This is a genomic window from Streptomyces sp. NPDC102462, assembly GCF_044765425.1.
GTDB lineage: Bacteria > Actinomycetota > Actinomycetes > Streptomycetales > Streptomycetaceae > Streptomyces.
On sequence record NZ_JBIWKB010000070.1, the window covers coordinates 1 to 47,345 of the forward strand.

The 47,345-nt window shown below is 72.5% G+C and carries 35 protein-coding genes; 16 read left to right on the forward strand and 19 right to left on the reverse strand.

Annotated elements, in window-relative coordinates; genetic code table 11:
• Positions 1-149: 149 nt before the first annotated feature.
• From ACIRFL_RS37505 to ACIRFL_RS37525, 5 genes are read right to left on the reverse strand one after another with little or no spacing between them, the layout of a single operon-like run.
• Complete coding sequence (locus ACIRFL_RS37505) at positions 150-1,460, reverse strand: DUF58 domain-containing protein (protein ID WP_404038182.1); 1,311 nt, start codon at positions 1,458-1,460, stop codon at positions 150-152.
• On the reverse strand, positions 1,460-2,449 hold the full coding sequence (locus ACIRFL_RS37510) for an AAA family ATPase (RefSeq protein ID WP_404038270.1): 990 nt from the start codon (positions 2,447-2,449) through the stop codon (positions 1,460-1,462). The genes ACIRFL_RS37505 and ACIRFL_RS37510 overlap by 1 nt, the downstream gene beginning before the upstream one ends.
• Positions 2,449-3,645 carry a DUF4350 domain-containing protein gene (locus ACIRFL_RS37515; protein ID WP_404038185.1) on the reverse strand — a complete coding sequence of 399 codons (1,197 nt, stop codon included), beginning with the start codon at positions 3,643-3,645 and terminating at the stop codon, positions 2,449-2,451. Before ACIRFL_RS37515 ends, ACIRFL_RS37510 begins: the two co-directional genes overlap by 1 nt.
• Entirely contained in the window at positions 3,642-4,424 is a 783-nt protein-coding gene (locus ACIRFL_RS37520; RefSeq protein ID WP_404038188.1) for a DUF4129 domain-containing protein, read from the reverse strand. The genes ACIRFL_RS37515 and ACIRFL_RS37520 overlap by 4 nt, the downstream gene beginning before the upstream one ends.
• Positions 4,425-4,428: 4 nt before the next feature.
• Complete coding sequence (locus ACIRFL_RS37525; protein ID WP_404038191.1) at positions 4,429-5,799, reverse strand: hypothetical protein; 1,371 nt, start codon at positions 5,797-5,799, stop codon at positions 4,429-4,431.
• 140 nt (positions 5,800-5,939) lie between these two features.
• Between ACIRFL_RS37525 and mtnA the strand changes: the two genes are divergently transcribed.
• From mtnA to ACIRFL_RS37560, 7 genes are all read left to right on the forward strand, one after another.
• The gene (mtnA, locus tag ACIRFL_RS37530) at positions 5,940-7,085 is read left to right on the forward strand and encodes an S-methyl-5-thioribose-1-phosphate isomerase (protein ID WP_404038193.1); all 1,146 of its coding nucleotides are present in this window, start codon (positions 5,940-5,942) and stop codon (positions 7,083-7,085) included.
• Positions 7,086-7,217: 132 nt separating this feature from the next.
• A complete protein-coding gene (gene mtrA, locus ACIRFL_RS37535; RefSeq protein ID WP_191870552.1) occupies positions 7,218-7,907 on the forward strand; it encodes a two-component system response regulator MtrA in 690 nt (229 codons plus the stop codon).
• A 1-nt stretch (position 7,908) separates the two neighbouring features.
• Positions 7,909-9,975, forward strand: a complete 2,067-nt coding sequence (gene mtrB / locus ACIRFL_RS37540; protein WP_404038196.1) for an MtrAB system histidine kinase MtrB — start codon at positions 7,909-7,911, stop codon at positions 9,973-9,975.
• On the forward strand, positions 9,965-11,797 hold the full coding sequence (locus tag ACIRFL_RS37545) for an LpqB family beta-propeller domain-containing protein (protein ID WP_404038199.1): 1,833 nt from the start codon (positions 9,965-9,967) through the stop codon (positions 11,795-11,797). Before mtrB ends, ACIRFL_RS37545 begins: the two co-directional genes overlap by 11 nt.
• A 137-nt stretch (positions 11,798-11,934) precedes the next feature.
• Positions 11,935-12,768: a ComF family protein gene (locus ACIRFL_RS37550; protein WP_404038202.1), complete on the forward strand. Its 834-nt coding sequence runs from the start codon at positions 11,935-11,937 to the stop codon at positions 12,766-12,768.
• A 311-nt stretch (positions 12,769-13,079) separates the two neighbouring features.
• A complete protein-coding gene (gene hpf, locus ACIRFL_RS37555; RefSeq protein WP_404038205.1) occupies positions 13,080-13,772 on the forward strand; it encodes a ribosome hibernation-promoting factor, HPF/YfiA family in 693 nt (230 codons plus the stop codon).
• 203 nt (positions 13,773-13,975) lie between these two features.
• A complete protein-coding gene (locus tag ACIRFL_RS37560) occupies positions 13,976-14,719 on the forward strand; it encodes a response regulator (RefSeq protein WP_404038208.1) in 744 nt (247 codons plus the stop codon).
• A 3-nt stretch (positions 14,720-14,722) separates the two neighbouring features.
• Here the strand turns inward: ACIRFL_RS37560 and ACIRFL_RS37565 are convergent, their stop codons facing one another.
• Positions 14,723-15,898 (reverse strand): winged helix-turn-helix domain-containing protein, encoded by a 1,176-nt coding sequence (locus ACIRFL_RS37565; RefSeq protein WP_404038211.1) that lies wholly within the window; start codon positions 15,896-15,898, stop codon positions 14,723-14,725.
• Positions 15,899-16,026: 128 nt separating this feature from the next.
• Positions 16,027-16,611: a GNAT family N-acetyltransferase gene (locus ACIRFL_RS37570; RefSeq protein WP_404038214.1), complete on the reverse strand. Its 585-nt coding sequence runs from the start codon at positions 16,609-16,611 to the stop codon at positions 16,027-16,029.
• A 372-nt stretch (positions 16,612-16,983) separates the two neighbouring features.
• Between ACIRFL_RS37570 and secA the strand changes: the two genes are divergently transcribed.
• Positions 16,984-19,800: a preprotein translocase subunit SecA gene (gene secA / locus ACIRFL_RS37575; RefSeq protein WP_404038217.1), complete on the forward strand. Its 2,817-nt coding sequence runs from the start codon at positions 16,984-16,986 to the stop codon at positions 19,798-19,800.
• Between the two features lie 259 nt (positions 19,801-20,059).
• On the opposite strand, the gene ACIRFL_RS37580 is transcribed toward secA, so the two are convergent.
• On the reverse strand, positions 20,060-20,617 hold the full coding sequence (locus ACIRFL_RS37580) for an Rv3235 family protein (protein ID WP_404038220.1): 558 nt from the start codon (positions 20,615-20,617) through the stop codon (positions 20,060-20,062).
• 329 nt (positions 20,618-20,946) lie between these two features.
• On the opposite strand from ACIRFL_RS37580, the gene ACIRFL_RS37585 reads away from it, so the two are divergent.
• Positions 20,947-21,468, forward strand: a complete 522-nt coding sequence (locus tag ACIRFL_RS37585; RefSeq protein WP_404038222.1) for a DUF6912 family protein — start codon at positions 20,947-20,949, stop codon at positions 21,466-21,468.
• Between the two features lie 67 nt (positions 21,469-21,535).
• Positions 21,536-22,201, forward strand: coding sequence for an HAD family hydrolase (locus tag ACIRFL_RS37590; protein WP_404038225.1), 666 nt, complete (start codon positions 21,536-21,538; stop codon positions 22,199-22,201).
• 43 nt (positions 22,202-22,244) lie between these two features.
• On the opposite strand, the gene ACIRFL_RS37595 is transcribed toward ACIRFL_RS37590, so the two are convergent.
• Positions 22,245-22,811, reverse strand: a complete 567-nt coding sequence (locus ACIRFL_RS37595; RefSeq protein WP_404038228.1) for a DJ-1/PfpI family protein — start codon at positions 22,809-22,811, stop codon at positions 22,245-22,247.
• Between the two features lie 1,545 nt (positions 22,812-24,356).
• Here ACIRFL_RS37595 and ACIRFL_RS37600 point away from each other — a divergent pair.
• The 3 genes from ACIRFL_RS37600 (at position 24,357) to ACIRFL_RS37610 (ending at position 31,387) form a co-directional block, all read left to right on the forward strand.
• The gene (locus ACIRFL_RS37600; protein ID WP_404038231.1) at positions 24,357-29,297 is read left to right on the forward strand and encodes an NAD-glutamate dehydrogenase; all 4,941 of its coding nucleotides are present in this window, start codon (positions 24,357-24,359) and stop codon (positions 29,295-29,297) included.
• Between the two features lie 151 nt (positions 29,298-29,448).
• Complete coding sequence (locus tag ACIRFL_RS37605; RefSeq protein ID WP_404038234.1) at positions 29,449-29,922, forward strand: GtrA family protein; 474 nt, start codon at positions 29,449-29,451, stop codon at positions 29,920-29,922.
• On the forward strand, positions 29,903-31,387 hold the full coding sequence (locus tag ACIRFL_RS37610) for a hypothetical protein (protein WP_404038237.1): 1,485 nt from the start codon (positions 29,903-29,905) through the stop codon (positions 31,385-31,387). The genes ACIRFL_RS37605 and ACIRFL_RS37610 overlap by 20 nt, the downstream gene beginning before the upstream one ends.
• Before the next feature lie 22 nt (positions 31,388-31,409).
• On the opposite strand, the gene ACIRFL_RS37615 is transcribed toward ACIRFL_RS37610, so the two are convergent.
• The 4 genes from ACIRFL_RS37615 to ACIRFL_RS37630 form a co-directional block, all read right to left on the reverse strand.
• A complete protein-coding gene (locus ACIRFL_RS37615; protein ID WP_404038240.1) occupies positions 31,410-33,074 on the reverse strand; it encodes a glycosyltransferase family 2 protein in 1,665 nt (554 codons plus the stop codon).
• Positions 33,071-35,266: a CDP-glycerol glycerophosphotransferase family protein gene (locus tag ACIRFL_RS37620; RefSeq protein WP_404038242.1), complete on the reverse strand. Its 2,196-nt coding sequence runs from the start codon at positions 35,264-35,266 to the stop codon at positions 33,071-33,073. Before ACIRFL_RS37620 ends, ACIRFL_RS37615 begins: the two co-directional genes overlap by 4 nt.
• Before the next feature lie 171 nt (positions 35,267-35,437).
• Positions 35,438-36,313: an ABC transporter ATP-binding protein gene (locus tag ACIRFL_RS37625; RefSeq protein WP_404038245.1), complete on the reverse strand. Its 876-nt coding sequence runs from the start codon at positions 36,311-36,313 to the stop codon at positions 35,438-35,440.
• Entirely contained in the window at positions 36,306-37,220 is a 915-nt protein-coding gene (locus ACIRFL_RS37630) for an ABC transporter permease (RefSeq protein WP_404038248.1), read from the reverse strand. The genes ACIRFL_RS37625 and ACIRFL_RS37630 overlap by 8 nt, the downstream gene beginning before the upstream one ends.
• Before the next feature lie 186 nt (positions 37,221-37,406).
• On the opposite strand from ACIRFL_RS37630, the gene ACIRFL_RS37635 reads away from it, so the two are divergent.
• Positions 37,407-38,033: a TetR/AcrR family transcriptional regulator gene (locus tag ACIRFL_RS37635; protein WP_404038251.1), complete on the forward strand. Its 627-nt coding sequence runs from the start codon at positions 37,407-37,409 to the stop codon at positions 38,031-38,033.
• 338 nt (positions 38,034-38,371) lie between these two features.
• Here ACIRFL_RS37635 and ACIRFL_RS37640 read toward each other — a convergent pair whose 3' ends face one another.
• Both ACIRFL_RS37640 and ACIRFL_RS37645 read right to left on the reverse strand, forming a co-directional pair.
• On the reverse strand, positions 38,372-39,967 hold the full coding sequence (locus tag ACIRFL_RS37640; RefSeq protein ID WP_404038273.1) for a glycosyltransferase: 1,596 nt from the start codon (positions 39,965-39,967) through the stop codon (positions 38,372-38,374).
• 15 nt (positions 39,968-39,982) lie between these two features.
• On the reverse strand, positions 39,983-41,245 hold the full coding sequence (locus tag ACIRFL_RS37645; protein ID WP_404038254.1) for a glycosyltransferase 87 family protein: 1,263 nt from the start codon (positions 41,243-41,245) through the stop codon (positions 39,983-39,985).
• 172 nt (positions 41,246-41,417) lie between these two features.
• On the opposite strand from ACIRFL_RS37645, the gene ACIRFL_RS37650 reads away from it, so the two are divergent.
• On the forward strand, positions 41,418-43,001 hold the full coding sequence (locus ACIRFL_RS37650; protein WP_404038276.1) for a hypothetical protein: 1,584 nt from the start codon (positions 41,418-41,420) through the stop codon (positions 42,999-43,001).
• Positions 43,002-43,177: 176 nt separating this feature from the next.
• On the opposite strand, the gene ACIRFL_RS37655 is transcribed toward ACIRFL_RS37650, so the two are convergent.
• Positions 43,178-43,645, reverse strand: coding sequence for a MarR family winged helix-turn-helix transcriptional regulator (locus ACIRFL_RS37655; protein ID WP_404038257.1), 468 nt, complete (start codon positions 43,643-43,645; stop codon positions 43,178-43,180).
• Positions 43,646-43,776: 131 nt separating this feature from the next.
• Here ACIRFL_RS37655 and ACIRFL_RS37660 point away from each other — a divergent pair, with 131 nt between their 5' ends.
• A complete protein-coding gene (locus ACIRFL_RS37660) occupies positions 43,777-44,190 on the forward strand; it encodes an organic hydroperoxide resistance protein (protein WP_404038260.1) in 414 nt (137 codons plus the stop codon).
• Here the strand turns inward: ACIRFL_RS37660 and ACIRFL_RS37665 are convergent.
• The 3 genes from ACIRFL_RS37665 to ACIRFL_RS37675 all read right to left on the reverse strand — a co-directional run.
• Complete coding sequence (locus tag ACIRFL_RS37665; protein WP_404038262.1) at positions 44,180-45,685, reverse strand: hypothetical protein; 1,506 nt, start codon at positions 45,683-45,685, stop codon at positions 44,180-44,182. The genes ACIRFL_RS37660 and ACIRFL_RS37665 overlap by 11 nt on opposite strands.
• 73 nt (positions 45,686-45,758) lie before the next feature.
• The gene (locus ACIRFL_RS37670; RefSeq protein ID WP_404038265.1) at positions 45,759-47,033 is read right to left on the reverse strand and encodes a hypothetical protein; all 1,275 of its coding nucleotides are present in this window, start codon (positions 47,031-47,033) and stop codon (positions 45,759-45,761) included.
• Positions 47,030-47,345 (reverse strand): CDP-glycerol glycerophosphotransferase family protein (locus ACIRFL_RS37675; protein WP_404038268.1); only part of this gene is annotated, 316 nt, incomplete at its 5' end. The genes ACIRFL_RS37670 and ACIRFL_RS37675, both read right to left, overlap by 4 nt.

The window sequence follows — 47,345 nt, forward strand, 5'->3', positions numbered from 1 at the left end:
TGGTACTGCAGGGGGGACCCTGTGGGAGAGTAGGACACCGCCGAACTAATTTTGGGAAAACCCCCGTGCCTTTTGGCACGGGGGTTTTCTGCGTTCAGGGCCCGACCCGTTCGGGCCCTTTTCCTTTCGGTTCCTTTTCGGATTCCCTTTCAGAGCCGTCCGGCCGCCTTCAGGGCGAGATAGGCGTCCGCCAGAGCCGGAGCAAGGTCGTCCGGTGTCGCGTCGACGACCGTCACTCCATGGCGGCGGAGCTGCTCCGCCGTACGGTGCCTTTCGGTCTGTGCCTGGGCCGCGGCGGCGGCCTCGTAGACCGCATCGGCGTTTCCACGGGCGGTCGCCATGCCGGCGATATGGGGATCGGCCACCGACGCCACCAGGACCGTGTGGCGCTGGGTGAGCTGCGCGAGTACGGGAAGCAGACCCTCCTCGACCGGCGCCGCGTCGAGAGTGGTGAGAAGAACGATCAGGGAGCGGCGCGGGGTCGTACGGAGCGCCATGGCGGTGAGGCCACGCGCGTCGGTCTCCACGAGTTCGGGCTCAAGCGTGGCCATCGCGTTGACCAGGGACGGCAGCACATCACGTGCGGTACGTCCCTGGACCAGGGCGCGCGGCCGGCGGTCGTAGGCGAGGAGGTCCACCCGGTCGCCTGCGCGGGAGGCGAGCGCCGCGAGGAGCAGGGCGGCGTCCATGGAGGCGTCCAGGCGTGGGGCGTCGCCGACGCGGCCCGCCGAAGTGCGGCCGGTGTCCAGGACCAGCAGGATGTGCCGGTCGCGTTCCGGACGCCAGGTGCGTACGGCCACCGCGGTCTGTCGGGCCGTGGCCCGCCAGTCGATGGAGCGGGTGTCGTCGCCGGGGACGTAGTCCCGCAGGCTGTCGAACTCCGTGCCCTGGCCTCTGATCAGCACGCTGGTGCGGCCGTCCAGTTCGCGCAGCCGGGCGAGCTTCGACGGGAGGTGCTTGCGGCTGGCGAACGGTGGCAGGACCCGTACCGTCCAGGGAACGCGGTGGGCCCCCTGACGGGAGAACAGGCCGAGGGGGCCGTAGGAGCGGATCGTCACACGGTCGGCGTGGCGGTCGCCGCGGCGCGTGGGGCGCAGCCGGGTCGTGATGCGCCGGCGCTCGCCCGGGGGCACGGTGACGCGGTGGCGGGATGCCTCGAACTCCGTGCCGGGCTGCCAACTGCTCGGCGGCCAGGCGTCCCGCAGGCGGGCCCGGAGGGGGCGGCGCGAGGGGTTGGTGACGGTCAGCGTCACGTCGGCGGTTTCGCCCAGGCGCGCGGATGTGTCGCCGGAACGCGTCAGGACCAGGCGTCGTACGGGTGCCGCGAGGGCGAAGTCGCAGGCGCAGGCCACGGCCAGCGGGCCGTTGACCGCGAGGATGCCCGTCCAGCCGGGATCCCAGATGCCGACGGGTACGGAGCCGAGGGCCGCCAGCAGGGCGGCGCGTCCGGTGAGCGGCATCAGCGGGGAACCGGGACGTGGGCGAGGATGGCGTTGATGACGGAGTCGGCCGTCACGCCCTCCATCTCGGCCTCGGGGCGCAGTTGCACGCGGTGCCGGAGGGCCGGCAGGGCCAGGGCCTTCACGTCGTCCGGGATGACGTAGTCGCGGCCGGTCAGCCAGGCCCAGGCGCGGGCGGTGGCGAGCAGGGCGGTTGCGCCGCGCGGGGACACGCCCAGGGCGAGGGACGGCGACTCGCGGGTGGCGCGGCAGATGTCCACGACGTATGCGGTGATCTCCGGGGAGACGGTCGTCTTGGCGACCGCGGCGCGGGCGGCTTCCAGGTCGGCCGGACCCGCGACGGGGCGCACGCCGGCGGCGCGCAGGTCGCGCGGGTTGAAGCCGGCGGCGTGCCGCGTGAGGACGTCGATCTCGTCCTGCCTGGCCGGCAGCGGGATCGTCAGCTTGAGCAGGAAGCGGTCGAGCTGCGCTTCGGGGAGCGGATAGGTGCCCTCGTACTCGACCGGGTTCTGTGTCGCGGCGACCAGGAACGGTTCGGGCAGCGGCCGGGGCGTGCCGTCGACGGTGACCTGGCGTTCCTCCATGGCCTCCAGCAGGGAGGACTGGGTCTTCGGCGGGGTGCGGTTGATCTCGTCGGCGAGCAGGAGGTTGGTGAAGACCGGGCCGGGCTGGAAGGAGAACTCGGCTGTGCGGGTGTCGTAGACGAGGGAGCCGGTGACGTCGCTCGGCATGAGGTCGGGGGTGAACTGGACGCGTTTGGTCTCCAGTTCCAGGGCGGACGCGAGGGCGCGCACCAGCAGCGTCTTGGCGACGCCGGGGACGCCTTCGAGCAGGACGTGTCCGCGGCACAGCAGGGCGACGACGAGGCCGGTCACGGCGGGGTCCTGGCCGACCACGGCTTTGGCGATCTCGGCACGCAGGGCCTCCAGGGAGGCGCGGGCGCCGCCCGCATCCCCGGCGGTCCCGGCGTTGTCAGTGGTCGGGTCCATCATGGACGGCGTACCTCTCTTTCGAGGGCGTCGAGTCGGTCGGTGAGAGTGATGAGGGCTGCGTCGTCGGCGGGCGGAGGTCCGAAGAGGAGGGAGTGCAGGGCCTGTCCGTCGCCGTGGAGGTGGGTGGACAGGGCGCGCAGCAGGGCTTCGGGCGCGTGCGCCTGGGCGACGGGGACGCCTACGAGGGGGGCGAGGCGGGTGCGGGTGGTGGAGCGAAGAGCGGCGGCGGCGCGGTCTCGGGCGTCGGCCTTGCGGTAGAGGCGGGCGCGGCCTTCGACGGTCTCGGAGGCGCGGATCGCGACGGGGAGTCTTTCGGGCACGAGGGGGCCGAGTCGGCGTGCCCGCCAGAAGGCGGCGAGGACCGCGGCGATGAACAGTTGCAGCGTGCCCCACAGCCAGCCGGAGGGGAGCAGGTCGAGGAAGTCCTTCTGGTCACCGGTGCCGGTGGCCGAGGTGTCGGCGAGCGAGGGGAGGTACCAGACCAGATGGGGACGGGAGCCGAGGAGCTGAAGCGCGAGCGAGGCGTTGCCCTGCTCGTCGAGGCGGTCGTTGTAGAGGATGTCGGGCGCGCCGAGGACGACGGTGTCGCCGTTCCCGGAGGCGTCGGGGACGCGGACCAGCGTGGCCAAGCGCTCGCTGGGGTAGCAGGAGTCGGCGTCGAGGCGGGTGGTGGTGTAGCGGATGCCGCCGGTGTCGGCAGCGCCCGCGCGTACGGCGGCGGGCAGGTCGCACCCGGGGGAGAGCGTCGACCCGAAGCTGGTGGCGGGGTCCGCGGTCACACCGGGCACGAGCCGTTCCACGGACGAGCTGCCGGCGGCGATGAGGAGGGTGCGCCCGCCGGACCGGGCGGTCGCGGAGTGCAGTGCGCTCTGCTGGCCGGGCGTGAGCAGGTCGGGTACGGCGATCAGCAGGGTGGTGTCCGGGCCGGCCGCGGTGCGCGCCTCGTCCAGGGTGGTGACCACGCGGGTGGACACGCCGCGGTCGGCGAGCAGTTCGGCGACCGCGCGGCTGCCGTAGGGGTCGGCGGAGCGGGGGTCGAGGGCGCCGTGCCGGGCGTCGGAGCGGATGACGGCGATCGCGACGGCTCCGGCGAGCAGCAGCAGGAACGCGAGGGCGATGCCTCGCGCGCGGGTCCACACCTGGCGGGCGGTGGGCGAGGCCGAGGTGGAGGGAAGGGTGGCCCCGGTGGTCATTCGGCGGCCCCCTGGCGGCTGTGGCGGGCCGTGCTGTGGCTGCTGACGGCGAGGGCGGGTTTGCTGCGCTCCAGGTCGCGGTCGAGTCCGGCGAGCCGGTCGTACGTCTGTCGGTCCGCTCTGCGGCCGCCGTACGTCACGTCGTCGAACGCGCGGGCGGCGGCGTGCAGCCGGTCGGTGTGGGGAGGCAGGGCGCGGCCGGCCTCGGAGGCCGCCTCGTCGGCGGTGCGGCCGGGGCGGACGTCGAGCAGGGCCCGTTCTTCGAGGGCGCGGACGACGGCCCGCATGCGTTCCTGGACGGCCTGGTTCCAGTGGCCCTGGGCCGCGTGCGCTTCGGCGGCGGCGCGGTGTTCCGCGGCGCTGCGCGGGCGCTCGTCGAAGAGGGCGGGGGCGGCGGCCGGCCGGCGCCGCGGGGTGCCCAAGCGCCACCACAGGGCGGCCAGTACGGCGATGACGGCCAGGACGACGATGATCAGGCCGAGTGTTCCCCCAGGGGTCGCCGAGGCGGCGGTGTCGAGGACTTTGCCGAGCCAGTCCCAGATGGCGTTCATGGCCCGCTGGAGCAGGCTGGGGTCGTTCTCGTGGTACATCCGCTTGGCCAGCTCGCGCCGGGCGGCCTCCCGCGCGGGATCGCGTCCGACGGTCACCGGCGGCTCGTCGCCCGAGCCGGCCGCTGACAGTACGGCCGTGTCGGCCGCCCGGAGCAGGCCCCGGACGGCCACGCCGGCCGCGCGTGGCAGGACCGGCGCCGTGCTGAGAAGGTCCCCCGCCGGGATCACCGCGTCAGCTCCCCGGGGTGGCGCCGGGCGCGGTCACGCCGTAGCCCTGGACACCGGCCGCGCGGGCCAGTTCGAGGTCGAGGGCCTCACGGCGGATGCGCTGGTCGATGTAGAGGAGCACGCTGACACCCGCGTTGATCGGGAAGGTGATCGTGGAGCCGATCACCGAGCCGATGCCGCTGACGATGAGGAACGTCCAGCCGACGTTGCCGGTGCCTTCGAGGAAGCTGGAGAAGCCGTCCCCGCTGAGCGCCGCGGCGATCAGGGCGAAGGGGATGACGATGATCGACGCGACGATGTTCGCGATGATCGCGGCGAGCAGCTGGATGCCGAAGATGCGCCACCAGGAGCCGCGGACGAGCTTGGCGGAGCGGCCCATCGACTTCAGGATGCTCTGCCGTTCCAGCATCAGCGCCGGCGAGGCCAGCGAGTAGCGGACCATGAGCCAGACCACGACGACGGCCGCCCCGAGCAGGCCGAGGACGAGGAGCGCGGCGGTGGCGCCGCCCCCCGCGCCGGCGGCGGCCACGATTATGCCGGGCAGCGCGCCGCAGAGGAGGATGCCGGCGGCGATGAGCGGCAGCAGGAAGACCAGGCCGAACAGCCTCGGGACCTGCGGGCGGGCGTCGCGCCAGGCCTCGCCGGTGGTCACGGCCCGGCCGAGCACGGCCCGGCTGGTCACGGTCGTCAGCAGGGCGGTGGCGATGATGGTGCCGATGGAGGAGATCAGCAGGACGGCGACCGAGCCGAGCATCGCCTCGCCCATGGCGCGGGAGACCTCGCCGAGGGTGGCGCTCGGGTCGTTGAGGGCGTCGGTGCTCGCGGTGTCGTTGAGGACGAGGCCCTGGAAGAGGATGACGACGATCTCCGTGATGACCGCGATGGTCAGCGAGATGCCCAGGACGGTGCGCCAGTAGGTGCGCATGGTGGAGACGGCGCCGTCGAGGATTTCGCCGACACCGAGCGGGCGGAGGGGGATCACGCCGGGCTTGGCCGCGGGCGGGGGGCCGCCCCAGCCGGCGCCCCAGGCTCCGTAGCCGCTGGGGCCCCCGTAGCCACCGCCTCCGTAGCCGCCGTATCCGCCCTGGCTACCGGGGCCCCCGTATCCGCCCTGGCCGCCGCCCCAGCCCGGGCCGGGCGGCGGAGGCGGCGGGGCCTGGCCCGGGGCCGGGGCGCCCGTGGGCGCGGACCACTGGCCGGGTGGCGGCTGCTCCTTGGACCACTGCGCACCGGAGTCCTGCGGGCCTGCGCCCGGCTGGTCGACGGGCTGTGCGGGCCCCGGCCTGTCGGCGGGGTCGGCAGGGCCGGACGCGCCGGGTTCCTGCCCGTCGGACGGGGCGGATCCGGGCGAGGCCCAGCCCGGAGTGTCGTTCATCGAAGCTCCTTCTCGGTGCCCGTCCGCGGGTGCGGCGGCAGGTTGGCAGCCATCGTGCCATGGGGCGGTGACCACGGGACCGGCCGAGGTGGGGGCTGCACACCTTCAATTGTCCGTGGGGTACGGGGCAGACTGACCGCATGGCTGATCAGGACGCCCACACCGGCGAGGGCAGGCACGCGACCGAGATACCGGCGATCCGCTGGGAGGAGCCGCCCGAAGGTCCCGTACTGGTCCTTCTCGACCAGACCAGACTGCCGGCCGAGGAGGTCGAGTTCGTGTGCACGGACGCCTCGGCCCTGGTCGGCGCGATCCGGTCGCTCGCCGTGCGCGGGGCGCCGCTGCTCGGCATCGCGGGGGCGTACGGCGTCGCGCTCGCCGCCGCGCGGGGCTTCGACGTGGACGAGGCCGCGGACGCGCTCCAGGGTGCCCGGCCCACCGCGGTGAACCTGTCCGTCGGGGTGCGCAGGGCGCGGGCCGCTCACCGTGCCGCGCTCGCCGCGGGCGCGGACCCGCAGCGGGCGGCCGCCGCCGCGCTGGCCGCCGCGCGGGCCCTGCACCGGGAGGACGCCGAGGCCAGCGCCCTGATGGCCGGGCACGGGCTGGCGCTGCTGGACGAACTGTTGCCCGGCGGCGGGCACCGGATCCTCACGCACTGCAACACCGGGTCGCTGGTGTCGGGCGGGGAGGGCACCGCGTTCGCCGTGGCGCTCGCCGCGCACCGGGAGGGGCGGCTGCGCCGGTTGTGGGTCGATGAGACGCGTCCGCTGTTGCAGGGGGCGCGGCTGACGGCGTACGAGGCGGCGCGCAGCGGCATGGCGTACACCTTGCTCACCGACAACGCGGCCGGTTCGCTGTTCGCGGCGGGCGAGGTGGACGCGGTGCTGATCGGGGCGGACCGCATCGCGGCCGACGGGTCGGTGGCGAACAAGGTGGGCAGCTATCCGCTGGCGGTGCTCGCGCGGTACCACCACGTGCCGTTCATCGTGGTGGCGCCGGTGACGACGGTGGACCCCGACACGCCCGACGGGGCGTCCATCGAGGTCGAGCAGCGCCCCGGGTACGAGGTGACCGAGCTCACAGCGCCGCAGGTGCCGGTCGGGGGGCCGGGCGGCGGGGTGCCGGTGGCGCCGCTGGGGGCGCAGGCGTACAACCCGGCGTTCGATGTGACGCCGCCGGAGCTGGTGACGGCGATCGTCACCGAGGCGGGTGTGGCCTCGCCGGTGACGGCTGCCTCGCTCGCGGAACTGCTCTCTGGTCACGTCGTGCAGCGGCTGGAGACATGAGGTAGGGGGCGTGCGCTCACCCGGCGGTAGTAGGCGCCCGTGACGAGGGCAGACAGTGACGGGCTGGTACGACTATCGTCACTGGCCGGTGACCTTGTTCACCTGCGCCGCCTTCGCCGTTATGAGAATGGGATGATGTCGTTTATGAAGGGACGTGTCCTTGTCGTCGACGACGACACCGCACTGGCCGAGATGCTCGGCATCGTGCTGCGTGGTGAAGGTTTTGAGCCGTCTTTCGTGGCCGACGGCGACAAGGCGCTCGCCGCTTTCCGTGAGACCAAGCCCGACCTGGTGCTGCTCGACCTGATGCTGCCCGGCCGGGACGGCATCGAGGTGTGCCGGCTGATCCGGGCGGAGTCCGGGGTGCCGATCGTGATGCTCACCGCGAAGAGCGACACCGTCGACGTGGTCGTGGGGCTGGAGTCGGGCGCCGACGACTACATCGTCAAGCCGTTCAAGCCGAAGGAGCTGGTGGCCCGGATCCGGGCCCGGCTGCGCAGGTCGGAGGAGCCGGCGCCGGAGCAGCTCACCATAGGCGACCTCGTCATCGACGTGGCCGGGCACTCCGTGAAGCGGGACGGGCAGTCGATCGCGCTGACGCCGCTGGAGTTCGATCTGCTGGTCGCGCTGGCCCGCAAGCCGTGGCAGGTGTTCACCCGCGAGGTCCTGCTGGAGCAGGTGTGGGGCTACCGGCACGCGGCCGACACGCGGCTGGTGAACGTGCACGTGCAGCGGCTGCGGTCCAAGGTCGAGAAGGATCCGGAGCGGCCGGAGATCGTGGTGACCGTCCGTGGTGTCGGTTACAAGGCCGGACCGAGCTGACGTGTCCGGGGGCGGTGCCGCTTCGGCTCCCGGCCGGCCCGGGAACCGTCCGGGGCGGCCTGCCGGCCGCAAGGCGGCCGGGTCGCGCTGGGGACGCCTCCTTGAGGGCGGGCTGTTGCAGGGCGGGGTGCAGGGCAGCCCGGTGCTGCGGCTGTTCATGCGCTGGGTGCGCCGGCCGCTGTTGCCGGTCATGCGGCTGTGGCGGCGCAACATCCAGCTCAAGGTCGTCGTCACGACGCTGCTGATGTCGCTGGGTGTCGTCCTGCTGCTCGGCTTCGTCGTCATCGGGCAGGTGCGCAACGGCCTTCTGGACGCGAAGGTGAAGGCGTCGCAGAGCCAGGCCACCGGCGGGTTCGCGGTGGCCAAGCAGAAGGCCGACGAGGCCGCCAGCAGCACCGGTGACGAGGCCTCAGCGGTGGACGGCCGGCAGTCGCAGAACGTCATCCAGTGGATGAGCGACCTCGTCGAGTCGCTGTCCAGCGGCGGTCAGGGCGCCTTCGACGTGGTGACGCTCCCTGCGGGCGACGAGAGCGGCGGCGGACGCAGCCCGCGCGGCTCCGGATATGTCGACCCGTCCGCCAGCGTGCCCGTGGACCTGCGCACACGGGTCCACACCAGTACGACCGCGGCCCAGAGCTACACCCGCATCGTCTACAGCAACGGCAAGGACTCCCAGCCCGCGCTCGTCATCGGCAAGCAGGTCAACGACCCGAACGGGGACCCGTACGAGCTGTACTACCTCTTCCCGCTCTCGCAGGAGGAGAAGTCGCTGAGCCTGGTCAAGGGCACGCTCGCGACCGCCGGGCTCTTCGTCGTCGTACTCCTCGGGGCGATCGCCTGGCTGGTCGTGCGGCAGGTCGTGACGCCCGTGCGGATGGCGGCCGGGATCGCGGAACGGCTGTCGGCCGGGCGTCTTCAGGAGCGGATGAAGGTCACCGGCGAGGATGACATCGCGCGCCTCGGCGAAGCCTTCAACAAGATGGCGCAGAACCTGCAACTGAAGATCCAGCAGCTGGAGGACCTGTCGCGGATGCAGCGGCGGTTCGTCTCCGACGTGTCGCACGAACTGCGCACCCCGCTGACGACCGTGCGCATGGCCGCCGACGTGATCCACGAGGCGCGCGAGGACTTCGACCCGGTGACCGCCCGGTCGGCGGAACTGCTCGCCGACCAGCTGGACCGCTTCGAGTCGCTGCTGGCCGATCTGCTGGAGATCAGCCGATTCGACGCGGGCGCGGCGGCGCTGGAGGCCGAGGCGATAGACCTGCGCGAGGTCGTACGGCGGGTCGTCAGCGGGGCCGAGCCGCTTGCCGAGCGCAAGGGCAGCCGGATACGCGTCGTCGGTGACCAGCAGCCCGTCGTCGCGGAGGCGGACGCCCGGCGTGTGGAGCGGGTGCTGCGCAATCTCGTCGTCAACGCCGTGGAGCACGGTGAGGGCAAGGATGTCGTCGTCAAGCTGGCGGCGGCCGGCGGCGCGGTCGCGGTCGCGGTGCGCGACTACGGCGTCGGGCTCAAGCCCGGCGAGGCGACCCGGGTCTTCAGCCGCTTCTGGCGCGCCGATCCGGCACGCGCGCGTACCACCGGCGGCACGGGCCTTGGCCTGTCCATCGCCCTGGAGGACGCACGGCTGCACGGCGGCTGGTTGCAGGCGTGGGGCGAGCCGGGCGGCGGATCGCAGTTCCGGCTGACGCTGCCGCGTACCGCCGACGAGCAGCTGCGGGGCTCGCCCATACCGCTGGAGCCGAAGGACTCGCGGCGCAACGCGGGACAGGGCGAGGCCGGCCCGCCGAGCGACGACGACAAACGGGCCACGGTGCCGGCCCAGTCCACGGGCGGCCAGGTGCCGCCGCTGCCCCCGCACACCTCGCTCCCGCAGCGGCTGGCCGCGGTGGCACCGACCGCCGACCCGACCGCGCTGCCCGGCAGCGGCGCGCGCGTCGTCTCCCGGCCCGGCGCAACCCTGCGGCACCGGAACGAGGCGCCGGCCACGGACGCGGAGCCGGACACGAACCGCGCGACGGCCGCGGAGGATTCGAACACCGCAGGGGAGGCATTTCGTGGGCGCTGACCGCGAAGGGGGCGGCCGGCGTCGGCCGGGGCGCGCGGCGGCGTACGCCGCCTGTGGTGCCGTACTGCTGGCGGGGTGCGCCTCGATGCCGGACGGCGGTGATCTGCGGGACGTCGAGTCGACGCCCCGGCAGGACACGCAGGTGCGCGTGTTCGCCATGCCGCCCCAGGAGAACGCCGCACCGGGGGAAATCGTGCAAGGCTTCCTGGAGGCGCTGACCAGCGACGACCCGGGATACGACACGGCCCGCAAATATTTGACCCCTACCGTCGCGCGCAAGTGGCGGCCCGAGCAGTCCACCACGGTGCTCGCCGACGCGCCGAGCACCGTCGTCGACCACGGCGCCGGTGGGCGGGAGGACCCGAGCAGCCTCACCTACACGCTGGCCGGGAGCAGGGTCGCCACCGTCGACGCGCAGCAGGCGTACGCGCCGGCCGAAGGGGCGTATGCCAAGCGGCTGCATCTGACGCGGGACGCCAAGAGCGGGCAGTGGCGCATCGACGCGCTGCCGCAGGGCGTCGTGATGGGCAAGTCCGACTTCCAGCGGAACTACACCTCGGTCAACAAGTACTACTTCGCCTCGCACACCTCGGTCGGCGCCGACGGGCAGCCGGTGGCCGTCGCCGACCCGGTCTATCTGCGCAAGCGGGTGGACCCGATGACGCAGGTGGTGCGCTCGCTGCTGAACGGTCCCACGAGGTGGCTCGGACCCGGGGTCCGGTCGAGTTTCCCGGCCGGTACGGCGCTGCAGAAGGGCGCCGGCGCGCTGTCGCCCGACGACCAGAACCGGCTGACGGTGCCGTTGAACGCGACGGCAGCCCGGGCCGGGGCGGCCGAGTGCCGGGAAATGGCGACCCAACTGCTGTTCACGCTGCAGAACCTGACGCCGACTGTGGACACGGTCGAGTTGCAGGGGCCGGATGAGCGGACGCTGTGCGACCTCACCGAGGAGCGGGCCGAGTCCGTCGCCTGGCACGGCGCCGTGAAGGGACCCGACTACCTGTACTTCCTCGACGACAAGCACCGGCTGGTCCGGATAGCGGGCACCAGCACGAGCACCACCGCCGTGCCGGTGCCGGGGCCGCTCGGCGACGGCAGCAAGCAGTTCGCGTCCGTCGCGGTCTCGCGGGACGAACGCACCGCGGCCGGGGTCGGCAACGACGGGAAGTCGTTGTACGTGGCCTCGCTGACGTCGGACGGTTCGCTCGGCGAGCCCCTGGTGACCAGCGGTGGCGCCGGCGAGACCAACCGGCTGGCCACGCCGAGCTGGGACGCCCGCGGTGACCTGTGGGTGGTCGACCGCAATCCCCACGACCCGCGGCTGCTCCTGCTGGAGCAGGGCTCGGGGAAGCCGCAGTCGGTGCGGACCCCGGGGCTGTCCGGCCACATCAAGGACGTCCGGGTGGCCGCCGACGGGGTGCGGATGGCGCTCGTCGTGGAGGATGGCGGCAAGCAGTCACTGCTGGTCGGGCGGATCGAACGGGGCGACGGGTCCGGGCAGGGGCCAGCGGTCCTCGAACTGCGCTCCGCGGCACCCGGGTTGGAACAGGTCACGGCCATGTCGTGGGCCGGGGACGGCAGGCTCGTCGTGGTCGGGCGCGAGCAGGGGGGCGTGCAGCAGATGCGGTACGTGCAGGTCGACGGGTCGGCGCCGGAGAGCCAGGCGCCCGCGGCCCTGACCGGGGTGAAGGCGATCACCGCGTCCGAGGACGACCGGGTGCCGCTGGTGGCGTACTCGGAGGACGGGATCGTGCGGCTGCCGTCCGGCGCGCAGTGGCAGAAGGTGGTCAAGGACGGATCGGCGCCGATCTATCCGGGGTGAGGACCGCCCAGGGCGAGGTCCGTCCGGGGTGAGGTTCCCTTGTGTGGGTGACGGCCGTGATGACCTGCGCGGAGTTGTCCACAGGGAGTTTTCCACAGGGGTGGCCGCTCGGCCGGGCCGTTGGCACAGTGGTGCCCATGCGGGGGTGGTGGCAGGACCTCACCGACCTGGTGCTGCCGGCCGAGTGCTCCGGCTGCGGCAGGCCCCGTACGGTGCTCTGCGAGCAGTGCCGTGCCGCCCTGAACGGGGCCGCGCCGAGCCGGGTGCGGCCGCTGCCGGAACCGCCCGGGCTGCCGGTGGTGCACGCGGCGGCTCCGTACGCGGACGAGGTGCGAGCGACCCTCCTCGCCCACAAGGAACGCGGCGCGCTGGCACTGGCGCGCCCCCTGGGCGCCGCTCTCGCCCGAGCGGTGCGCGCGGGGGCCGGGCGGCGGGATGTCCCCCTGCTGCTCGTGCCGGTGCCGTCCGCGCGGTGGGCGGTGCGGGCGCGGGGCCACGATCCGGTGCGGCGGATCGCCCTCGCGGCGGCCGGTGAGCTGCGGCGCGGCGGACGGCGTGCGCGCGTGGTCGGGGTGCTGCGGCAGCGGCGGGCCGTGGCCGACCAGTCGGGACTCAGCTCCCGTCAGCGGCTCGGCAATGTCGCGGGCGCGCTGGAGGTGACGGCGGGCGGTGTCCGGCTGCTGGCCTGGGGCCACCTCGTTCTCGTCGACGATCTGATGACGACCGGCGCCTCCCTGGCGGAGGCGGCGCGCGCCGTACGGGAGGCGGTCGGCGAAGCCGGCGGGAGAAGGGTTGTGTACGGGCGTGCAGGTCGGGAAGGAAGGGAGGAACGGATCGGCGGATCAACGGAAGAGAGCCGCAACGCGGGAAACGGAGGAGCGGGAATGGCGAGCGGGAAGGATGCCGGGCGGTTGATCCGTGCGGCAGTGGTCGCGGCCCCGCCGGATTCCTTCGAAATGAGCCGGAACTGACCGCGGATGTGCGTCGTTGCAGGTAGTGAGAGGGCTTATTCACCTGAACGGAGGTACGCCGCAGTAGAGGGTGACGACATCCGTCCGGGCGAGATATGTTCGGTTGTGAGGGAAAGCCGCAGGCCATACCTCCCATATCCGAATGCCGTGCTGCGGTGGACCGTAATGACCCGCGACGGCGTGGTGGAGATCTTGCCCATGGGGGAGGAGGTGGACGTCACCGAGTCCGAGGCTCCGGGGTTCACCGGGGCCTGGTGCAAAAGGGAGATGCTCCGCCACCGCAGCGGAGCGATCCGGGAACGGAGTTCTGCGTGGACATCGTCGTCAAGGGCCGCAAGACCGAGGTGCCCGAGCGGTTCCGCAAGCACGTGGCCGAGAAGCTGAAGCTGGAGAAGATCCAGAAGCTCGACGGCAAGGTGATCAGCCTCGACGTCGAGGTGTCCAAGGAGCCCAACCCCCGACAGGCCGACCGTTGCGACCGAGTGGAGATCACGCTCCGCTCCCGCGGTCCGGTGATCCGGGCGGAGGCAGCGGCCAGCGACCCGTACGCGGCACTGGACCTGGCGGCGGAGAAGCTGGACGCCCGGCTGCGCAAGCAGCACGACAAGCGGTTCTCCCGCCGCGGCGCGCGCCGGATTTCGGCCGCCGAGGTCCCCGACCATGTCCCGGGAGCGGCGACGCTCAACGGGAACGGCCACCCCGTCCAGGAGGAAGAGACGGACGGAGTGCCCACGAAGAAGGTCGGCTCCCTCGAAGTACAGGGTGAAGGCCCCCTCATCGTCCGCGAGAAGACCCACGTCGCCTCCCCGATGACCCTCGACCAGGCCCTCTACGAGATGGAACTGGTCGGCCATGACTTCTATCTGTTCGTCGACTCCGAGACCAAGGAACCCAGTGTCGTCTACCGGCGGCACGCCTACGACTACGGCGTCATCCACCTGAACACGGACCCGATGGTCACTCGGGCGGAATCCCCCGCGGCAGGGGGCACGCTGGGCGGCTGACGCACCCGGCCGACGGTTGAGCGGGTGCCCCTGGAGCGCGTGTGCGCCCCCAGGGGCACCGGTGTGCGACCACTTCGCGCCCCGCTTGTCACCGCGGTGTCGTCCCGGCATGAAATCATGGCCGCATCGGCCCAACCGGTGGGCCGTTGCCTTGGGTTGGCGATGGCACAGGACCACAGCCACAGCCTTCAGGGGGAGGAACGATGGCGGACAGCTTCGGACCGTTGCGGGAGGGGGATGCCGACGACGTCGTCGGCATGGGCCCGGACGCGGGCTCTCCACGCAAGGAGCCGATCAGAGTCCTGGTCGTCGACGATCACGCCCTGTTCCGCCGTGGCCTGGAGATCGTGCTCGCCGCCGAGGAGGACATCCAGGTCGTGGGGGAGGCGGGCGACGGCGCCGAGGCCGTGGACAAGGCCGCCGACCTGCTGCCCGACATCGTGCTGATGGATGTGCGGATGCCCAAGCGCGGCGGGATCGAGGCGTGCACCTCCATCAAGGAGGTGGCACCCAGCGCCAAGATCATCATGCTGACGATCAGCGACGAGGAGGCCGACCTCTACGACGCGATCAAGGCGGGCGCCACCGGATATCTCCTCAAGGAGATCTCCACGGACGAGGTGGCCACGGCCATTCGCGCCGTGGCGGACGGACAGTCGCAGATCAGCCCGTCCATGGCGTCGAAACTGCTCACCGAGTTCAAGTCGATGATCCAGCGCACCGACGAGCGCCGGCTGGTGCCGGCGCCGCGGCTCACCGACCGCGAACTCGAAGTGCTCAAACTCGTGGCCACGGGGATGAACAACCGCGATATCGCCAAGGAGTTGTTCATCTCCGAGAACACCGTGAAGAACCATGTGCGCAACATCCTGGAGAAGCTTCAGCTGCATTCCAGGATGGAGGCCGTGGTCTACGCGATGCGGGAGAAGATCCTGGAGATCCGCTGAGGCTCAGCCGAGCAGACGGGCGAGTTCGCCGGCCAGCGCCTCGCGGAGACCGGGTGCGTCCACCCGTTCCACCCGTACGTCCGTGCAGCTCACCCAGCTCGCCGCCTCGACCAGGGCCTGGGCGACGGCCGGGACCGCCTTCGCGCCGTCCAGGGTGACCTGCTTGGCGACCAGGGTGCGTCCCTCGCGGGCCGGGTCGACACGCCCGACGAGCCGGCCACCGGCCAGCACCGGCATGGCGAAGTAGCCGTACACCCGCTTCGGCTTCGGGACGTAGGCCTCAAGGCGGTGGGTGAAGCCGAAGATCCGTTCCGTGCGGGCGCGCTCCCAGATCAGGGAGTCGAACGGGGACAGCAGCGTGGTGCGGTGCCGGCCCCGCGGGGGCGTCTCCAGGGCCGCCGGGTCGGCCCAGGCCGGCTTGCCCCAGCCCTCCACCGTGACCGGGACCAGGCCCGAGTCCGCGATCACCGCGTCGACCTGCTCGCCCTTGAGCCGGTGGTAGTCGGCGATGTCCGCGCGCGTGCCGACGCCGAGGGACTGGCCCGCGAGGCGGACCAGGCGGCGCAGGCACTCGGTGTCGTCCAGCTCGTCGTGCAGCAGGGTGTCCGGGATCGCGCGCTCCGCCAGGTCGTACACCCGCTTCCAGCCGCGGCGCGTCACGCAGACGACCTCCCCGTACATCAGCGCGCGTTCGACGGCGACCTTGGAGCCGGACCAGTCCCACCACTCGCTGGTGCGCTTCGCGCCGCCCAACTCCGTGGCGGTGAGCGGCCCTTCGGCCCGGATCTGCTTGATGACCTGCTCGTAGGCGCCGTCGGGCAGTTCGTGGTTCCAGTGCGGGCGGTTGCGGTAGGCGCGGCGGCGGAAGGCGAAGTGGGGCCACTCCTCCACGGGGAGGATGCAGGCGGCGTGGGACCAGTACTCGAATGCGTGCGTGTCCGTCCAGTAGGCGTTCTCCACGGCCTTGCGGCCCACCGCGCCGAGGCGGGCGTAGGGGATCAGTTCGTGCGAGCGGGCGAGGACCGAGATGGTGTCGAGCTGGACCGCGCCGAGGTGGCGGAGGACACCGCGGACCCCGGCCCGGCGGTCGGGAGTGCCGAGGAAGCCCTGGGCCCGCAGGGCGATACGGCGGGCTTCGTCGGCCGAGAGGTCGGTGGTGGGGCGCGGAAGGGTCGTCATGGGTTCGCAGCGTATGGGGTGGGTCTGACAGTGGGCCCGGGACGGGCGTGGGCGGTATCCGGGGCACGCCGTCGGCAGCGGGCGGGATCCGTGGGTTGGGGCTGGGGCGGGTGCCGTGCGGCGGTCGGCTACCGGCGGGTCCGTTGCGGAGCGGGCAGGTACGGCGCGGCCGACGGCAGGCCCAGGTCGGACGGGAGCAGCGAGCCCACCCAGCAGTCCCGGCGTACGCCCTTGTTGTTCGTCGCGGAGCGCAGCGTGCCCTCGACGGTGAACCCCGCCCGCTCGGCGACCGCGCGCGAGGCGTGGTTGCCGACCTCCGCACGCCACTCCACGCGGTCGATGGCGAGGCGGGTGAAGGCCCAGCGGGCGACGGCGAGGGTGGCCTCGGTGACGTAGCCCCGGCCGCGGTGCTCCTTCGTGGACCAGAACCCCACCTCGGCGACGCCCAGGGCGCGCATCGTCAGGGCGAGCATGCCCGCCAGCTCCCCTTCGGCAAGGAAGAGGCCGAAGGTGAACATCGAGTCGTTCGCCCAGCCGTCGGGGACCGTCCGTTCGGTGAAGCCGCGGGCGTGCTCGGGCAGATAGGGCGAGGGGAACTGGGAGATCCAGCGCTGGAGGTCGGGGTCCTGCGCGGCGGCGAGCACCGCGTCGGTGTCGGGCGGGCCGGGGGAGCGCAGGACGAGCCGGTCGGTGGTGAGGGTGACGGGGTCCATCGGGAGATTCTGCTCGGGCGCCCGCGCCGGCGCCATCCCTGTGGCGCACGCCCGCGCAGTCCTCGAGGTCCGCGCCGGCGCCATCCCGCCGGCCCGCATGACGGGACCGTACGCCCGGGGGCCGTGACTGCGTTGGGTGAGCAGGTGATCACAGTTCGCACAAATCCCCGGTCGGATGCGGCACTATCCGCGCATCCCGGCCGTTGTCCTCTATGAAAAGAGGCTGTGAAAGCGTCGGCCGATCAGCAGCGGACGACCGTAGCCCCGCCGGGCCTCCCGGCGTGGCCGGGTCCTCGCATACGATGGCCGTTGCTCAGTACGTCAAACGGAAACCGACCGTCCCAGGCCCGACCGGCAAGGAGACCAGCCCCCGTGTCCGTCCTCTCGAAGATCATGCGTGCAGGCGAAGGCAAGATCCTGCGCAAGCTGCACCGCATCGCGGACCAGGTCAACTCCATCGAAGAGGACTTCGTCGACCTCTCCGACGCCGAGCTGCGGGCCCTCACCGATGAGTACAAGCAGCGGTACGCCGACGGGGAACCCCTGGACGACCTGCTCCCCGAAGCGTTCGCCACGGTGCGCGAGGCCGCCAAGCGCGTCCTCGGCCAGCGGCACTACGACGTGCAGCTGATGGGTGGCGCCGCCCTCCATCTCGGCTACGTGGCCGAGATGAAGACCGGTGAGGGCAAGACGCTCGTCGGCACGCTGCCCGCGTACCTCAACGCCCTCTCCGGAGACGGCGTCCACCTCATCACGGTCAACGACTACCTGGCCGAGCGCGACTCCGAGATGATGGGCCGCGTCCACAAGTTCCTCGGCCTGTCCGTCGGCTGCATCCTGGCCAACATGACGCCGGCCCAGCGCCGCGAGCAGTACGGCTGCGACATCACGTACGGCACGAACAACGAGTTCGGCTTCGACTATCTGCGCGACAACATGGCCTGGGCCAAGGACGAGCTGGTCCAGCGCGGCCACAACTTCGCCATCGTGGACGAGGTCGACTCCATCCTCATCGACGAGGCCCGTACGCCGCTGATCATCTCCGGCCCCGCCGACCAGGCCACCAAGTGGTACGGCGACTTCGCCAAGCTGGTCACGCGCCTCAAGCGCGGCGAGGCGGGCAACCCCCTCAAGGGCGTCGAGGAGACCGGCGACTACGACGTCGACGAGAAGAAGCGCACGGTCGCCATCCACGAGCCCGGCGTCTCCAAGGTCGAGGACTGGCTGGGCATCGACAACCTCTACGAGTCGGTGAACACCCCGCTCGTCGGCTATCTGAACAACGCCATCAAGGCGAAGGAACTGTTCAAGAAGGACAAGGACTACGTCGTCATCGACGGCGAAGTCATGATCGTCGACGAGCACACCGGCCGTATCCTCGCCGGCCGCCGCTACAACGAGGGCATGCACCAGGCGATCGAGGCGAAGGAAGGGGTGGACATCAAGGACGAGAACCAGACGCTCGCCACGATCACCCTGCAGAACTTCTTCCGCCTCTACAAGAAGCTCTCCGGCATGACCGGTACGGCGATGACCGAGGCCGCCGAGTTCCACCAGATCTACAAGCTCGGTGTGGTCCCGATCCCGACCAACAGGCCGATGGTCCGCAAGGACCAGTCGGACCTGATCTACCGCACCGAGGTCGCCAAGTTCGAGGCGGTCGTGGACGACATCGCCGAGAAGCACGAGAAGGGCCAGCCGATCCTCGTCGGCACGACGTCCGTCGAGAAGTCGGAATACCTTTCGCAGCAGCTCAGCAAGCGCGGCATCCAGCACGAGGTGCTGAACGCGAAGCAGCACGACCGCGAGGCCACCATCGTCGCCCAGGCCGGCCGCAAGGGCGCCGTCACCGTGGCGACGAACATGGCCGGCCGTGGTACGGACATCAAGCTCGGCGGCAACCCCGAGGACCTGGCCGAGGCGGAGCTGCGGCAGCGCGGCCTCGACCCCGAGGAGCACATCGAGGAGTGGGCGGCCGCGCTGCCCACCGCCCTGGCCAAGGCCGAGCAGGCCGTCAAGGCCGAGAAGGAAGAGGTCGAGGAGAGCGGCGGCCTCTATGTGCTGGGCACCGAGCGGCACGAGTCCCGCCGCATCGACAACCAGCTGCGCGGTCGTAGCGGCCGTCAGGGCGACCCGGGCGAGTCCCGTTTCTACCTGTCCCTCGGCGACGACCTGATGCGTCTGTTCAAGGCCCAGATGGTCGAGCGCGTGATGTCGATGGCGAACGTGCCCGACGACGTGCCGATCGAGAACAAGATGGTCACGCGCGCGATCGCGTCGGCACAGTCGCAGGTCGAGCAGCAGAACTTTGAAACCCGTAAGAACGTCCTGAAGTACGACGAAGTCCTCAACCGCCAGCGTGAGGTCATCTACGGCGAGCGGCGCCGCGTCCTGGAGGGCGAGGACCTGCGCGAGCAGGTGCAGCACTTCATGGACGACACGATCGACGCCTACGTCGGAGCGGAGACCGCCGAGGGCTTCCCCGAGGACTGGGACCTGGACCGGCTGTGGGGCGCCTTCAAGCAGCTCTACCCGGTGAAGGTCAGCATCGACGAGCTGGAGGATGCGGCCGGCGACCGGGCCGGGCTGACCGCCGAGTTCATCGCCGAGTCCATCAAGGACGACATCCACGAGCAGTACGAGGCCCGCGAGGCGCAGCTCGGCTCCGACATCATGCGTGAGCTGGAGCGCCGGGTCGTGTTGTCGGTGCTCGACCGCAAGTGGCGCGAACACCTCTACGAGATGGACTACCTCCAGGAGGGTATCGGCCTGCGCGCGATGGCGCAGAAGGACCCGCTGGTCGAGTACCAGCGCGAGGGCTTCGACATGTTCACCGCGATGATGGAGGGCATCAAGGAGGAGTCCGTCGGCTACCTGTTCAACCTGGAGGTCCAGGTCGAGCAGCAGGTCGAGGAGGTCCCGGTCGAGGACGCCCAGCCGGTGGCCGAGGGCGTCCAGGACGCGGTGCCGGCCCAGGCGGGCTCCCGCCCGGAGATCCGCGCCAAGGGGCTCGACGCCCCGCAGCGCCGCGGCCTGCACTTCTCCGCGGCGACCGTGGACGGCGAGGGCGGCATCGTCGAGGGCGACTTCACCTATGACGAGGACGAGCCGGTGCGCTCCGAGTCCGACGGTCTGACGCGGGCCGAGCGCCGCCGGCAGGCCAAGGGCGGCCGACGCCGCAAGAAGTGACGGCGCCCAGAACGCCGTAGCGTCCCGACGGGCCGGCCCATCCTCGGATGGGCCGGCCCGTCGGCGTTCCCCCGGTTCCCGTCGCGGTTCGGCAGGGTCCCGAGGGACGCGGGGAACTGCGCGCCCGGCCATAGACCACCTGCACTCGACAACGTGTCTGCACCCCCGCAGGGGTGCGGGGAACTGCACGCCCGGCCACGTACTACCCGCACTCGACAACGCGTCTGCACCCGGTCGCGGGCGCGGAGAACTGAGGCGTTCAGTCGGCGGTGTGCGGGGCGCGGGGGCCACCCAGTTCCACCGCCGTGCAGCGCCAGCGCAGGTCCGGGCCCTGTTCCAGGCGGAACGCCATGGCGCGCAGCTGGTCGCCTGCGCCGATGCGTGCGAACGCCTCGATGGCGCCCCGGCGGGGGACGTAGTAGCCGATGTCCCGTACGACCGGGCGGGCGCCGCGGCTGCGCAGGGGCCCGCGCTCCGCTAGCCGCGCCAACTCGTCGTAGGCGCGTCCGGCGGTGTGCCGGAGCATCCAGTGGACGGGACGCTGACCGCTCAGCACGGCGAGCAGCCGGTCGGCGAAGAGGTCCGTGGGACGCGGCGGCAGGGGCGCGGCGGGTGCCGCAGGGCTCGTGGGGGCGTCGGGTACGGCGGCGAGCGGGACGGAGGCGGGCGTGGCCGTGCGGTGGTGGGTCGTATGGGGTGCAGGGGTACGTGTCGTGGGGGTGCGGGGCGGGGTGGTGCCGGGGCGGCGGGGGTCGCGGCGTCCCGGCGGGCGGGTGCCCGGGCGGCGCTGGGCGGTCCTGGTCATGACCTTGTTCATGGGGTCCCCGTTCGGCGGGCCCGGCGGATACCGGGCGGTAACTTGCTGGTGGGGATCTTGTACGGGGCCGTGGACGGCCCGGGCAAGCAAGCGCGGGCCCGCGTCGAGGGCGTGCGGAATTCACCTATCCGAGTGATAAAAGGGGCGAAAACCCGGCAAATTTCGGGGCGGGGTCGGGTGACCCCACGGGCGCCGGGTGGACGGGTCCGCGGGCCCGGGCAGGGACCCGAAAGGGGACGCCCGCACGTATCCTGAAGGCCGCCCGGGAGCGCGGGACCGCCCTCGCCGGGCCCCAGCGGAGCCTTTGACCACGAAAAGAGCGGCCAGCCATGCGCGTCTATGTCCCCCTGACCCTCCCCGGTCTCACCGAGGCGCACAGGACGGGCGAGCTGGGGACCGAACCGACCGAACCGCTCGTCGCGTACGCCGTCACGCCTGCGCTGCGCGAGTGGTACCTCTCCGACGACATCGAGGAACTGGAGTACGCGGCGCTGAACCGGGCCGCGCTGGCCTCGCTGCGGCAGCTGGCGGCGGACCCGGACGCGCCGCGCCGCCGGGTCGTGGTCGCCGTCGACGTGCCCGACGGCGCCGCGATGCCCGACCCGGACCGCGGGCTCGATCCGGCCGTGCTGGGCGAGGTGCGGGTGACCGGTTCTGTGCCGCTGGCCAAGGCGGCGGCGGTGCACGCCGACGCGGCCGACGCGGAGGACGACGTCGCTGCGGCGGTCACGGCGCTCCCGGCGGCGGACGACGGCGACGACGACGCGCAGTTCGTCGTGGACGGGGCGGAGGATCACGAGCTGCTGTGGTACGCGACGCAGGAGATCCCCGCCCTCGTGGGCCTCGCCTAGCGCGCCGTATCCGGCTCTGACCTCGCTGTTCGCCCGATTGTCAGTGGCGGCGGGTACGTTCTTCGGCATGGGGATGCATGCAGGCGCCCACATCGTGTGGGACTGGAACGGGACGTTGTTCCACGACAACGAGGCGATCGTCGGGGCGACGAACGCCGCTGCCGCCGAGCTGGGGCTCGCGCCGATCACGCTGGAGCAGTACCGGGCGATGTACTGCGTTCCGGTGCCGAAGTTCTACGAGCGGCTGATGGGACGACTGCCCACCGAGGCGGAGTGGGAGGTCATGGACGTGGTCTTCCATCGGTACTACAGCGAGCACCGGATCCGGTGCTCGCTCACCGAAGGGGCGGCGGAGCTGCTGACGATGTGGCGGTCGGCGGGCCGCAGCCAGTCGCTGCTGAGCATGTACGGGCACGACGAACTGATACCGCTGGTGCGCGGGTTCGGGATCGAGACGCACTTCATACGGGTCGAGGGGCGGACCGGCCCGTCCGGGGGCAGCAAGGCGGAGCACATGGTCCGGCACCTGGAAGCGCTGACCGGTGTGGACCCGGAGCGCACGGTGGTGATCGGGGACGCCGCCGACGACGCGGTGGCGGCACGGCACGTGGGGGCGCGGGCCGTGCTGTACACCGGGGGTTCGCACGGCCGCGCCAGCCTGGAGGCCATGGGCGTGCCCGTGGTGGACACGCTGGACCAGGCCGTGGCGGAGGCGGAGCGGCTGGCGGCCTGACCCGGTGCGGGTCCGCGTCCGCGGCCGGTTCCGCGGCCTGGGCTCAGCTCACCGGAGCCTTCGCGCGCAGTACGGTCAGGAACTCGCGCATCCAGCGGGAGTGGTCCGGCCAGGCGCGGGCGGAGACCAGCGTGCCGTCCACGACCGTCTCGGCGTCCTGGAAGGTCGCCCCGGCCGCCTGCATGTCGAGTTCCAGCGCGGGGTAGGCGGTGACGCGCTTGCCGCGGAGGGTGTCGATCGCGGCGGTCAGCAGGGGGCCGTGGCAGATCTGGGCGACGGGCTTGTCGGCGTCGAAGAACGACTTGAGGATCTTGCGGAGTTCGGGGTCGTTGCGGAGGTATTCGGGTGCCCGGCCGCCGGGGATGACGAGGGCCGCGTACTGGCCGGGGTCCACGTCGGCGAAGGCCAGGTCGGCGGGCCAGGTGTAGCCGGGCTTCTCGGTGTAGGTGTCGAAGCCGGGTTCGAAGTCGTGCACGACGAACTGGAGCCTCTTGCGGCTGGGGGCCGCGATGTCGACGTCGTAACCCTCCTCGCGCAGGCGCTGGTAGGGGTACATGACCTCCAGTGACTCGGCTGCGTCGCCGGTCACGATGAGGATCTTCGGGGGCATGGCGGGCGGCTCCTCTCGGGCGTGCGCCGGCCCCGCGGGCGGTGCGCTTTCCGCGGGCGGCGGCGCGCTGTTCCTGAGCAACGTGCCTCCAGCGTGCCGCGCCACCAAGGCATCCCGCCAGTTCCCGGACCCGACGGCACCGCGGCCGCGCGGCGCGGGGCAGGACCGGGGCGGCGGGTCGCGGTGACGGCGTGGCGGACCGCGGCGGCGCGGGGGCTCGGGGCGGGGCGTGGCGGGACCGGTGCGGCGGGGGTCGCGGTGGGTCTGGGGACCCGGGCGTGGCGGGTCGGGGGCGGCGGGTCGCGGTGGCGGCGTGGCGGACCGCGGCGGTGCGGGGTGCTCGGCGCGGCTGTGTCGTGGGAGGGCCAGAGCGGTGGGGCGTGGCGGACCGTGGCGGCGCGGGGGCCGTGCGGCGGGGCGCGGGCGGTGCGGGGCAGCAGACCTGGGAAGGGCGAGGGCTGAGGCGGGCAGGGGGTGGGTCGCAGGGAACGCGGTGCTCGGGTTTGCGGGCTCGGACGGGGCGCGGGGACTTCGTCCCGCCACCGTGGCCGGAACTCGGCCCCAGCCGGATGCGGTCTCCCGCGGCCACACCGGCCGGCGGGGCACGGCCGGTTGAGCACCCGGCGCCGGCGCCGAGCCCACCGAGTCCGGCCGCGGCCCGTCAAGTCCCGCCTCATCGGGTCCGGCCGTATCGGCGGTGGCGCGGAGTCCAGTTCGCCGGGCTTGGCTGGGGTCTGTCCGGCTGTGCCGGTGGCGGTGCCGGGTTCCGTCCGTCGGGCTCGACCGCGGTTCGGGCGGCTGTACTGACGGCGGCGCCGGGCCGAGTGCGTCGGGTCCGGCCGTATCGGCGGTGGCGCGGAGTCCAGTTCGCCGGGCTTGGCTGGGGTCTGTCCGGCTGTGCCGGTGGCGGTGCCGGGTCCCGTCTATCGGGCTCGACCGTGGTCCGGGCGGCTGTACTGACGGCTGCTCCGGGCCGAGTGCGTCGGGTCCGGCCGTATCGGTGGCGGCGCGGGGTTGCGTTCGTCGGGGTCGACGGTGGCGGTGGGCCGAGGCCGTCGGGTCCGGTTGCGGTGCCTGCGGAGCGTCGTGGATACGTTGGTCGTGGCGGGTTTGGGGCTGTGCAGAACGTCAAAGTTTGGTGCTTGGTTTTGTACACATACGGCTCATGACGAGCCCGGGGTGAGGAGCGATAGCCTTGTGGCGTGATCAGCGCGATAGCTCGCGGGGGCACAGTTGTCGCCCCTGCCCTGCGCCCGAAGAGCACGGACGACATCCGTGACCGGGCGGCGGTCGCTGATCCTCACGGGCGGGAGCGGGGCGCAAGGGCCCCCGAGGCCCCACGCACATCCCGGGTCACGACGCGACAGAGAGCAGCGTCACACTGGTCGGGTGCGTGGATATTGGCCGAATACCCCCCCTTCTTCTCACCTTGCGGCATAGCGTCGGAGACAACCGGACACCCCGGGCCGTGGCGTTACGCCGAAGGGGAAGAGACCGTACTTCCTTCTACGTCACGCAACGGCGCGCGACAGGAGCCAGAGGACAATGCAGACCAAGCTGGACGAAGCCAAGGCCGAGCTGCTCGAACGGGCCGCCCGGGTAGCTGAGAACAGCCCGGTCGGGGGGCACCTACCGACTGGGACGACGGACGAGGGCACCTTGGACCACGAGTCCGTGCTCGCGTTCCTCCAGCGCTACTACCTGCACACCGCCCCGGAGGACCTCGGCGACCGCGACCCGGTCGATGTCTTCGGAGCCGCGGTCTCCCACCACCGACTCGCCGAGAACCGCCCGCAGGGCACGGCCAACGTCCGGGTCCACACCCCCACCGTCGAGGAGAACGGGTGGACCTGCAGCCACACCGTCGTGGAGGTCGTCACCGACGACATGCCCTTCCTCGTCGACTCCGTCACCAATGAGCTGACCCGTCAGGGACGCGGCATCCATGTCGTCATCCACCCGCAGTTCGTCGTCCGGCGGGACCTCACGGGCAAGCTCATCGAGGTGCTGGCCGCACCGCCCACCGGCGACCTCCCGCACGACGCGCACATCGAGTCCTGGATCCACGTCGAGATCGACCGTGAGACCGACCGTGCCGATCTGAAGCAGATCACCGCCGATCTGCTGCGCGTCCTGTCCGACGTCCGCGAGGCCGTCGAGGACTGGGAGAAGATGCGGGAAGCGGCGCTGCGCATCGCCGAGGGCCTGACCGAGGAGCCGGTGCCCGCGGATCTGCCCGGGCCCGAGGCGCCCGAGGCCCGCGAGCTGCTGCGCTGGCTGGCCGCCGATCACTTCACCTTCCTCGGGTACCGCGAGTATCAGCTGCACGGAGACGACTCCCTGGCCGCCGTGCCCGGCACCGGCCTCGGCATTCTGCGCTCCGACCCGCACCACTCCGCCGAGGAGGGCCATCCGGTCAGCCCGTCCTTCGAGCGGCTTCCGGCCGACGCCCGGGCCAAGGCCCGCGAGCACAAGCTGCTGGTGCTGACCAAGGCCAACAGCCGGGCCACGGTGCACCGGCCGTCGTACCTGGACTACGTCGGCGTCAAGAAGTTCGACAAGGCCGGCAACGTGGTGGGCGAGCGCCGCTTCCTCGGCCTGTTCTCCTCGGCCGCCTACACCGAGTCCGTGCGCCGCGTGCCCGTCATCCGGCGCAAGGTGGACGAGGTGCTGAGGGGCGCCGGGTTCTCGCCCAACAGCCACGACGGACGCGATCTGCTGCAGATCCTGGAGACCTACCCGCGCGACGAGCTGTTCCAGACGCCCGTCGAGGAGCTGCGCTCGATCGCCACCTCCGTGCTGTATCTCCAGGAGCGCCGGCGGCTGCGCCTGTACCTCCGCCAGGACGAGTACGGGCGCTACTACTCCGCGCTGGTCTACCTGCCTCGCGACCGCTACACCACCGGCGTCCGGCTGCGGATCATCGACATCCTCAAGGAGGAGCTGGGCGGCACCAGCGTCGACTTCACCGCCTGGAACACCGAATCGATTCTCTCCAGGCTGCACTTCGTCGTCCGGGTCCCGCCGGGCACCGAGCTGCCCGAGCTGTCGTACGCGGACCGGGAACGGATCGAGGCCCGGCTGGTCGAGGCCGCCCGCTCCTGGGCCGACGGGTTCGCCGAGGCGCTGAACGCCGAGTGCGGCGAGGAGCGCGCCGCCGAGCTGCTGCGCCGCTACAACAACGCCTTCCCCGAGGGCTACAAGGCCGACCACACTCCGCGCGCGGCGGTCGCCGACCTGGTCCACCTGGAGCGGCTGAGCGACGAGGCGGGCAACGACTTCTCGCTCAGCCTCTACGAGCCGGTCGGGGCGGCACCCGACGAGCGCCGGTTCAAGATCTACCGCAAGGGCGCCGCGATCTCGCTGTCCGCGGTGCTGCCGGTGCTCAACCGGCTCGGCGTCGACGTCATCGACGAGCGGCCCTACGAGCTGCGCTGCGCGGACCGCACCGCCTCCTGGATCTACGACTTCGGCCTGCGCATCCCCAAGTCCCTGGGCGGTGTCAACGGCGACTACCTGGGTGACGACGGCCGCGAGCGCTTCCAGGACGCGTTCGCCGCGACCTGGACGGGCAAGGCGGAGAACGACGGCTTCAACGCCCTCATCCTCGGCGCCGGGCTGACCTGGCGGCAGGCGACGGTGCTGCGCGCGTACGCCAAGTACCTGCGGCAGGCCGGCTCCACCTTCAGCCAGGACTACATGGAGGACACCCTCCGCACGAACGTCCACACCACGCGGCTGCTCGTCTCGCTCTTCGAGGCGCGGATGGCGCCGGAGCGCCAGCGCGCCGGGCACGAACTGGTCGATGCCCTGCTGGAAGAGGTCGAGGCCGCCCTTGACCAGGTGGCGAGCCTCGACGAGGACCGCATCCTGCGCTCGTTCCTCACCGTCATCAAGGCGACGCTGCGCACCAACTTCTTCCAGGACGCGGGCCGTGGCCGGCCGCACGACTACGTGTCCATGAAGTTCGACCCGCAGGCCATCCCGGACCTGCCGGCGCCGCGCCCGGCGTACGAGATCTGGGTGTACTCGCCGCGGGTCGAGGGCGTGCACCTGCGCTTCGGCAAGGTCGCGCGCGGTGGTCTGCGCTGGTCCGACCGGCGTGAGGACTTCCGTACCGAGATCCTCGGACTGGTCAAGGCGCAGATGGTGAAGAACACCGTCATCGTGCCGGTGGGCGCCAAGGGCGGCTTCGTCGCCAAGCAGCTGCCGGACCCGAGCGTGGACCGGGACGCCTGGCTGGCCGAGGGCATCGCCAGCTACAAGACGTTCATCTCGGCGCTGCTCGACATCACCGACAACATGGTCGCGGGCGAGGTTGTGCCCCCGGAGGACGTCGTCCGGCACGACGAGGACGACACCTATCTGGTGGTCGCGGCCGACAAGGGCACGGCGACGTTCTCCGACATCGCCAACGAGGTCGCCCAGTCCTACCACTTCTGGCTCGGTGACGCCTTCGCCTCCGGCGGCAGCGCGGGTTACGACCACAAGGGCATGGGCATCACCGCCCGGGGCGCCTGGGAGTCGGTGAAACGGCACTTCCGCGAGCTGGGCGTGAACACGCAGGCGGAGGACTTCACGGTCGTCGGCATCGGCGACATGTCCGGTGACGTGTTCGGCAACGGCATGCTGCTGAGCGAGCACATCCGGCTGGTCGCCGCCTTCGACCACCGGCACATCTTCATCGACCCGGAGCCGGACGCGGCCGTCTCCTACGCCGAGCGCCGCCGGCTGTTCGAGCTGCCCCGCTCCAGCTGGGCCGACTACAACACCGAGCTGCTGTCGGCGGGCGGCGGGATCTTCCCGCGTACCGCGAAGGCGATCCCGGTGAACGCGCACATCCGCGAGGCCCTGGGCATCGAGCCCGGCGTCACCAAGCTGACCCCGGCCGACCTGATGAAGGCGGTCCTGAAGGCGCCGGTCGACCTGCTGTGGAACGGCGGCATCGGTACGTACGTCAAGTCGAGCGGCGAGTCCAACGGCGATGTCGGTGACAAGGCCAACGACGCCATCCGCGTGGACGGCGGGGACCTGCGGGTCAAGGTCGTCGGCGAGGGCGGCAACCTGGGCCTGACCCAGCTGGGCCGCATCGAGTTCGCCGCGCACGGTGGGAAGATCAACACCGACGCGATCGACAACAGCGCGGGCGTGGACACCTCGGACCACGAGGTGAACATCAAGATCCTGCTCAACGGCCTGGTCACGGACGGCGACATGACGGTCAAGCAGCGCAACAAGCTGCTCGCCGAGATGACCGACGAGGTCGGCGCCCTGGTGCTGCGCAACAACTACGCGCAGAACACGGCGATCGCCAACGCGCTGGCCCAGTCCAAGGACATGCTCCACGCCCAGCAGCGGTTCATCCGCCATCTGGTGCGCGCGGGCCATCTCGACCGGGCGCTGGAGTTCCTGCCGACCGACCGGCAGATCCGTGAGCGGCTGGGCCAGGGGCACGGCCTGACCGGCCCGGAGACGGCCGTCCTGCTGGCCTACACGAAGATCACGGTCGCCGAGGAGCTGCTGCACACCTCGCTGCCGGACGACCCGTATCTGCGCGGACTGCTGGACACCTACTTCCCGAAGGCGCTGCGCGAGCGGTTCCCGGAGCGGATCGGCAGCCACCCGCTGCGCCGTGAGATCACCACGACCGTGCTGGTCAACGACACGGTCAACACGGGCGGTACGACCTATCTGCACCGGCTGCGCGAGGAGACCGGCGCCTCGCTGGAGGAGATCGTCCGGGCGCAGACCGCGGCCCGCACGATCTTCCGTTCGGCGCCCGTGTGGGACGCGGTGGAGGACCTGGACAACCAGGTCGACGCGGCCGTGCAGACCCGGATCCGGCTGCACTCGCGCCGTCTCGTCGAGCGCGGCACGCGCTGGCTGCTGAACAACCGGCCGCAGCCGCTGGAACTCGCCGAGACCGTCGCCTTCTTCGCGGAGCGGGTCGAGCAGGTCTGGCAGCAGCTGCCGAAGCTGCTGCGCGGCGCGGACCTGGAGTGGTACCAGCACATCTACGACGAGCTGACCGGCGCCGGCGTCCCTGACGAACTGGCGACCCGGGTGGCCGGGTTCTCCTCCGCGTTCCCGACGCTCGACATCGTCTCCGTGGCCGACCGCATGGGCCGCAAGCCGCTGGACGTCGCCGAGGTGTACTACGACCTCGCCGACCGGCTGGCCATCACCCAGCTGATGGACCGGATCATCGAACTGCCCCGTGCGGACCGCTGGCAGTCCATGGCCCGCGCCTCCATCCGCGAGGACCTGTACGCGGCGCACGCGGCGCTCACCGCGGACGTCCTGGCCGTCGGCAACGGCACCTCGACGCCCGAGCAGCGGTTCAAGGCATGGGAGCAGAAGAACTCGGCGATCCTGAGCCGGGCCCGCACCACCCTGGAGGAGATCCGCGGCTCGGACTCCTTCGACCTCGCCAACCTGTCGGTGGCGATGCGGACGATGCGGACGCTGCTGCGCACGCACTCGTAGGCCGCGCGGCGGGCACCGCCGTACGGCGCACGGGGCGCCCCGGGTCGCATTCGGCCCGGGGCGCCCCGTTTTCTTGCCGACACCTGGTCAAAAACCTGCGGTGAATTTACCGTTTCCTGCTAATCGGGATGTGTCGGATATGGTCTGCGGTGTGACAGCGAATCTCACCACAGCCCATCCGGCCACGGCTCTGCCCGCCGCCCCCGCCCGGCCGGTCGCGCGCGTCGTGCTGGAAGTCGTGAAATTCGGGATCGTCGGCGGCAGCGGTGTCCTGGTCAATTTCCTGGTCTTCAACCTGCTGCTGCACGGCCTGCGTTGGCCGGCGATGACCGCGACGGTGCTGGCCAGCTGTGTCGCCATGGCCACGAATTACATCGGCTTCCGCTATTTCGCCTATCGGGACCGGGCGCGGCGCACCCGCCGGCAAATCGCACTGTTCTTCGTTTTCAGCGGGCTCGGCGTGGTCATGGAAAGCGGCCTGTTCTGGCTCGGATATCACGGCCTCGGACTGCACGGTCCGATCGAATCCAACGCGGTCAAGGCGCTGTCGATCGTCCTCGCCTCCGCTTTCCGCTTCCTCGTCTACCGCACCTGGGTGTTCCAGGATGCGCGCCGCGCGGCCTGACGCCGGTACGGTGACGGTCGGCCGGGCCCTGCCGGGGGCCGCCGCCGCGCTCGTCCTCGCCCTGCTGCTCCTCGTGATCGTCCGCCTGCCCTGGGCGGGCGATCTCGGCATGCACGCGGCGACCGTGGAACGGCTCAGACACAGTCTGCTGCACCCCGGCAACCCGCTGGTCGACGCGGACACGCCGAGCCCCTACTACTCGCCGTGGACGCTGGTGCTGGGCGTCGTCGCCAAGGCCAGTGGGCTGTCGGTGTTCGTCGTGCTGCGCGTCGGCGCGCTCGCCGGCCTTGCCCTGCTGGTCACGGGGGTGTGGCGGTATGTGCGCACGCTGAGCGGCCATCCGGCGGCGCCCGCCCTCGCGGTGCTGTGCCTGCTGTTCCTGTGGGGGCCGCTGCCGCTGAACTGGAGCGGCTTCCTCGGGCTGAACTCCCTCGCGCTGACGGTGTCCTACCCGAGCGTGTTCGCGCTCGGGCTGTCCTTCCACTTCTGGGCGTGGCTGACGCGGGCGCTGCGCGCGGACGCCGGGTGGGGGACATGGCTGGGGCTCGGGGCGCTGTGGGCGCTGATCCTGCTGGTCCACCAGTTCTCCGGGGTCGTGGCGTCGCTCGGGGCGCTCGCCGCGGTCGTCGCCGCGCCGCCGGGCCGGCGGGCGCCGGCGCGGCTGGGCGCGGGGCTGCTGCTGGGGGTGGCGGTGCTGTGGGCGTGGCCGTACTACGACTTCTTCGCGCTGTTCTCGGCCGGCGCCGATCTGGAGGCGGTGCACCGGCCGCTGTACCGGCATCTGCCGGGCCGGTTCGGTCTTGTGCCGCTCGGTCTTGTGGCGTTGGGGCTGCGTGCGCGGCGGGACCGGTGGGACCCCCTGGTGATCTTCTTCGTGCTGGGGGCGGTGGTGTTCGCGGCGGGCGGGGTGAGCGGTCACTACTCGTGGGGCCGGGCGCTGCCGGCGGCGCTGATCCCGGCGCAGCTCGCGGCGGCCCTCGAAGTGGTCTCGGCCGGGCGGCGGGCCGTGCGGACGGCGTGGGCGTGCGGGCTCGGTGCCGCGCTGCTCGTGGGGGCCTGGGCCCAGGTGGGCACCGTGGGATATGTGGTGGGGCGGGCGGCGCTGCCCGGGGTGGTCGCGGCGAAGTACCGGGCGCCCTGGACCGGTTACCGGTGGATCACCCCCTGGGTGAGGTACGGGGACGTCGTCATGGCGCGCACCTTCCCGGCGCGGCAGATCCCGGCGTACGGGGCGTACACGGTGGCGCCCGGATACCCGGATGTGTTCCTGGCCGACGCCGGCCGGCGGGACGAGGCCGTGCGCCGCTATTTCGCCGCCGGGACGACGGACGGGGCGCGCGAGCAGATCGTGCGGGAGTACGGGGTGCGCTGGGTGGTGGACCGGGCGTCCGGCGGTGTACGGGACCCCGGGCTGCGCAGAGTGGCCGAGGGTCCGGCCGGCCAGGCACTGTACGCCGTGCGCTGAGAAGCCGCAGGGTGCGTGCGGGTCAGTGCAGGGCGCCGGCCAGCAGGCGGGCCGCGCGGCGCAGTGGCGGGCGGTTCAGCCGTCGTACCAGCGGTCGGGTCAGGCGGTCCGTCACGCCCGCGGGGCGCCAGCGGATCTGCAGCCGGCCGGGGTTGCGGCCCTCCGGTTCGATGGTGAGGTCGTGCGGGGCGGCGCCGGAGTGGTAGCCGACGCGGGTGGTCAGGGCGGGGAAGGTCAGCGGGGCCAGCAGGAGGGACGTGTGGGCCAGCCCCTGGTGCTCGATGCGCAGCAACGGGTGGCGTACGCCGGCGAATCCGCGCAGCGGGACGGGGGCCGTCGCCAGGTCGAGCCGGACCTGGCCCTCGAAGACGCCCGGGCGTACCGGGGTGAGCCGGAAGGGTGCCGTGAGGCGGCGCCGGCCGGGGGCCAGCAGCAGGGCCGCCCGCTGCGGGCCGACGGGAAGCCGCAGCCCGGGGTCGTAGGTGCGGATCCGCAGGCTCAGACCGGCACCGGGTTCGGGCGTCAACTCCGTTATCTCGTGCCGGAACTGGGCGCTCGGGAACGGACGGGAGTCCAACTCCAGGTCGCTCACGTCCAGTTCGCGCCGGGACCAGTCGGCCGTCGGTATCCGGTCGCCCCAGTAGGTGCCGCCGCCCTCGGGGTCCGCCGTCACCCGCCGCGGCGCGACCGGGTGTCCCAGGCCGCGTGCGGCGAGCCGGGCCTCGGACAGCCGGCCCTCGCGGACCAGTTGGAGGACGACCCGTTCCGGGCGGGGCAGACGGGCGAACGCGCCGGGCGCGAGCGTCGAGACGTACGGGACGGTGATCTTGGCGAAGGCCCGCAGCCAGTCATCGTCCCGGTGGGGCAGATCACCGGCGTACATCCGGAAGTCGTGTTTGAGGAACTTGTAGTCCTTGTCCTCCCGCAGGGCCGCGTGGCCGCTGTCCGTGAGGAAGGCGTCGATGAGGCGCTGCACATGGATGCGGTCGCGGACGTTGTCCAGCTTGTGCCGCTGGTTGGAGATGGACGCCGCGTCGGCCGCCGCGTACGGCGCTATGTACCAGAGGTACACCGGTTCCGGAATGATCGTGAACGCCTTCGCCAGGCAGTACGCCTGGGCCGAGAACAGCTGGTCCTCGTAGTGGATGCCCTCGGGGAAGCGCAGGTCGTGCCGGTCCAGGAAGGCCCGGGCGTACATCTTGCTCGTCGACAGGTGCTCGAAGAACAGGCGCGGGTCGTCCTCGATGCCCTCCAGGGTGCGGCGTTCGGCCACCAGGTGCGGCATCCACGTCGAGCGGCGGCCCCCGTCGACCCGTATCCGGCGCACCGCGCCCATCGCGAAGTCGATCTCCTGTTCGCGGTGCGCGGCCAGCAGCAACTCGACCGCGTCGTCCGGGAGTTCGTCGTCGCTGTCGAGGAACATCAGATAGGGCGCCCGGGCGGTCTCCAGGGCCCGGTTGCGCGGGGCGCTGCATCCGCCGCTGTTGCGGGGCAGCCGCAGATAGCGGACGCGGTCGTCCTGCGCGGCGAGCGCGCGTGCCACGAACGGGGTCTCGTCGGTGGAGTGGTCGTCGCTGATGATGATCTCGATGTTCGCGTGGGTCTGCCGGCGCAGCGAGGCCACCGCTCTCGGCAGTCGTGCCGCGTCGTTGTAGACGATCACCGTCACCGTGACGTCGGGGGTCATGCCGTTGCCTCCTCGGGGCTCGGTGCGGGGGTGCGGTCCGCGAGCGGGACCACCGGCGGCAGCACGTGCTCGCTCTCGCCGAGGAACACCCGGCGGACGACCCGTTCGGCGGCGTGCCCGTCGTCGTATTCGCAGAAGCGGCGCCGGAACGCGGCCCGTGCCTTCGCCGCGGCCTCGTCCCGCCACGCGCCCGAGGCGAACACCTCCGCCAGGTCCTCCTGGGTGCGGGTCACCTGGCCCGGTGCCTCGGCCATCAGGTCGAAGTAGACCCCGCGGGTGGTCGCGTAGGTCTCCCAGTCGTCGGCGTAGATCACGATCGGGCGGTCCAGGTTGGCATAGTCGAACATGATCGACGAGTAGTCCGTGACCAGGGCGTCGGCGGCGAGGCACAGCTCCTCGACGGGGTCGTAGGAGGAGACGTCGATGATCCGGCCGGTGCGGCGCAGGCCGGTCAGGGCGGCGGCCGTGTCGTAGAAGTAGTGGGCGCGCACCAGCAGCACCGTGTCGTCGCCGAGCCGGTCGGCGAGGGCGGCGAGGTCGAGGCGGGGGGTCCAGCCGGCCTCGTAGTCGCGGTGCGTGGGGGCGTACAGGACGGCGGTCCGGCCCGGGGCGATGCCCAGGCGGTCGCGGACCGCGCGGACCTCGGCGGCGCCGGCGCGGTAGTAGACGTCGTTGCGCGGATAGCCGTAGTCCAGGGAGGTGTAGCGGGACGGGTAGGCGCGCTCCCACATCCGGGTGGAGTGGCTGTTGGCCGAGACGCTGTAGTCCCACTTGTCGACGCGCGCGAGCAGGGCGGCGAAGTCCATGCCCTGGGCGGCGGTCGGGTGCCGCATCTGGTCCAGGCCCATCCGCTTGAGCGGGGTGCCGTGGTGGGTCTGGAGGTGGATCGCGTCCGGGCGTTTGACCACCGCGTTGGGGAAGTTGACGTTGCTGGTCAGGTACTTGGCCGTGGCCAGCACCTCCCAGTAGCGGCGGGTGCCGGGGACCACGTGGTCGGTGCCGGGCGGCAGCAGCGGGGCGTTGTCCTTCGTCACCACCCACACCGGGTGGATCCACGGGGCGTGCCGGGCCAGTTCGGCGGCGATGGCGGCCGGGTTGCAGGCGACTCCGCGGGTCCAGTAGGCGGAGAAGACCGCGAGATCGGGGTCCACCCGGCGGCCGAGGGCCCGGCGGTACTGCTGGTCGCGGAGTTTCGCGCCCAGCCGGCGCCGGTGGGTCCGCACCGCGGTCCTGGCCGCCCGGCGGGTGCGGTTGGCGGCCTGGAAGGCGCGGTACTTGGTGTACGCGCCCTCTTCGAGGAGGCCGCGGCGTACGCCTTCGAGGCCGCCCGGGCGGCGGTGGCCCGGCGGGCGGCGGCGGACGGCCGCAAGGGAGGCCCGGCGGAAGAACTCGCGGGCCACCGGCTCGGGCATGTCCTCGCGGGCGAAGGTGCGCAGCAGGTCGCGGACCATGACGTCGTAGAGGACCGCGCGGGTGGTGGCGGGGCGGTCCTGGGCGAGCGTGAGCAGCGTCTCGTAGCGGTCCACGAGGGCGTAGCGCTGCTCGGCGGTGACGGGCGGCAGGCTCTCGGGGCGCGGCACGCGGTGCTCGTACCCGACCTGGTTCAGGCAGGCGACACGGCGCGCGGCCAGCAGGGCGGCGTACGCGGTGTACGCCTCGTCGCCCGCGGTGAGCCGTTCCTCGTGGGCCCGCCAGAAGTCGGCGCGCAGCACACGGGTGCCGAGCAGCGGGCTGAGCCGCAGCAGGTCGGCGGCGTCGTCCAGGGCCAGCTCGGCGCGGCCGGCCCGGGCCAGCAGCCGGCCGTCCGCCGGGCGGGTGCCGGCGGTGTGCCAGGTGCTGCGGACGTGGTCGAGGAGCAGCACGTCCACGGTGTCCGGGAGTTCCGCGGCGCGTTCGGCGACCGTGCGCACGGCGCCCGCGGGCAGGCCGTCCTCGGCGCGCACGAAGTGCAGCCAGCGGCCGGTCGCCCGCGCGGCCCCCACCGCCCGGGCCGCCGCGTCGCCGGTGCCGTCCGGCAGGGGGACCACCACCGTCTCCGGGGTGTGCCCCTCGGCCGTCTGACGGGCCCAGTCGCCGACCGCGGCCACGATCACCTCGGCGTCCGGCAGGGGGCGCGCGGCCAGGGAGTCGAGCAGTTCGGCCAGGTGGCCCCGGGTGTCGGGGCCGTGGACGATGACGCTCAGCTCGGGCATCGGGTGGACTCCTTCGCCTCGTCGTCTCCAGGCCGCACCTTTCAGGTCATAGTGTCACCGATCGGAAGAAGGGGGCGGCCCGAGTTGCGCCGGCCGTGGGCCGGCGGGGTGTGCCGGCTGTGGGCCGGCGGGGTGTGCCGGCTGTGGGCCGGCGGGTGTGCCGGCCGTGGGTCAGGAGGGCAGGGCGATCTTCGTGTCCTGCGCCGGCACCGGTGCCTTCTTCTGCGGCTTCGGCGCGGCCTTGGCCGGCTTCTTGGGGGCCTTGTCGCCGGTGAACGCCTCGTACTCCTTCATGACCTCCTCCGTCGGCCCGTCCATCCGCAGCTCGCCGCGCTCCAGCCACAGGACCCGCTCGCAGGTGTCGCGGATCGACTTGTTGTTGTGGCTGACCAGGAACACCGTGCCCGCGTGCCGGCGCAGCTCGCGGATGCGGGCCTCGGAGCGCCTCTGGAAGGACCGGTCGCCGGTGGCCAGCGCCTCGTCGATCAGCAGGACGTCGTGGTCCTTGGCGGCGGCGATGGAGAAGCGCAGCCGGGCCGCCATGCCGGAGGAGTAGGTGCGCATCGGGAGGGTGATGAAGTCGCCCTTCTCGTTGATGCCGGAGAAGTCGACGATCTCCTGGTAGCGCTCCTTGATCTGCTCGCGCGACATGCCCATGGCGAGGCCGCCGAGGAAGATGTTGCGCTCGCCCGTCAGGTCGTTCATCAGGGCCGCGTTGACACCGAGCAGCGAGGGCTGGCCGTCGGTGTAGATGTGGCCGTTCTCCACCGGGAGCAGGCCCGCGACGGCCTTCAGCAGCGTCGACTTGCCGGAGCCGTTGGTGCCGATCAGGCCGATGGCCTCGCCCTTGTACGCGACGAACGACACGCTCTTGACCGCGTGCACCTTGCGCACCCCGGCCGCCTTCTCGGTCTGCTTGCGGCGCAGGATGCGGTTGAGCGCGGCGGTCGCGGTGCCGCGGCCCGCACCGGTGCCGTTGACCCGGTAGACGATGTCGACGCGGTCGGCGACGACGGTGGGGATGCCGGAGTTCTCGTTCTCAGCCACGGCCGTAGGTCTCCTCAGCCTTCCAGAAGTAGATGAAGCCGCCGACGCCGACGAGCAGCGACCAGCCGGCCGCCACCGCCCACACGTGCGGGGGCAGCTGGCTCGCGTGGAAGCTGTCGATCAGCGCGAACCGCATCAGGTCGATGTAGACGGCGGCCGGGTTGGCCTCCAGCAGGGTGGTCACCGCCCGCGGCAGGTCGTTCTTGGCGGCCAGCTTGTCGATGCTCCACATGACGCCGGAGATGTACATCCAGGTCCGCAGCACGAACGGCATCAGCTGGGCGATGTCCGGGGTCTTCGCGCCCATCCTGGCCATGATCATCGCCATGCCGGCGTTGAAGGTGAACTGCAGGACCAGCGCGGGCACCGCCAGCACCCAGGACGCGGCCACCGGCACGCCGAAGCACAGCAGGATGACGACCAGCGCGGCCATCGAGAACAGCAGCTGCTGGAGCTGCTGGAGGCAGAAGGAGATCGGCAGCGCGGCCCGCGGGAAGTGCAGGGCCCGCACGAGGCCGAGGTTGCCGGAGATCGCCCGGGTGCCCGACATGATCGAACTCTGGGTGAAGGTCCAGATGAACACGCCCGTGACCAGGAACGGGATGTAGTCCGGGACACCGTGCTTGGTGCCGAGCAGCACACCGAAGATGAAGTAGTAGACCGCCGCGTTCAGCAGCGGGGTCATGACCTGCCAGAGCTGGCCGAGCTTCGCCTGGCTGTACTGCGCGGTGAGCTTGGCGGTGGAGAAGGCGGCGATGAAGTGGCGCCGTGCCCACAGCTGGCGGATGTACTCGGGCAGGGTGGGGCGGGCGCCGCTGACCGAGAGCCCGTACCGGGCGGCGAGCGCCACGGGGTCGTCGTCGGCCGGGGCCGTCGTCGGGGGCGGTGTGTGGAGGACCTGGCTCACATCCGCTGCTTTCGCTCGGGGGAGTGGGGGTGGTGCGTCCGGGCGGCGGTCCGGCCCTCCGTGTTTCCTTGCAGTTCTCTTCACGTTCTCTTACGTCGGGACGGCACCGTATCGTCGCAACGTGAGCGTAGGACGTGTTGACGTCGGAACGCAACCGTTTCGTCGTAACGCCCTATGCTGGACGCCATGACGACGAATGCCGACGAGCCCGGCGCGCGGCCCCGCCGACGGACGCCCGCCGGCGCCGCCGTCCTGCGCGAGGACGTGACCGAGGCCATCCGCGCCGCCGTCTTCGAAGAACTCGCGTCCGTCGGGTACGCCCGGATGTCCATCGAGGGCATCGCGCGCCGTGCGGGCGTCGGCAAGACCGCCGTCTACCGCCGCTGGCGGTCCAAGCTGCACCTGGTCCTCGATGTGGTCTCGGCGGTCGCGGTGATGGGGCTGCCGGCGCCGGACACGGGCTCCCTTGAGGGTGACCTGCGGCTGCTCTACGAAGTGACGTCCCGCGCCCTGCGTCATCCCGTGGCCTCGCAGATCATCCCAGACCTCCAGGCCGAGGCCGCGCGCAACCCGGAGATCGCCGAGGCCATGCAGAAGGCGCTGCGGGACGGGCAGGAGGGGGTCGCCAGCACGATCATCTCTGCGGCGGAGCGGCGGGGGGAGATCCGGAGCGGGGTCGATCGCGAGCTGGCGCTCGATCTGATCTCCGGGCCGCTGTACTGGCGGTCGGTGGTCATTCGCAGTCCGAAGCTGCCCAAGGGGTATTTGGCGTCGCTCACTCGTGCCACGGTGGGGGCGCTGCAGGCGCTTTGACGTTGCTCTGGCTTGGCCGTTGTTTGTCTGCGGGTGCGTTGTGGTTTTTGCGCAGTTCCCCGCGCCCCTATGGGGCGCGCTTTGGGTGCGGGGCGTTGTTTGTCTGCGGGTGCGTTGGGGCTTGTCGCGCAGTTCCCCGCGCCCCTGTCGGGGCGTCTTGGGGGCGGCCGTCGTTTGTCTGCGGCGGCGTTGTGGGTTTTGCGCAGTTCCCCGCGCCCCTGTCGGGTCGTTGTTTGTCTGCGGGAGCGTCGTGGCTTGTCGCGCAGTTCCCCGCGCCCCTGTCGGGGCGTCGTTTGTCTGCGGGTGCGTTGTGGTTTGTCGCGCAGTTCCCCGCGCCCCTATCGGGTGCGGTGTAGGTGGGCTTGGGCGGTGGAAAGGGCTGCTCGGGGGCCTGGTGCGATGCGTAGGGACAGGGCGCCGGAGTGGGTGGCGTACGGGTGGATCAGCAGGATGCCGTGGCGGGCGCTCGGCAGGGCGCGGCGGCGCAGCAGTCCGGCGCCCGTCGCCGCGTGCGCCGTCATGTCGCGGTGCATGCCGTCGGCGAAGCGGACGCGCAGCCGCAGATCCCAGGTGCCCGCGCCGAGCCCGGCCGGCTCGACGGGCACGGCGGCCCGCCAAACGCCGTCCGGCGCGGGCGTGAACGTGGCGGTGCGACGCTGGGCCGGGCGCCCGTCCGCCCGGGACCGCCACTCCACCGCCACCTCCGTGGGGCCCGCCCGCGCCACCCGCCCGTACAGCTCGTGCAGGCGCAGCCGTAGCAGGGTGGTACGCGCGCGTGGCCGCAGTTCCGCGTCGACGGCGAGCGGCAGGAGGCCCATGGGCCGGGTCAGCAGCGGGGCGAGGCCGACTTCGGGCAGGTCGTCGGACCACACGGGCGTGCCGTCGGGGCCGCGGGCGTACGGCGGGCACAGCCGGGCCGGACGGGCGGCGAGCTCCTTGATGCGGCCCAGGTCCCGCGGCTGCGGGGACGCGAGGACGACCCGGGCGAGCAGCCGGCCGGGCGCGGTCGTCTCGCGCTCCCAGTCGGCAGGCTCGTACTGCTCCAGATAGGCCCGGGTGTGCGCCCACCACGCGCGCCGGTAGGCCGGGTCGCGCAGCTCCAGGTCGCGCGCGTACATGCGCAGTTCGTGGTCGAGGAACTTGGCCCGTGCCGCCCGTGCCAGCTCCTTGTGCCCGGCGCCCAGCAGGATGTCGTGGGCCAGCGCGCAGGCACGGGTGCGCGCCCGCCAGTTGCCGATGTCCGCCCGGTCGAGGGAGAGCGACAGCCGGTCGGCGGTGCGCCGCACGTGCCACACGTAGACCGGGTCGGGCACCAGGGCGATGCGCGGCGCGGCGGCCAGCACGCGCGCGGTGAACACGAAGTCCTCGTAGAGGAAGCGGCCTTCGGGGAACCGGATGCCGTGCTCGCGCAGGAAACCGGTGCGGTAGAGCTTGTTGACGCACAGCGTGTCGTGGACCAGCCGGGGGCGCCGGCAGGGGTGCGCGACGACGGCGTGCGCCGCATACAGGGACTCCTGCCAGGCGCGTTCGCGTCCGGACGGCAGTTCGCGGCGCACGCACAGGCCGCCCGCCACCTCGGCGCCCGCCCCGGTCGCCGCCCCGAGCAGCGCGGCCACCGCGCCGACGGGCAGTACGTCGTCGCTGTCCAGGAACATCACGTACGGGGACGTCACCGCGTCCAGGCCGTCGTTGCGGGGGCTGCCGCAGCCACCGCTGTTGACCGTCCGGCGTACCAGCGTCAACCGGGGATCGTCCGCGGCCAGCCGCGCCAGCAGCTGAGGACTGCCGTCGGTGGAGCAGTCGTCCACGGCGACGACCTGCCGGACGGCGGGTCCCTGCGCGAGTGCCGACCGGACCGCGTCCGACACATGGGCTGCGTCGTTGTAACCGATGACGACGACGCTCGCCCCCGTGGGCCGTGGAGTCGTGGGAATGTCCGTGATCTCTCCTCAGGGGGTGCTCAGTGCCCGGTGCGGAACACGTTCGCGGCCGGTCGGGGAGCCGACGGCGGTTGCGGCGGGCGCGGGCAGTGGCCGGGTGGCGCGCCACAGCCGGACGAGGGAGAGCCCGGCGGCGGTCACCAGCAGGCCGTTGCGCAGCAGCATCAGCAGGGAGCCGGTCCAGGTGCAGCGGATGACCTCGCCGTACAGCGTGGGATACACGACGGCGCTGACCGCGCTCGCCGCCACCACCAGCGCGGCGACCGGGCGCTGGGCGGTCTGCCGTGAGGTCAGGCAGACGGCGGCCAGGCCGAGCAGCCAGACCATGTACTGCGGGCTGATGACCCGGCTGGTGATGGTGAACAGCAGCACGGCGCACAGGGCGGCGTCGAACGCGGTCGCCTCGTTCCAGCGCCGGGCCCGCACCCGCCACAGCAGCAGGACGCAGCAGGCGGCGGCCGTGAGCGCGAGGCAGACCCCGGCGACCGCGGAGACGTGCGGTCCGGTGAACTCCATCGCGCCGTACCGGTACCGGACCCGGCCGGACCAGCCGGCGTGCCGGGCCAGGCTGAGCGCCGTGCCGCCCAGGGACTCGATCTGCACGCCCCGGCCGCTCTGCTGCCGCAGGAAGGACAGCGGCTCGGTGAACAGGAGCGCGAACAGTCCCAGGGCGACGGCGCCGGTCCCTGCGGCCCAGGTCCACGCGGACCGCGTCGGCTGCTTCCGGGGGGTGCCCAGCAGCACCAGCACCGGCCACACCTTCACCAGCGCGCCCAGCGCCGCGAACACCCCGCACACGCGTGTGGAGCGTGACAGCGACAGCAGGGAGATGACGGCGAGGGCGGTGACCTGGACGTCGTACCGGGCCAGCGGGAGGTGCAGCAGCAGCGGCAGGCCGCCGGTCCACAGCCCCGCCCCGAGCAGGCTGCGGCCCGGCCGTGTGCCCGCGCGGGCCAGTGCCAGCACGATCACCGCGTCGGCGGCGAGCGTGAGGGCCACGAACGCCTGGAAGTACGTCAGTCCAGGCAGCAGCCCCGGGGACAGCAGCACCGCGCCCGCGCCCGGCGGGTACTGCCACAGCGTGTCGTGCGCCGGGAAGTCGCCGTGCGACAGGAGCCCGTACCAGTGGAAGTACAGCCGCCACACCTCACGGGCCACCGCGCCCCGGCCGAGCAGCGGCGCGGTGTCGTGCGCGAGCAGCCACAGCATCAGCGCGCGGGTGGTCAGCCAGAGTGCGGCGAGGGACACGAGGGGGAACTGACGGCGGTTCATCACCAGGGAGCGTAAGCCGCGCGGATGGTGTATTCATGCCGATACGCCGTCATTGACCGGCAAAGGTTGGCTAATCGCAAAAGATCGGACCGTGGTGAACATCGGGCGTCTGCTGATCCGGCCGTCGAGCCGTGTCCGTCGTACCGCGGTCGTGGCCGTCCCCGCGGCTGTCATGCTCGTGCTTGGGCTGTGGGGGCTGGACCGCGGCGGCATGTGGCGTGACGAGGCTGTCACCTTCCAGGTGGCGCGCCGCTCGATACCGCAGATCTGGCGGCTGCTGCACGACGTGGACGCCGTGCACGGGCTGTACTACCTGGTGATGCACGCCGTCATCGCGCCCCGGCCCGGCGAGGTGCTGCTGCGGCTGCCCTCGGTGTGCGGCGCGGCGGCGGCCGCGGCGCTGGTCGCCGCGCTCGGCGCCCGGCTGGTCGGACCGCGGGTCGGACTGTGGGCCGGGCTGCTGTACGCCGTCACGCCGATGGTCGGCCACTACGCCCAGGAGGGCCGCTCGTACGCGCTGGTCGCGGCCGGCGCCGCGGGCGCGACGCTGCTGCTCGTACGGGCGGTCGGCGCGCCCCCCGGTCCGGGTGAACCCGGCGGGCGGGGACGGGACGCCGACGGGCGAGGGCGGGACGCCGGCCGGCGGGTGCGGGGCGGCCGGGTCTGGTGGGCGTACGGCGCCGTCCTGGGCGTCACCTGTCTGCTGCACGAGTTCGCGGTCCTGCTGCTGCTCGCCCACGCCGTGACGCTGGCGCTGGCACGCGTGGCGCGCGGGGTGTGGCGGCGCTGGGCGTGTGCGGCCGGGGCCGTCGTCCTCGCGCTGCTGCCGCTGGTGGTCGTCTCGCACGCGCAGTCCGCGCAGGTCGCCTGGTTGCGGGAGCCCGGTCTGGGCAGCGCGCAGGCCCTGCTGCGGGCGTTCGCGGGGCCGACGCCCGCGGTGTACTGGACGTGCCTGGCGCTGGCGGCGGTGGCGCTGACCCGGCTGGTCGGCCGGCGCGGCGAGATCACCTGCGCGGCGGTCGCGCTGCCGCTCGCGGTGGTGCCGCCGGTGACGCTGATGCTCGTCTCCCGGTTCTCCCCGCTGTACGTCGACCGCTATGTGCTGTACGCGCTGGCCGGGGCGCCGCTGCTGGTGGCGGCCGGGGCGGACCGGGTGGCCGGGTGGCTGGGGCGCGCGGGGGCCCGGTGGCTGGGGAGCGCGCGGGCCGGCTCACCGCTGCTCGCCCTCGCCGGTGCCCTCGCCGTCGCCGTGGCGCTCGTCCATCAGCTCCCGTTGCTGCGCGCGGACCGCTCCGCGGACCACCGCCCCGACAACCTGGCCGCCGTCTCGCGCGTGGCGGCCCGTGAACTGCGGCCGGGTGACCCGGTGTTGTTCGTGCCGGGATATGCGCGGGCCACCGCGCTGGCGTATCCGGCGGGGTTCCGCGGAGTGCGGGACGTGGCCCTCGCGACGGGGGCGCCCGCGTCGGGCACGCTGTACGGCACGGAGGTGGACGCGAAGGCCCTGCGGCGCAGGCTCGCGGGACTCGACCGGGTGTGGGTGGTCGCCGACCGGTACGCCGTGGAGCGTCCGGGCCACCCGCGCGACTCGCTCGACCGGCTCAAACTCTCCGTCGTCACACAGGAGTTCGCGTTGCGTGAGCAGTCGGTGCGGGGCCGGGTGCTGTTGCGGCTCTATGTGCGCCGCACACTCGCCACCGAGACACCGGTGGCACCGGCCGGGCCTCCGGTGCCGCAGCGTCCGGAGCGCTGGTGACCGGGCAAGGGCGGTTTCAACAGCGCCCCCGAAGGGGCGCGGGGCTGTGTCGATATGCGGCTCCGCCGCGATGGGGGTCCCCCCTGTTCGAGCGAAGCCGAGAACTTGGGGGAGCGACCAGCCACGACGGCGCCGCAGACAACCGACGGCCCAGCGCGGCACATCCGGCCGAGCTCTCAGCGAGACACCGCGGCGTCCAGCGCGCTGGTGAGGCGGTCCAGGCGCTCGCGCAGCTCGCTGATCTCGGCGGGTTCGAAACCGGTCGCGGCGGCGATGCTGCGCGGCACCCTGAGCGCCTGCTCGCGCAGCGCCGCGCCCTGTTCGGTCAGCCGCACATCCACCGACCGCTCGTCGCGCGTGCTGCGCTCCCGCCGGACGAGACCGGCCGCCTCCAGCCGCTTGACCAGGGGCGACAGCGTCCCGGAGTCGAGGCGCAGCAGTTCGCCCAGCTTCTTGACGGGCACGTCGCCCCGCTCCCACAGCACCAGCATCACCAGGTACTGCGGATAGGTGAGCCCGAGGTCCTTCAGGAGCACCCGGTAGAGGCCGTTGAAGGCACGGGACGCGGCGTGCAGAGAGAAGCAGATCTGCTGGTCCAGTCGGAGCCAGTCCGCATCGGCGGCGGGGGTCTCGGTGGCGGTCATGGCTCCAGGGTAGCCCCCGACGGGCTATTTAGTTGTGCACAATTTAATTGTGTGCTCTACTTGTGGTCGTGAGGGCGGCCGGACCGGAGCCGCCGGACCACGAACGCGACTTCAATGAGGGATGGTTTTCCATGGACGCGCTCTACACCGCCGTCGCCACCGCCACCCACGGCCGCGAGGGCCGCGCCGTTTCCTCCGACGGCCGGATCGACCTCGCCCTGGCCCTGCCGGTGGAGATGGGCGGCAACGGCCAGGGCAGCAACCCGGAACAGCTCTTCGCCGCCGGCTACGCGGCCTGCTTCGGCAGCGCCCTCGGCGTCGTCGGCCGCCAGGCCAAGGTGGACGTCAGTGACGCCGCGGTGACCGCCGAGGTCGGCATCGGCAAGCAGGGCGAGGGCTTCGCCCTGAAGGTGACCCTGCGGGTCGAACTGCCCGACACCGTCGACGCGGACACCGGCCGCAAGCTGGTCGAGCAGGCCCACCAGGTGTGCCCCTACTCCAACGCCACCCGTGGCAACGTCCCGGTGGAGCTGGTCATCGAGTGAACCGGGGGAACCGGGCGGGCCGCGCCGCCGCCTCCCCCCGGCCGACCCGCGCCAGCACCTCCCCGGTGCGCAGGCTCCACGCCACCACCACGGCCTCCTCGGGCACCCGCTGCCGCCGCGTCAGCAGCAGCCAGCGCACCCGGTGCCGACGGACGAACGCGGCGCGCCCGGCGCGGGTCGCCGCCGGGGAGAGATAGGCGCGGCCGTCGGCGAGGACGGCCCCGTACCCGGGGAGCGTGCGGACCGCCCGGGGATCGTCCGCGAGGACCACGTCACCGGGCCCGAGATGGCGCGCCGCCCAGTCGTACGACGGCCAGCGCGGCGGCTGCGCGAAGCCCACCGGGTCCAGCGCCCGCGGCACCACCGCGCCGGCCTGCACGGTCAGCAGGCCGAGACAGGCACCGCCCGCCGCCGCCCAGCCCAGCACCCGCCGCCACACCGGCCACGGCCGCGCCGCCGCCAGCTCCACCGCGAGCGCGCACTGCGGCGCCACCAGGGCGAGCCCGAGCAGCCCGCCGAGCCGCCCGCACCCCGTCGCCGACCACTCCAGGGCACCCAACAGCACCAGCGGATCCCGCCAAGAGCCGCGCCGGGCCCGCAGCCACAGCGCCGGCAGCCCGAGCAGCAGCGCCAGCCAGCAGCTCCCGGCGAGCCCGGCCGGCAGCGGCTGCGAGCGGCCGGCCGACGCCACCGCGTCGAGGACGGCCGAGGCCCGCGCCCCGGCCGGCACCGCACCGCCGGCGGCCACCAGCGCCGCCGCCCCCGCCGTCACCGCCCAGCGCAGCGCCACCGGCGCCCGCAGGCCGCGCCGCCCGCCCGCAGCGAAGGCCACCCCACCCACCGCCGCGCCCACCCCGATCACCGGATCGACCAGCGCGACCAGCCCGTACAGCGCCCCGAGCGCCGCGTACCCGGTCGGGCCGCGCAGCCCGCTCGGCCCGACGAACCGCACCGGCCGGGCGTCCCGCGCCCGGGCCCCGGTCAGCGCCCAGGCCCACAGCGCGAGGCCGATCGCGCAGGTGGACGGGAAGCCGAGGTTGCCGGTCATCGGCATCAGCGCGAGATAACCGTCGCCCCACACCCGTGTCGTGCCCCACAGCACGCTCATCAGAGCCAGCGCGAGCACCGGCGCCCACACCCGCGGGGTGAGGAAGCGGACGAGACGGGCCACGCCGGTCAGCAGCACCAGCAGGTTCAGCGGGCCGCAGACCCGCAGCACCGCCCAGCCCGAAAGACCCGTCAGCCGCGCCAGCGCCCCCTGCGCCAGGACGTACGGCGAGAAGGGGACCGCGTCCGGCAGGCCGGCCCGCAGCCGGGCCACCGCCGCCGCGTGCGGCCCGGCATCGCAGCACGGCGGCACCCGCCAGTACGCCAGCGTCATCACCAGCCAGAACAGCAGGCCGAAGAGCTGGTAGGGGCTCGGCCGCCGGACACGGGCGGCGCGCAGCGCGGTGGCCCCGCGCACGGGGCGCGGGACCAGGACGCCGAGGGTCACCGGAGGGCCGGGACACGAACGAGGCGGGGCATTTGCCGAGTGTTCCCGCCCGGATGAGCGGCTTTGCCGCCGCTCACCTCATCGAGTGAGCCGGCCGCCGTCCTGGCCCCTGCGCGGGCAGCGGCAGCGTCCGCCTGAGTACCGGCTCCAGCAGCAGCGGCACCCCGACCACCGGCAGCAGCCAGGCCAGCACGATCAGCCGTTCGCCCCAGATGTTGATGTCCGGGTGGCCCGCGTGGGTGAGGAACCCGGTGGCCGCGGCGGCCAGCAGGAAGCAGCCGAACGCGGGCCGCCGCAGCGCGCCCCACAGCCCGGCCGCCAGCGCCGCCACGAACAGCGGCTGCCCCGCCTGCCGCCGCGCCCACTCCAGCCAGAAGTTGCCCTGAAGATGCAGGAACTCCGGCCACGGGCGGGCCCGGTCCGGCCGGGCGAAGTGATCGGTGAGCAGGTCCTGCATGCTCTCTGACTCGGCCGGATAGTGCAGCAGCCGCGCCAGCAGCATGGTGCCCAGTGCCGCACAGCACCCCACCACGGCGATCGCCACGGCCCCGCGCCCCGGTGCCCGCCCGCGCCGCCGCCGCAGCACGACGACCGTTGTGCCCGCGACGGCGAGGGTCAGCCCGAGGAACAGCGACTGGGAGTGCTTGACCGTGAACAGCGCGAGCAGGGCGCCGCCGGCCAGGGCCGTGCCCGCCCGGACCCGGCCGGTCAGCGCCAGCGCACACCCCCACACCGCGGCCAGGGTCAGCGCCAGCATCAGGCCCTCGGTCATCGGCCGCATGGCCGTCGTGCCGCAGGGCAGGACGTAGTACAGCGCCTGCCCGGTCAGCGCGAGCGGCACGGACACCGCCAGGGTGCGCAGGATCAGGAAGGCGAGGACTCCGCCCGCCACCGCGACGAGCACGCTCGCCGTCCACACGCCCCAGGTCACGCCCAGCGTCGTGACGAACGGCAGCAGGAACACCGGATAGCCGGGCCGCACCTCGAAGATCCGCTTGAGCCGGGGCTTCATGAACGGCGGGATGTGCCCGTCCGTCTGTCCGGCCGCGAGCCGCCGCTCCACCCGCCCCAGCGCGTCGGCCCGGCACTCGGCGACCACCCGGGAGGTGGGGTCCGGCCGGTGGAAGCGCACCACGTCCACGCTCTGGCCGCGCCGGGCGAGCGAGGCCCGGCCCGCGCAGGTCCAGTCGATGGCGGCCGCCGCGGCCTCCCGCTTGTCCGCGCCGCCCAGCGTCAGCGCGTACGCCACGTAGTTCTTCGAGTCGGGGGTGTCCCGGCCGGTGACGGACGCGAGCTGGAGCAGCGCGAACACGGCGGCCAGGAGCAGCACCCAGGTACGCGCCCTCATGTCGACGCCAGCAGGTCGCGGCCGGCGGCCGGGCCGGGCACCCGGACGGCATCGGGCTCCGGCATGGTCCCGCCGAGCATCAGGGTCCGTACGACGCGTTCGGCGGCCCGTCCGTCGTCGAACTCGCAGAAGCGGGAGCGGAATCGGTCCCGGAGCCGGGCCGACTCGGCGTCCTGCCAGCGGCCGGAGGCGAACAGCGCCGCCAACTCCTCGTAGCAGTGGGAGACATGGCCGGGTGCTTCGGTGGTGATGTCGAAGTAGGCGCCGCGGCTTGCGGTGTAGGCCGGCCAGTCGTCGGCGTGGACGACGATG

Bases quoted from the DNA above. Each gene is read 5' to 3' on its own strand.
- ACIRFL_RS37505 (WP_404038182.1), bottom strand. From the start codon at position 1,460: ATGCCGCTCACCGGACGCGCCGCCCTGCTGGCGGCCCTCGGCTCCGTA.
- ACIRFL_RS37510 (WP_404038270.1), bottom strand. From the start codon at position 2,449: ATGGACCCGACCACTGACAACGCCGGGACCGCCGGGGATGCGGGCGGC.
- ACIRFL_RS37515 (WP_404038185.1), bottom strand. From the start codon at position 3,645: ATGACCACCGGGGCCACCCTTCCCTCCACCTCGGCCTCGCCCACCGCC.
- ACIRFL_RS37525 (WP_404038191.1), bottom strand. From the start codon at position 5,799: ATGAACGACACTCCGGGCTGGGCCTCGCCCGGATCCGCCCCGTCCGAC.
- mtnA (WP_404038193.1), top strand. From the start codon at position 5,940: ATGGCTGATCAGGACGCCCACACCGGCGAGGGCAGGCACGCGACCGAG.
- mtrA (WP_191870552.1), top strand. From the start codon at position 7,218: ATGATGTCGTTTATGAAGGGACGTGTCCTTGTCGTCGACGACGACACC.
- ACIRFL_RS37550 (WP_404038202.1), top strand. From the start codon at position 11,935: ATGCGGGGGTGGTGGCAGGACCTCACCGACCTGGTGCTGCCGGCCGAG.
- ACIRFL_RS37560 (WP_404038208.1), top strand. From the start codon at position 13,976: ATGGCGGACAGCTTCGGACCGTTGCGGGAGGGGGATGCCGACGACGTC.
- ACIRFL_RS37565 (WP_404038211.1), bottom strand. From the start codon at position 15,898: ATGACGACCCTTCCGCGCCCCACCACCGACCTCTCGGCCGACGAAGCC.
- ACIRFL_RS37570 (WP_404038214.1), bottom strand. From the start codon at position 16,611: ATGGACCCCGTCACCCTCACCACCGACCGGCTCGTCCTGCGCTCCCCC.
- ACIRFL_RS37580 (WP_404038220.1), bottom strand. From the start codon at position 20,617: ATGAACAAGGTCATGACCAGGACCGCCCAGCGCCGCCCGGGCACCCGC.
- ACIRFL_RS37585 (WP_404038222.1), top strand. From the start codon at position 20,947: ATGCGCGTCTATGTCCCCCTGACCCTCCCCGGTCTCACCGAGGCGCAC.
- ACIRFL_RS37590 (WP_404038225.1), top strand. From the start codon at position 21,536: ATGGGGATGCATGCAGGCGCCCACATCGTGTGGGACTGGAACGGGACG.
- ACIRFL_RS37595 (WP_404038228.1), bottom strand. From the start codon at position 22,811: ATGCCCCCGAAGATCCTCATCGTGACCGGCGACGCAGCCGAGTCACTG.
- ACIRFL_RS37600 (WP_404038231.1), top strand. From the start codon at position 24,357: ATGCAGACCAAGCTGGACGAAGCCAAGGCCGAGCTGCTCGAACGGGCC.
- ACIRFL_RS37610 (WP_404038237.1), top strand. From the start codon at position 29,903: ATGCGCGCCGCGCGGCCTGACGCCGGTACGGTGACGGTCGGCCGGGCC.
- ACIRFL_RS37615 (WP_404038240.1), bottom strand. From the start codon at position 33,074: ATGACCCCCGACGTCACGGTGACGGTGATCGTCTACAACGACGCGGCA.
- ACIRFL_RS37620 (WP_404038242.1), bottom strand. From the start codon at position 35,266: ATGCCCGAGCTGAGCGTCATCGTCCACGGCCCCGACACCCGGGGCCAC.
- ACIRFL_RS37635 (WP_404038251.1), top strand. From the start codon at position 37,407: ATGACGACGAATGCCGACGAGCCCGGCGCGCGGCCCCGCCGACGGACG.
- ACIRFL_RS37645 (WP_404038254.1), bottom strand. From the start codon at position 41,245: ATGAACCGCCGTCAGTTCCCCCTCGTGTCCCTCGCCGCACTCTGGCTG.
- ACIRFL_RS37650 (WP_404038276.1), top strand. From the start codon at position 41,418: ATGCTCGTGCTTGGGCTGTGGGGGCTGGACCGCGGCGGCATGTGGCGT.
- ACIRFL_RS37655 (WP_404038257.1), bottom strand. From the start codon at position 43,645: ATGACCGCCACCGAGACCCCCGCCGCCGATGCGGACTGGCTCCGACTG.
- ACIRFL_RS37660 (WP_404038260.1), top strand. From the start codon at position 43,777: ATGGACGCGCTCTACACCGCCGTCGCCACCGCCACCCACGGCCGCGAG.
- ACIRFL_RS37670 (WP_404038265.1), bottom strand. From the start codon at position 47,033: ATGAGGGCGCGTACCTGGGTGCTGCTCCTGGCCGCCGTGTTCGCGCTG.